The sequence below is a fragment of the Ercella succinigenes genome (assembly GCF_900002895.1).
Genome location: NZ_CDHP01000001.1, coordinates 1 through 57,671, shown reverse-complemented (window position 1 = coordinate 57,671; position 57,671 = coordinate 1). Strand labels below are relative to the sequence as shown.

Sequence of the window (57,671 nt, the reverse complement as noted above, 5' to 3'; positions counted from 1 at the left end):
TAAGCCCATTCAATTAAATTCGTGCTACGATCCTCACACCATCGATCGCTCGCTGATAACCGATTACTTAATCTACTTCTCTTATTCAACGGTTTCTGGTATTACTGATTACTATCAGTGTATAATTATAATTGAGTATATTCCTAATAAATATTTATGTCAATAATTATGCTTTTAAGAAAAAGAAAATTTATAGAAAATCAGGTGATGGTATGTCTTATTGTGTAAATTGTGGTGTTGAACTTGAAAAGTCTGAAAAAGCCTGTCCCTTATGCGGGATAGAAGTAAAAAATCCTGTTCAGCCTTATGTTCCTGGAATTCCAAGACCCTATCCGACCAGACTTGACCCGGTCAATCAGATTATTAACCGACGATTTATTGCTATGGTTTTGTCGGTAATTCTTGCTTTCCCAGCGGTAATTACAGTTGCTATTAATTTTATCTATACCGGCAAATTTGGTTGGAGCTCATATGTAATGGCTTCCATGGTGCTGATTTGGATTTTCTGTGTACCTTTATTTCTTTGGCGTAAAATAACTTTCTATAAAGTTGTTTTGCCCGATTTAATTGCCTTGCTGATTTTTATGAAATTTATAGAATATTTGCATCCTGGAAATCACTGGTTTTTGAGATTGGCATTGCCACTGGTTTTTCTGGTTGCTCTGGCAGTTTTAATTATAGGTGGTTTTGCATCCTCTGGAAAGCTAAAAGGTTATTATCTTGCAGCCGCTATTATTTCTGCACTTAGCCTGGTAGTTATTGCTGTTGAATATTTATCAGAAAACTACGCCTTCAGGCAGGTTCGTTTGGAATGGTCGTTTTATGTTGCTATACCCGGTATTGCAGCAGCCATAATCTGTCTGGCAATTGCCCGAAGAAGAAGCTGGCGTGAAAGAATAAATCGTAGAATTCATTTGTAGCAATAATTGAATATGCGTTGACTCATTGTTTGCTCGACGTTATAATGTTCTGTAATTGGGTCTGTTCTAAACAAATGTATTTTTGATTGTGCAATTATATGCAGACTCAGTTATGGAGGATTTATGAAGTTGAAGCCATTAAACCCGAAGCAAACCAAGTCTTTATTGGTTGCAGCACTGCTTTCTTTTGTGATTGCGGCACCGGTTATGAGTCAACCGCTTGGACTGGCTACTGTCTGGAAGATAAATCCTCAGGATTTAATTGATGAAAATGATCAGCTTGAGAGCAACCCTGTAAATACTGCAGCTCTGGCGGCTCCGGAAGTTTTTGATTTTACCCCGGAAGGTTTAAGCAGAAGTCAAAACAACTTGATTGTTTCAGATGATGACAATATTATTGATGAATCTGAAAGTGATGAATCTGAAATTGCTAAAATGGATGTTGAAGCTGAGGCTGAGGATCTAGAGACAGATAAGGCGGAGATAGATCAAGCTGAAAGTCAAGATTCTCTTTTCAAAGAAGTTGATAAATTATTGTATATAAGTGCCTCCGAACTCAATATGAGGCAAAAGCCGGATGTTAATTCTGAAATTGTTGCTAAAATCCCAATGGGAACGAAAATTTCCTGCACTGGCGAGAGTGATGAATGGCTGAAAATAAATTATGATGAACAGACAGGTTATGTTGCCGCTGAGTATACAAGCAGTGAAATGGTATTTGTACCGGTTGATCAAACAAGATATGTAAATGCAAGTTCACTTAATGTTAGATCAGACGCTTCAACCGATGGCGAAATCATAGAAAAATTGTCACAGGATGCTAAAGTAAGCAGAATTGGTGTTGGAGATGGTTGGTCGCAAATAAAAACTGCTTCTGGCAATACAGGATATGTTTCAAGTGAGTATCTGACTGATGAAGTTCCTGCTTCTGTTATTGCGGCTCAACAGGCTGCCCAGGCTGCTTCTGCTCCTGGACAGAATACAGTAAATGTTCAACAGGGATCAACTTATGGTAGCGCAGACAAGAGTACAATAGTTGAAATCGCATGGTCTGGACTTGGTGTTCCTTATGTATATGCTGGTTCAAGCTTAAATGGTTTCGATTGTTCTGGATTTACCTCATGGGTATACAGACAGGTGGGTATTGATATTCCCAGATCATCATATGCTTATGGCAGTGTTGGATCAGCTGTATCACTTGACAGTATGCAGCCTGGCGATGTAATAGCAATGGATGCTAATCCCAGGGATGGTGTAACTAGTATCACTCATGTAGGTATTTATGTAGGAAATGGTCAAATGCTTCATGCATCAACCAGCAGGAGAAGAATAGAAGCTGTCAATGTTAATACGTTCTTTTCTTACGGTATTACTCCTATAACAGTAAGGCGTATCGTTGATTAGTAGATCTTTAACCTTTTGAGATTATATTAACGGACATGATATGATTTTATACAAATATTGCTAATAAATTTGATTTGACGGTGCTGCCAGCTTGTTTTTGTAGCTGAGCAGCATTGTTTTATGATAATAGTAGTTTATATATAAATATTTTGTAAAGGGAAAAACTATGCTTAGAGAATCAGGAGTATTGCTTCATATTACAAGCCTGCCCGGGGATTATGGAATCGGTAAATTTGGTAAATCTGCGGTTGATTTTGCTTGTTTATTAAAAGCAGCCGGTTTTAGCTGGTGGCAGCTTTTGCCATTTGGTCCTCCGGGAGCTGGTTTTTCTCCATATCAGTGTTTCTCTGCTTTTGCAGGCAATCCAATGTTAATCAATCCGGATGATCTTTATAGTTTGAATTTATTGACTGAAGAAGAACTTGAGGAGTGCAAATTTAAAGGTTCCCCACATAGTTGTGATTTTATCTGGATTGAGAAAAAAACCGAATGGATGTTAGAAAAGGCTTTCTGCAAAGTTGAAGATGAGTTGCTTCAGAAGGTGCAGTCTTTTGTAGCCAGACAACAAAACTGGCTGCCTGATTATGCCTTGTACATGACTCTTAGAAAATATTTTAATAACAATCCATGGTGGAAGTGGGAAGATGAGGAACTTAAAGGCCATAATCGTGAGGCTTTAGCTGTTTTTGCAAAAGATAATCAAAATGAGATAAACTACCACTGTTTTGTTCAGTATATAATTGACCGGCAATGGCAGGACACAAGAGCTCAAATTCATGAACAGGGCATAAAATTAATCGGTGATTTACCAATTTATGTTTCCATGGATAGTTGTGATGTCTGGGCGAATAGTCACTATTTTGAACTTGATGAAAAATTAAGGCCTGCCAGGGTTGCGGGTGTGCCTCCAGATTATTTTTCTGAGGACGGACAATTATGGGGCAATCCATTATACGAATGGTCAGTACATCAGCGAGAAGATTTTCGTTGGTGGAAGCAGAGGATTGGGCAGTCTTTACAGTGGTTTGATCGTCTTAGGCTAGATCATTTCAGAGGATTTGAGTCTTATTGGGCAGTGCCTTCAAATTCTAAAACAGCAAAAGAAGGAGAATGGCTACCAGGTCCGGGAGAAAACTTTTTTGTGGCCTTGTTTGCCGAATTTGGCAAAAATGTGTTTATTGCAGAAGATCTTGGCGAGATAGATGATGCTGTCAGAATATTTCTTCAAAACATAGAATTGCCAGGCATGAGAGTCTTGCAATTCGGCTTTGATCCTTATTCGAATAGTACACATTTGCCTTGCTATTATCCTGAAAATTCTATTGCTTTTACAGGAACCCATGATAATAATACAGTTTTGGGGTGGTTATGGGATATCTCTGATGAGGAGAGAAATTTTGCTCTCAGATATGTTGGTTTAGATCCCGAAACGACCGACTGGGGTGTGGGCGGGCCACAGTCTTCTGTGGTAAGAGCTTTTTTAAGAACATTATGGAGCACAACTTCTCAACTGGCTATAGCTCCGGTTCAGGATCTTCTGGGATATGGAAGTGATACACGCATGAATACTCCGGGGTTGGCAGAAGGTCAATGGAAATATCGTGTGACAAATGAAGATATTTCAAAACTTGACCCAATATGGTTGCAACAGTTAAACAATACTTTTAGAAGATATAATAAATAAACCCTTGAGCTAATACGGTTGATTCATTATAATATGTAATGTTGTCACAGAATAAGAAAGGACGTGCGAGAGAATTATGGCAAAAAGATCATTTGCCAGAGCCGGTGTAAAGGCAAAGCCTATTACTTTTTTCATCGTCTCAGGCATAATACTGCTGGCACTGCTGCTCACGTGGACAGGCCTGACTCTACCGGTTCCAGGATCGAATGACTTTATTCAGATATACGGTGCCAGGGATATCCGCTTTGGTATTGATATTGTAGGAGGCGTTGAAGCTGTTTTTGCGCCTAAAGATTTCGATGGTACTCCCAGTTCAGAAGATCTTGATTCTGCGCGCAGTGTTATTGAACTGCGTATGGATAATCTGCAGATACTTGATAGGGAAATCACTGTGGAGAGAAGCAAGGGGCGTATTATTGTCCGCTTCCCCTGGAAATCAGACGAAACTTCTTTTAACCCTGAAGAAGCACTGATGGAGCTTGGTGAAATGGCTCAACTTACCTTCCGTGACCCTGATGGTAATGTAGTTATGGATGGTACCGATATTTCTAAAAGCAGTGCTGCTTTTAATCCGGAGAACAATGAGCCTATTGTTTCTCTTGAAATGACAAGTGAAGGTACTACAAAATTTGCTGATGCTACTTCGAGATTAATAGGACAGCCGATAGCAATTTATATGGACGAGACCTTGATTTCTGCTCCGACAGTTAATTCTGCAATATATAATGGCAGGGCTGTAATTGAGAATATTGGATCATCGGAAGAGGCAATTGATCTTGCTGAAAAAATCAATGCCGGTGCTCTGCCTTTTGCTCTTGAAGCAATCAGCAGCAGTTCAATCAGTCCTACAATGGGAAGAGATGCTCTTAGCGTTATGATGCAGGCAGGTTTAGTCGCTTTCCTGGTTATTTGTGCTTTTGTTCTTCTTAATTATAGACTTCCCGGTTTCGTTGCCTGTATTACATTAACAGGTCAGGTTGCAGGTATTTTGCTTGCGATTGCCATACCTCAGCAGACTCTGACTTTACAGGGAATTACCGGCATCATTCTTTCGATAGGAATGGGTGTTGACGCCAATGTAATCATTGCTGAAAGAATCAAAGAGGAATTGAATGGTGGCTGTTCATTGCCTACTGCAATTTCAAATGGTTTTACCAGAGCCTTCCCGGCTGTTCTTGATGGTAATATTACACTTGCTATTGCAGCAATAATTCTAATGATATTTGGATCAGGATCCATGTTGTCATTTGGATATTCACTGCTTACAGGTGTTGTTTTGAATGTAGTTACCGGTGTAATGGCATCAAGAATGATGATTGGTGCACTAAGTGCAATGAAGCCTTTCCGCAATGTCTGGCTATACGGTAAAAGGAGGGGCAAAGCAAGTGTTTGATTTTTATAAGAATCGCCGCTGGTTTTTTTGCCTGTCGGCAGCAATTATAATTGCAGGAATAATCTTTTCCATAGTATTTGGCGTAAATCTAGATATTCAATTTAAGGGTGGAAGCATTCTTAAATATAATTTCACAGGTGATATTAGTCTTAGTGAGGCTGGAAGTGTCATTGAAACTGCAATCGGCCAGAGTGTTTCTTGCCAGATAACAAGCAGTATCGCAGATGACAGTACTAGTCTGGTGGTGAATGTGGCTGGTGATGATGCTCTTTTGCCGGCTGACATGGCTGCAATAATATCTGCATTGACGGAAAGCTTTCCGGAAAATAATTTTGAGTTTCAGACATCAGATCTGGTTAATCCCTTTATAGGCCGAGAACTTTTAGAAAATGGTATAAAAGCTATCGTCATAGCGTCTGTTTTGATAGTTGCCTATGTCTGGTTTAGCTTCCGTAGCATGTCAGGTCCTTCCGCCGGGGTTATGGCCTTGGTGGCATTATTCCATGATGTGTTTATAGCTTTCTTTATTTTCGTATTTGTCCGTACACCTATAAATGAATCTTTGATAGCTGTTGTTCTTGCAATTCTTGGTTTTTCTATTAATGATACAATTGTTATATATGATAGAATCCGAGAAAATGAACGTCTTACTAAAGGAAGTATGCCATTAGCAGATCTGGTTAATCTTTCGATCAGGCAATCACTGAAGCGCTCTATCAATACTTCGGTATGTAGCTTTGTAGCAGTTTTGGTGGCTTACATCTTTGCTTCTTTGTATGGCATTCAGAGTATAAAAGAGTTTGCTTTGCCAATGATGATCGGAATTATCAGTGGTGCTTATTCGACCATATTCCTTGCCGGACCACTGTGGGTTATGTGGAAGACTCGTAAAGGCCGTACAGGCTATGAGCATTAACCTCATATTTATTAGTATTTAGTATTAAAGAGACTGTCATACTTTTTATAGTTGGCAGTCTTTTTGTTGCCGTTAATAAATTATTTTAGGGCTAAATTAGAAGCAATAAAAAAATTAAAACCTTTTAATGATTAATGAAAGCTTTAAGTTGACAGAGCTAAACGTTTCGCTATATCATATTATTGAACACAATTCTATAACTTACTATGCCATAAGTATTGTTTGATTAGACTGGTGTAAAAAAGTTAAACGTTTCGATGTGAGGTAATTAATATGATTGTATTGCTTGGAATTGACATAGGCACATCTGCCTGTAAGATTGCTGCTTTTAATGCCGAAGACGGAAGTGTGCTGGCATCAAGCACTCAGGACTATTCTGTATACCATCCTGCTCAAGGTCATGTTGAGCAAGATGCTGAGGAATGGTGGCAGGCAGTTTGTAAGGGAATTAAGGATATTATAGAAAAGGGTATAGATGCTTCTATGATTTCAGCTATTGGGATAGATGGACAAAGCTGGTCTTGTATTCCCATAAATAAAGATGGTAAAGTGTTGGCGCGTACACCGATATGGATGGATACAAGAGCTGATTCACTAGCTCAAGAGGTTGAAAAAAAGATAGGTGCTGAAAGGCTTTTTGCCGTTTCTGGTAATCCTTTTAAACCGAACTATTCTACTCCTAAGCTATTATATATGCAAAAACATCAACCAGAAATTATAGCTGCTGCCGATAAAATTTTGAGCAGTAATGGTTTTATTGGATATAGATTAACCGGAGAGGTTACACATGATTATTCTCAAGGCTATAGCTGGCATTTTTTTGACGAGGCTAAACTATCTTATGATATGGAATTAGCTGCGGATCTCGGGATTCCTATGGATCTGATGCCACAACTGGTTTCATCGGATACGGTTATAGGACATGTAACAGAACAAGCTGCCTTATTAACTGGTCTAAAAGCAGGAACACCAGTAGTTGCAGGTGGACTTGATGCCGCTTGTGGAACCCTTGGTGCAGGTGTTTGTTCACCAGGACAAACACAAGAGCAGGGTGGACAGGCCGGTGGAATGTCTATTAGTGTTGACAGAGCCCTTTCACACCCTCAATTAATTTTAAGTCCTCATCTTGTTCCAGGACAATGGCTGCTTCAGGGAGGCACTGTTGGCGGTGGCGGTACTTTAGCCTGGTTTTCTCGTGAACTTGGTGCTGCTGAAAAGCAGATGGAAAAAGAAAGTGGACGCAATTCTTTTGCCATAATGGATGATGAAGCCGATAAGTCACCTTTGGGGAGTAAGGGTCTTTTATATCTGCCTTATATGGCAGGTGAGAGATCTCCGCTTTGGGATTCAAAGGCTCAAGGCGTGTTTTTCGGACTTGGATACGACAAAACAAGAGGAGATATGATCAGATCTATTCTCGAGGGAACAGCGTTCGCACTTGAACATAATGTCAGAATTGCAAAAGAAGCAGGTGCCGAAGTTACTGAATTCAGAGCTATGGGTGGTGCTGCAAATTCCAGAGTATGGACTCAAATCAAAGCTGATATAACAGGTAAGACATTTGTTGTACCTTCGGCGGATACCGCAACCACATGGGGAGCTGCAATGGTTGCTGGCGTAGGTGCAGGTGTTTTTAAATCCTATGAACAAGCCGTTAATGCTACAGTATCTATTCAAAGAGAGCATGAGCCTGATACGTCTAAGCATGAATCATATGAGCCATATTATCAGATTTATGAATCTTTATATCCTACCTTAAGAGAAACTATGCATAAGCTGGCAGATTTAAAAAGCAAATCCATATAAATTGAAACAATATAGAATAGGAGATCAGAAAATGAAAGCTGGAGTTTTGTATGCAAAAAATGATATCAGATATGCTGATTGGCTGGATTTTACACCTGGAGAAGGCATGATAAAGGTGAAAATGAGAGTTTGTGGCATTTGTGGTAGCGATATACCAAGGGTTCTGGGAGATGCTGCACATTTTTATCCTGTTATTCTTGGTCATGAATTTTCAGGAGAAGTTGTTGAACTTGGTCAAGGTGTTAATGATATTAAAGTAGGGGACAGAGTTGCTGGAGCTCCTTTGATGCCTTGTCTAAAATGTAATGATTGTCAGCAGGGGAATTATGCTTTGTGCAAAAATTATGGCTTTATTGGTTCGCGCCAACCTGGAGCCTTTGCAGAATATGTTGAAATGCCGGCAAATAATGCCATAGTTTTTGATGAAAATGTATCTTTTGAGCAAGGTGCTCTTTTTGAACCTGCAACTGTTGCCATACACGGACTGCTTCATGCTGATTTCCGAGGTTCCACAGATGTTGCAATTCTTGGTGGAGGAAATATTGGGATATTAGCTATGCAGTGGGCAAATATTCTTGGAGCAAAATCCGTGACTGTTTTTGATATCGATCAGGACAGACTCGAACTTGCTGAAAGGCTCGGTGCTAATAATATCATAAATACTACCGCTGAGGATTTTATGTCTAAAGCTAAAGATATTACAGCAGGAAAAGGGTTTGATTATGTTTTTGAAACAGCAGGTCAGCCAGCTACGATTAAACTGGGCTTTGAACTTACAGCAGGAAAAGGTACTTTATGCTGTATAGGCACACCTAGTCGCCCTGTAGAGTTTTCACCGGAGCTTTGGGAAAAAATGAATAGAGGCGAATTTAAAGTGACGGGATCCTGGATGAGCTATTCTGCACCATTTCCTGGACGTGAGTGGACTTTGACTGCACATTATTTCGGTACAGGCGAATTAAAACTTGAAGATAGCATGATATTTAAGCGTATACCCTTGTCAAACATTGCAGATGCTTTCGCAATGTATAATACCCCTGGGGCAGTTAAAGGTAAAATTCTTCTTACAAATGATTAAGTATTATTTTTAATCATCATTTGTTATTGAAATATTATTATTCTAAAAATAGTGAGGAATAAAAGAATGAGTTCATTATTACTTGATATGGTCAAAAAACAAAAACAAGGTGAGGTGGTAGGTATTTACTCTGCCTGTACCGCTAATGAATATGCAATAAAAGCTGTTTTTCAGAGAGCTTTAAAGACAAAACAGCCTGCTCTTATAGAAGCAACAGCTAATCAGGTTGATCAAAATGGTGGTTATACTGGAATGAAACCGGCTGATTTTGCAACCTATGTAAAAGGGATTGCCAAAGAAATGAATTTCTCGGAGGACATGCTTATTCTTGGTGGAGATCATTTGGGTCCTCTTACAAGAACTGATTTGCCTGAAGAAAAAGCAATGGCTTATGCTGATGAACTGGTAAAGCAGTATGTACTGGCTGGTTTTACAAAAATACATTTGGATACATCAATGAGGCTTGCTGACGATGATAAACAGGCAAGATTATCGGACGAAATCATTGCCGCTAGAGGTGTTCGTCTTTGTGCTGTTGCAGAAAATGCCTGGAAAGAACTTCAAAAGCAAAACCCAAAAACCCCTGCACCTGTTTATATTATAGGAAGTGAAGTTCCTATCCCCGGAGGTGCACAGTCGGCAGAAGAAAGTATAAGTGTTACTTCTCCATCTGATTGTCAGCAAACCCTCTCTACATTTGAAAAACTTTTTAAGCAGAATGATCTTACGGAAGCCTGGAACAGAGTAATTGGTCTTGTTGTGCAACCTGGAGTTGAATTTGGCGATAGTGAAGTACATGAATATAATAGAGAAAAAGCTAAAGACCTTACAAAATCACTTGCAAATTGGCAGCAAGGTGTATTTGAGGGCCACTCTACCGATTATCAGACACCAGGTTGCTTACGTGAAATGGTTGAAGATGGGATTGCAATATTAAAAGTTGGACCAGCTTTGACTTTTGCGCTTAGAGAGGCTTTGTTTGGGTTAGAAAACATCGAAAAGGAAATGTATAGTTCTAAGAAAATAAAATTATCTGATTTCAGAAATGTACTGGAAAAACAAATGCTGGCTAATCCAGGAAATTGGCAAAAACATTATCATGGAGACGAGCAGCAATTAGCTTTTGCCAGAGCTTTTAGTTTTTCAGATAGAGCCAGATATTATTTGCCTGATCCTGAAGTTGATAATGCAATTAAACTGCTTATTAATAATCTTGAAAAATCTGAGATGCCGTTGACTTTGCTTAGTCAATACATGCCTTGGTCTTATCAGTCTTTGAGAGCCGGTAAGATAGAAAATAGTCCTCAGGATATATTACTTGAACATATAGGTCATTATATAGATGAGTATCTGTTTGCTGTAATACCTTCCAGCGATAAATAATGGTGGTTGACTAAAGATGGCTGCAACAATAAAAGATGTTGCCAAAATGGCTGGTTTGTCTATTGCAACTGTTTCAAAATATATAAATGGCGGTCATGTTATTGATGCAAACCGTTTGGCTATTGAAGATGCAATTAATAAACTTGACTATCGTGTTAACACAATGGCAAGAGGTTTAAAAACCAGAAAAACCAAGAGTATAGGTGTTCTTATACCAAGTGTCAGAATGATTTTCTGCATGGATATGATATCTGCTGTCGAAGCTGTTTTGGGACAAGAGGATTTTAGCACTTTGATATGTGACTGCCAGGGGAAATCTGAACTTGAAGAAAAGAAAATGGCTTTTCTTTTAGAAAAACAGGTTGATGGAATAATTACCATGCCTTTTGATAATTCATCTATTCCTGCTCAACATGCTATTGCTGCAAAGGTTCCAATTGTTCTGGTTGACCGCAAACTGCCAGGTATTATTACTGACTGTGTTCTGGTTAATAATTCCAAATTGGCCTGTGAAGCAACCACCGAATTGTTAAATAAAGGGCATGAAAGAATAGGGATTATCTGTGGACCAGCGGATATTTTTACTACTGCGCAGAGGCTGCAGGGTTATAATCATGCTTATCAAATGATGAATAAAAATGTTGATTTAAGGTATATACGTTATTCTGATTACAGTATGGAAGGCGGCTATAGAGCTTTTAATGATTTGCTTGAAATGAGCACTCCTCCTACAGCCATTCTGGCAACAAATTATGAAACTACAATGGGATCATTAATGGCACTGAATAGACGTAAAATCCAGTTGCCATATGATTTATCGTTTGTTGGTTTTGACGGTTTGGATATGGCTAGCCTGATACAACCTGATTTAACAATGGCCATTCAACCGGTACAAAAAATGGGCGAACAAGCTGCAAAAATTATGCTTGAGCGCTTAAAACCAGAGGCAAGTAACTCAGTCTGTCAAGAGGTGATTCTTGATGGAAAGCTTATTAGGGGTAACTCAACTGCTAAAATTAATTTCTGAATTCTTTTGGTGTTGTACGGGCATATTTTTTAAAGACATATGTAAAATATTTGTAGTCACGAAATCCAACCTGTTCCGCAATTTCATAACTTTTCAGGTCAGGGAATTGAATTAGCAATTCCTTGGCCTTTTCTATTCTGTACTGATTCAACCAATCAACAAAATTTATGCCTGTTTCCTTTTTAAATAATTTGCTGAGATAGTTGGGCGTTATATGTATTGCTTTAGACAATGATGATAATGATATATCTTCTTTATAATGTTCCATTACATAGTCCATCGTTATGCGGACAAAACCTGTATACTTGTCTTCACGACTTTTTAGGACCAGATCAAGTAATTTGTTCAAAAATATCATTATTTCTTTCTCAAAATCATCAGCAGTTTCCAGTTGCTCCATTCTTGAGATAATAATTTTTTGCTCTGAATCAAGACTTTTGATATTTATTCCTGATTCTTCAACGCCACTGATAGACATGTATATAAGACGAAGACAATTCTGTCTGTAATTCGTTAAGGAAATGCGATTCTGTCGAAGTTCAGAAAAATATTTTACTATGATATCTGCCATTAATTTTGCATCTCCAAGTCTAAGCTGTGAAATTATTTCATGTTCCATATTACTTGGATACTCTGGCAGAAGATAATCAACATCAAAGTCTTTTTGATAGCTGATAATAGTAGCTTTGCCAAGATAAGCCTTCTGCCTTATTGCTCGCAGTGCCTGTTGATAAGAATCTTTTATCATAGAAATATTTTTAACAGGCTGACCTATACCAATGCTAACCGTGCAGTTGAGATATTTTTCTACATATTTCTGAATATCTTTAAGTGCTTTTAGTAATGCAAGATCTATATTTTCATCAATGTTATTTAGGCTGTCGGCACCGGCAAAAATTATAATCTGGTCAAGAGATCCCATTGCACCAAAAGCTGGTGTAACAGACTGAAGCACTTCTTCGACAATATTTAGCACAAGATATCTTAAAGATTCCTGATCAAGTTCTGATTCCATTTCAGACCATAACAGATAATCATCGATGCTCAATAAAAGAGCCAGCCAGCTAACGGAATCTATATTTAGCTGTAAAGCAGACGCCTGACTTATAATATAATTATGATCAGTATATTTATTTCTAAGCAGATCAGCAAAAAAAGACCCTTTCAGGCTTTGATAATGTTCTCTGATCAGTTTGTTGTTTCTTTCATCAGCTTGCTGTCTTTCTCTTTCAGAATTTATTTTTTCAATTATTATTTTAATCTCTTCTATCAGCTGCTGTGCTCCCACAGGCTTAAGCAAATAGCTTTCAACACCTGACTTTATGGCTTTCTGAGCATACTCAAAATCATCATAACCGCTCAAAATAACGATTTTAATTCTTGGAAATCTGCTTCTAACATTTTTTACCAGTGAAAGTCCGTCCATAATAGGCATCCTTATGTCGGTAATCAAAATATCCGGCTGAAGTTCCGGAATGAGTTCTAAAGCTTCCTTCCCATTGGAGGCCTCTCCGCAAAATTCGACATTATTTTCGTCCCAGTCTATAGAACTGATAATGCCTTTTCTGATAATAGGTTCATCATCAACTAATAATATCTGATAAGTCATCAGGCAAGACCTCCTGAGCGAAAGGGTTGACGCACTATAACTTCAGTTCCCTGAAGATCTTCACTTATAAATTCCATGCCGTATTTTTCTCCAAAATTCAATCTTATTCTTTCATGTACACTGCTTATGCCAAAACCCCGATTGTTTTCCTGTACATTTTTTAATAATTTATTCATCTCATCAACATCAACGCCTGCTCCGTCATCTTTAATTCTGTAGACCAGCGTATTCTGTTCTTTTTCTATAGTTACTTCTATAGTGCCCTGACCGTCACCTTCTTCAATTCCATGAATAATGGCATTTTCAACTAAAGGTTGCAATACCAGCTTAACTGTCTGGCAATTAAGTAAATCCTTGTTAACGTGTATCTTAAAGTCTATAGAGTTTTCATAGCGTTTTTTCTGAATATCAATATAGTTCTCAAGTAATTCAACCTCGCGTCTTACAGTTGTAACTTCATTACCGCTATTAAGGCTGAGTCGAAACAGTTTTGAGAGGCTCTGCACCATATTGGCAGCATCAAGAGAACCATCAATTCGGCACATCCAATATATTGTATCTAAAGTATTGTAAAGAAAATGAGGATTTATTTGTGCCTGTAATGCTCTTAATTCAGCTTCTCTTTGCTTAATCTGTCCTGTATAGACTTCATTAATCAACTCATCAAGGCGGCTTGACATTATGTTAAAATGTCCTGCCAGTTCAGATATTTCATCTTTCCCTTTTACATCAAGATGAACCTTGAAATTTTGCTCGCCTATTTCTGACATGGCACCTCGTAACTGTTTCAGTGGTCCAAGCACTTTCAGTGTGAAAAAGGATATAAACAATATGCAAATTAAAAGACTTATCATAACAGCGGCGAATGTAAAGGTTTCTATAAGTGCATAATCTTCATATAGATCAGTGAATGAAACTGTATTCACAAGCATCCAGCCTGGAAACATCAGTTCATTGTAAGTAATATGCCACTCTTCTTTATCTATTACCTGATCAGTATATCCTTCTTCACCAATAACAAAATCACGAAAAGATATATTTTGCAGTCCTAGTATCTTATCTACCTGTTTCCCTGTACTTGATGTATCGGTAGAAGAAACCACTTGATTATCTGGATTTATGATATAATATTCCCCCTTGGCTGAAAAGGAGGTATCTTTATATATTTTAGATATTTCTTCTTCAGGAATATTTATTTTTATGCGGGCAAGTTCAGTAGAAAAATCGCGCAAATCATAAATAATAGTGTATATAGAAAAAACGGAAATCTCTTCTGTCGAATAGTCAATCATCTTATTTGTATCAAGCTGATATTGATTGTATTCCAATCCTTCATAGATTGAGTGGTCTATTGTATTTCTGGCAAAAGCAGAATCGAACTCAATTCCATTGCTGCCTAGCAGATAAATAGAGTATATATACTGCTGATAGTAAATAAATTCTCTTACCACCTGCTCGGCAGTAAGCCTATTGCCTGGATCTGCTCCGCCTTCTTCAGCCGGCACACGAAGTCCCTTTAGGAGATCATGGTTCTGCAGCAAAAATAAAGATGATGTTTTGACATCACTTAGTATAAAATCAATGTTATCAGCTTTTTGCTTAACTGTGTTAAAATTAGTTTCGCTTACTCTGGTTTTTAGAGCCTGTCTGTATTGATTATAAGAAACACCTACTACGATAACTATAGGAATTATTGCCAGTAACAAAGAAAAAGCAAAAAATCTGACCTGCAAACTATAGGTTTTTTGTCTAAGCTTCGCAAATCTGGATAACATAAAACCACCTTTCTGACGACCTAAATTATATCAGAGAAAGTAAAAAACTATAGCAGATTTTTGTAATAATGTGCGAAATTTTGGACAAATTTGTAGATTTGTCCCCTACTTCGTTCTGAGATTCTGTTTTATCATGTAAACACAAATCAATTGTTTTTGTATCTCATGATACATTTTATTGCGATTTGTGTAACTTCAATCAGATATCCAAGAGGAGGAATTTGAAAATGCTGAAAAAAATCATTTCAATTGTTATGGTACTGTCATTAGTTTTAGCACTTGCTGCTTGTGGCGGATCATCAAACGAGACAACTGCACCTGCTGCGACAACAACTGCAGCATCTACTGAGGAGGGTTCAGACGAAACCGATGCTCCTGAAGTAAGTGATATGGCAATTGGTGCGGTAATTATGAATACTTCAGGTGAGTGGTTTGCTGAAGTTATTGCCGGTATGGAAAAAGCTGGCCGAGATCTGGGTGTTAGAGTTCAGATAGTAAGTTCAGAAAATGACGTTGCTACAGAAGCTGATAATATGGATGCCTTTATTGCTCAGGGTGTTGATGCAATTGCTATGGGTCCTATAAGTGCAGATGGTTCTGTTGCTGCTTTTGATCGTGCAATAGATGCAGGTATTCCTGTTATTTCATGGAACACTACATGTAATTCAGATAATCTGAAATATTTTGTAGGTGTTGATAATAGAGATCTGGGTAGAAAAACCGGCGAATATATGTCTGAATATGTCCGTGAGCATCATCCAGATGGTATTAAAATTGCGCTTCTGATCAGTGATCGTTATGAAGCTGGTATACAGCGTACTGAAGGATTTAAAGAAGGCATACAGGATTTAATCGATGAAGGCATAATTGAAATCGTAACTGAAGTAGAAGCAGAATTCAGAGAACAGGGTCTTGATGAAACCGACCGTATTCTTACAGGTTTCCCTGAAACAGAATTAATCTGGGCATGGAATCAGACTTCAATGGAAGGTGCTGTAGCTGCTCTTGCAGGAAATCAGAATATAAAAGTTATGGGAACAGATATGGCGATCTCTTTTGCAAATACAATGCTTGAACCTGATTCTGTTTTGCAGGCTGTTACAACACAGCAACCTTTTGAAATTGGCTATACAGCTGTTAAAAATGCTGTAGAAGTTGCAAAAACAGGTGAGGCTGATGCAGAAGTTCTGGTTCCACTACAGACTTTTACAATGGATGATCCTGCAGCCCTGCAACAATATATTGATGACCGTGCTGATCTGAAGATCAACTGATAAAGGTCTACAGAAGATGATTAAAGGGTGTGAAGATATTTACTTATAGGTGAGTGCTTCACACCTTTTTTATCAAAAGCAGTATAAAGAGGTGAAAAGAGTTGACTCAGGAAATTGTTCTCAGAGCTGAAGGTATCAGTAAACATTTTGCCGGTATAAGAGCACTCGAAGATGCTGAACTTACTTTGCGTAAAGGTGAGGTTCACGCTCTTGTAGGTGCTAATGGAGCTGGTAAAAGTACCATGATAAAAATTATTACCGGAGCTTATCGTAAAGATGCAGGCAGAATTTTTATCGATGGTAAAGAGACAGAAATACATAATACTATAGATGCAAGAAAAAAAGGAATTAGTGCTGTTTACCAAGAGTTTTCATTGTTTAATCATTTGACAGTAGGTGAAAACATATATATGGGCAAGTTCCCAACCGGTAAGATACCAGGCAAAATTGACTGGAGCACAGTAAACAGTGAAGCACAGAAATATCTCGATTTGATTGATACACCAATTGATCCAAAACAAAAGGTTGGTAATCTTAGTGTAGGCCAAAAACAACTGGTAGAAATAGCAAAAGCTTTGTCCAACCAGTCGAAAGTTCTGATACTTGATGAACCTACGGCAGCTTTAACAGATAATGATATTGACGGTTTGTTTGAGGTAATCAAAAGTCTCAAGCAAAAAGGAATAAGTATGATTTATGTTTCGCACAGACTGGAAGAACTGCCGTTAATAGCAGATACAGTTTCAGTTTACAGAGATGGACACTATATTAAGACTATGCCAATTAGTGAAGCTCCAAAATCTGTGATAATCGAAAACATGGTAGGTGATAAATATCAACCGACTTCAAGAGAAGATTATACACAAGAGGAAGTTATTCTGAAAATTGAAAACTTTAGTTCTGGCAAAAAATTCAGCAATATTTCGCTTGATTTACATAAAGGTGAGGTTCTTGGCATCGCAGGTCTTGCAGGTGCAGGCAGAACTGAGCTTCTGCGCGCTATTTTTGGTGCCGATCCTCTTGATAATGGTGATATTTTTATTAATGGTGAGAAAGTAAAAATAAAATCTCCACGTGATGCAAAAAAAGCAGGAATAGGATTTGTTACAGAGGATCGAAAAGAAGAAGGTCTTGTTCTGGGAATGGATATTCAAACAAATATTGGTTTGACAATACTTAAAGAACTATGTCCCGGTATCATATTGAAGAAGAAAAAAGAATGTCAAATTGCCTGCGAGTGTATTGAATCTCTGCAGATAAAAACAAGTGGGCCATGTCAATGTTCCCGTGATCTTTCAGGGGGTAATCAACAAAAAGTAGTAGTTGCAAAATGGCTGGCAACAAAACCGCAAATACTACTTATGGATGAACCAACCCGTGGCATCGATGTGGGTTCCAAAAGTCAGATTTATCAGCTGATACAACAGCTTGCAAAACAGGGAATAGGCATAATAGTAGTTTCTTCAGAAATACCTGAAATCCTTGATATTTCAAATAGAATAGCTGTTATGTCTACAGGTAAAATGACTGCTTTGGTTAAAAATGAAAATTTAACGCAAGAGATGATTCTGGATTATTCTACTGCGGAAAAAGAAATAAATCACGGAGGCAAACACAATGAACAAAATAGCAAAGGGGCTTGATTATAAGTCGCTTATCCTGAAATATATCATGTATTTTCTTTTAATAGCTATGGTTATATTCTTATCTTTTCGCTCAGATAAATTTCTGACTATGGCAAATGTTATGACTATTCTAAGACAGATCTCAATTACTTCTCTCGTGGCAATTGGCATGACAATGATTATTATTTTGGCACAGATAGATCTGTCTGTTGGATCTGTAGTAGCTTTTTCAACAGTTATCAATGCCTTGTTACTGAGGTCAGGTGTACCTATATTTCTGGCTTTAATACTGACAGTTCTTATTGGTGCTGCCTGGGGTGCTTTTGCAGGAATTATAATTGCCAAATTCCAGCTTCATGCATTCCTTGTTACACTTGCTCTGATGACCGGTGTTAGGGGTATTGCCTATTTTATGACCGGCGGTTATCCAATTGGCGGTATGCCTAAAGAGTTTGCAAATGTTAGTTCAGGTTTTATCGGACCGGTACCCTATACTGTTATTTACATGCTTTTAATATATGCATTCTTTATTTATTTGCTAGGATATACCTCTTTTGGTCGTTCTGTATATGCAATTGGCGGTAACAAAGAATCTGCCAGATTATCCGGTATTAATGTAAATGCTGTTACAATAGCCGTCTTTACAATCAGTTCCGGTTTATGCGCATTATCAGGGTTCCTGCTTTCGTCGAGGCTTGCTGCCGGTTCACCTGATGCAGCTCAGGGCTGGGAAATGGATGTTATAGCAGCAACAGTTATTGGTGGTACCAGTATGTATGGTGGTGTTGGTAAACTGCAGGGAACAATTATAGGTATGCTATTTATTGGTGTTCTAAGCAATGGTATGGTTCTTCTTAGTATTAATCCTTATATTCAGGATGTTATCAAAGGTGTTGTTATACTTATGGCAGTTATACTGAATAGTCTGCAAAGCAGAAGGAGTGTGTAAGATTATGAATAAAAGAGAAAGGTTTTTTGCCACGATAGCACGTAAACCAGTCGATAGAAATGCCAGCTGGCTTGGATTGCCGGCTCCGGAGGCTGTTGACGGATTATGCAAATATTTCAAAGTTAATTCGATAGATGAGCTTAAATTGAAAATAGATGATGATATTTATGCTGTTGAAATGCCATATCATGCACCTGACAGCAATGCGATTTACACTGCACTTAATTTCGCTAAAGCTGATCATCATGATTCTGATTTTGAAAGAACTTTAACAGATCCAGGTTTTTTTGAAGATGCAGAGGAAATAGAAGAAGTGGATAATTTCCCTTGGCCTGATCCTGCTAATCATATTCCGCCGGAGGAATGCAGACAACTTGTTGATGCAGTGCCTGAAGAATATGTTGTAATGGGGGTTATCTGGTCTGCTCATTTTCAGGATGCATGTGCTGCTTTTGGTATGGAAAATGCTCTTGTAAATATGTTGGCCAATCCTGAATTATATAAAGCGGTAGATAATAAAATAGTAGATTTTTATCTAAAGGCAAATGAGATTTTCTATGAAGCAACCAAGGGTCGTCTTGATGCGGTTCTGATAGGTAATGATATGGGAAGTCAACGTGGTTTGATGATTTCTCCTGAACAGGTCAGGGAGTTTGTAATTCCAGGAACAACTAAACTGATTCAGCAGGCCAAAAGTTATGGACTTAAAGTTGTTTATCATTCATGCGGATCAATTGAACCTATTATTGATGACCTTCTGGCTGCCGGGGTGGATGTCGTTCATCCGATACAGGCATTGGCAAAAGATATGGATGTACCTCATCTTAAAAGTAAATTTGCAGATAGAGCTACTTTCTGTGGAGGTGTTGATGCACAAGATCTTCTGGTTCATGGAACGCCTCAACAGGTATATGATAAAGTAATTGAGATAAGAAAATATCTACCTACAGGACTGATTGTTTCGCCAAGCCATGAAGCCATTCTTTCTGATATAGATCCTGCTAATATCGAAGCTTTGTTCAAAGGAACACATGCAGAAATATAATATAGAATAAATTTTATGAATAAGCGCAAATGTTTGTGGATTTTGCCGCAATTAATAAAATTTAGGAGGTAATTATCATGAAAAGAATAGGTCAGATTATAGAAATAAGTCCTGAAACAATTGGAGAATACAAACACCATCATGCTAATGCCTGGCCTGAGGTAAATGCGAGGCTGAAAAAATCAAATATACAAAATTACAGCATATTTTATCGCAATGGACTTGCTTTTGCTTATATGGAGTACATCGGCAATAATTTTGATGGAGATATGGCAGATATTGCTGCCGACCCTGTAACTCAAAAATGGTGGGATGTTGTTAAACCCTTGATGACACCTCTTAAAGATCGTAAAGAAGGCGAATTCTGGTCGGATATGGAAGAGGTATATCACCTGGATTAAGTTTTATGTGTCAGATTTAAATCAGATAAAAGTATTCAATCCGATAGGCAGGATTGCTGATTATCAAAGATTTATTATCTGACACATTTTATTTTTACCTTATTTGCATAATCATCAATGACAGAGCGATTGAAAGTGTTTTTTTCAGTCTGGCTTACTGCAAAAGCTGCGCAAGCTGTACCGCGTGCAAGGGCTGAATCTGGGTTCAACCCTTTTACAATCGCATCAATATAACCTGCAACCATACTATCTCCTGCACCTACTGTGCTTATTAAATTAACTTTAAGAGCCGCTGCAAAATATATTTTCTCTCCGCCGCAATTTTTATCAGCAATATAAAGCAAACTGCCTATTTCGCCTAGAGATAACAAAATCTGCTTTGTTTTATACATCTGACAAATACTGCGGCAGGCAGCAATTTGAAATTCTTCTTTTTGCAGATCTTCGACAGTGAAATTGGTTATAGTGGATAATTCATACAAATTTGGTTTTATAATATCCACTCCTGCTGCAAGTGCATTAAGCAGAGCTTGACCTTCCGCATCTGCAACTGTAATGCAAGATCCGTAGTTTAGACATTTCGATATCAGTTTTCCGTAGATATTATCTGAAATTCCGTAGGGCAGACTACCGGAGAAAATAACTGCAGAGCTGTTTGGAACTTTGATAGTTATTTTAGCCTGTAAATCATTGATAGCTTGTTCTGCCGAAGTCTTAAGATCAAACCCGGGTTCGTTAAGATCCGTAGTTATCTGCTTGGCTAAATCAATAACCTTAGTGTTGGTTCTTGTTTTACCGGGGACCAATAGCCAATCACTTTTAAATGCTTCATGACTCAGCAATTTATCTACTGTATCTTTATTCTCTTTGCCTATCAAACCTGTAGCTGTGACCTTTTGTCTCAAAGAACAAAGAACACGGGCGACATTAATTCCTTTACCGCCCATGTTCTCTATTACCTTTTTTATTCTATTGACCTGACCATATTCAAATTTTTCTAAAAATAAAGTTCTGTCTATAGCTGGATTTAAAGTAAAAGTGATTATGTCACTATTCATAAAATGCCTTCTTTAATTCCCCTGGTATCAGGTTTTATTTACTACAGTAGAGTCGGTAGATAGATCTCTATTTATGCCAAGCTGCTTTTGAGCTGTTTTTCGGATAGGTGCCCAAACTAATCTGGCAATTGCGAAATCAACCATGCTGTGAACTACAGTGCCAAGTCCAACCAAACCTATTACCGTAAACAAAAAGCTATTAGCGTAATACCCACCCGGCATCTGATTACCAAAATAAAAAGGCATTACAACCAGAACCTCACTAACTGCATGTATTAAACTGATAATAACTGCAAATACAAATAACTGCAATTTTTTATCTAATATTTGAGGTTTCTTTTTTATAATAAGGGAACCAATTAAAACAAAAATCAAATGTGAAGCTGCACGCAAAACAACAACAATGGGAAATCCACCGAGAAGAAAACCAATAGTTGCACCTGCTGCCACGGAAAGAGCAACTGGAGGTGAGATAAACATGGCAATAAAGATTGCAACATGACTGGCCAGTGTAAATGATGCAGGTTCAAGGATTATTTTAAAAGGCGAAAACATAGGAATTGCAATACTTATTGCACATAACATTGCGGATACAACCATTAAATATAATTTTTGTCTGTTCATACTTTTTCCTCAAACTTCCTTTTTTAGATTAACTGTGAGTTTTTTTTGCATTTCTTTTTTGATGCAATTTATTACACAAGACATGTGTCTTGACACCTGTCTTGTGTAATATACAGCTATATTTACTAAAAGTCAATAAAGCTTTTTCTTATCTCGATGATGTTTTTTATTGATTAATCAGACTAGAAACATTAATTTAAATATTTTTCAGTCTTGCTGATCATAGAGTACGCCTTTTGCCCTCAAGGCTGAAACTATTCTATAAAATGTTAGTTTATCATTACAAGATATAGTATGTAGATGGACTCCGTCTGTAATTTTTGACAAAGGCTGAGCATTCTCTTTTTCAGTTTTTTGCATAAACTGGTCAACATCGTATCTGGAAGTAATTTGCAGACGACCTGTAAGCTGACCGTATATAGGATGATCAACTATAACATCAATAATTTTGCCGCCTAAATCAACGATAGTGTACAACTCAGTTCTCATATCACTTTTGGTGTGTTTACAGGCTACTGTACCAATGTACGAATTGTTATCACTTCTATTTATTAAATAGCCACGAGGTGTAGCGTCTATGTTTAATCCACCGGCTCTAAGCAAAGCAATATCTCCAACAATTACCTGTCTGCTTACTCCAAATTGTTTGGCGAGCCTGCTGGCACTAAGTGGTTCTTTTTCCTTGCTAAGCATTTTTTTTATCTTTTCTCGTCTGTTTTGCGCCTGCATTTTGATCTAACCTTCGTCTTTCTGATAACATTTGAATATAATATTTTAATTTATCCTGTACTTTGCTATTTATTCTATTATGACATATTCAACCAATAAAAAATTTGGGTTTCAAAACTAATTTCTTAAAATCTTTTTCCAGCATCATGTTCATATCGTAGTTTAAACCAACGTATGGCAAATAAAATTGCACCTGTCATTCGTATAAGGGATGACACAATAAGAGCAATTGTCATGGCTAAGTGATTGTCACCCAGTCGTACATAAAGCTGAACTCCAAACAGCTGCATACTTGCATTAGCGAATAAAAGCAATGTTGTATAAAGAGAAAGATTTAATTGTTTATTACGTGACGGTATAACTTCAAATAGACATTGAAGAATTGAAAGCTGAAAAGCACCAAAAGTAAGTGCACTTATTAAATTGAATCCTAACATGGCAGGCATTCTCCAGCCTAGGGGGAAATAACTGGCAGCTGCGGCAAAAACAGGGCTGATTGCCAGACCTAAAGCTCCAATGATAACAGTCGCTCTCACTCCATTTCTTTCTATAAATCTTCCCCAATATTTAACCGTTAACCATTGAAGTAAAGATCCGGTTACAACTACATAACTAAGCCATGATTCATTTGCCTGCATATAATTGACCTGCGCAAGGAAAAATAGAGGCCAAGCCATATACCAGCCGATATGGAAAATAAAAGATATTACCATAAAAGAAAGGAAATTTTTATTATTTCTGATAGACAGAATTACACTTTTTAGTTCCCGAAGACTTACACTATTGTCTTCGGTACTAATATCCGGGGATTGACGTATAGTAAGCCATTGTAAGATGGAAAAGGCGCAGGCAAGGAAATAACAGATCTGATAAAGTGTAATTCTGGCACTATCATCAGAGGCTCGTCCTAAGATAAGTCCTGTTACTTGTACAATTATTATACCGGCAGCAAAAGTCATTGATGTTCTCATGGTATAAAGACTGTTACGTTGATGTGGTGAAACTATATCTGAAAAATAATTTTGCCAGGTTGTGTTATATAGTGCCATGGGGGCATTGGCAAGAGAAATCATAGACATGAGATAAAAAACCCTGATTGAACCCATATAAGGAGCAAGACCGGCAAGTCCATAAAGCAATCCGGCTGCAAGTATAGATAATTCTACAGGACGGCGGCTGTGTTTAAGCTTGCCTGCGATTAAAGTACCGGGAAGCATTACAAGTAGGCCTGTCCATTGTGGAAGCGAGGAAAGAAGACCGATTTGCCTTGAGTCAGCACCCAGGCGTGTGGCAAACATGGCTGTAAAAACTGTTGCCAGATTAAGAACAATTGCAGCTATAAGACCTTCAACACGTATTTGTGTTGCCAGCCTGATACCGGTATCCTGATTTTTATCAGGATAAATTCTTAATTTCAGTTCATGGCGGAACTGCCTTGCCATTTCACTATAAAATCTAAGTCGCACTTATATAATCTCCTTATAATGACATCTTAAACTATAGGTTATCAACTGTCATTATTAAGGCTGCATATAATAATTAATAAACGGTAAAATCTGTTATACTTATTCTAAATTATTTAAAAATTAAAAATCAAGGTTACAAAACAGGAGGCAGATATGTCAGGAACAATAAATGAGAAATATTTTTTAAAAAAGAAGGACGCACTACTTTTAGTAATTGATATACAGGAAAAGCTTGTCCCGGCGATTTATGGTGGAGAGGAAGTAGCAGCAAAGACAAGTATACTTGTCCAGAGTGCCCAGTTAATGAATATTCCTGTTTTACTTACAGAACAATATCCTAAAGGTTTGGGGGCAACGGTGGATTCGATTAGTAAAGTGTTGGCAAAGGATTCTGTTATATCAGAGAAAATGAGTTTTAGTGCTTGCACTGAAGAAGTAACCGAGATATTGAAACAAAGTGGTCGCAAACAGATTATTATTGCTGGTATAGAGACTCATGTATGCGTATATCAGACGGTAAGACAATTACTGGTTGAAGGCTATCAGGTGTTTTTGGCAGAAGATGCCGTCGGTTCACGCCGCATTGAAAACAAACAAAACGCTCTTGAACAAATGCGTGATATGGGAGCTGTAGTCAGTAATACTGAAACTATGCTTTTTGATTTGCTTGAAATAGCTGGAACGCCTTTGTTTAAACAGGTTTCCAAACTTATTAAGTGATTGGCATAGTGTTTACGCCAAGTCAATTGGATCAGATATATTAATTAATGTTAAAAATATTCTCATAAATTCACTTTTTACCTGCATCGTGATTGATTCATGATGCAGGTTTTTTGTCTCTGGTGTTACTAATAATATTTTTTTTGAAAAATATATTGTCAAACCCTGTCAAAATAGTTAAAGTTCTATTGATTAAATACGACATGAAACAATGAACATATCTTTTTAGTGTCTACTATTAAATAATCGAAAAAAGATTTTTTTGTTCTGAATACAATATATTTTTTTAGTATAAGTTAATTTAATAAGAGTATTTGAGAATTGAAGGGATCACGAAAAACAGGGGGGTATTATATTTTGAAAAAGGGAATTCAATTCAAATCAATTTCGGCGCGTATATTTACTGCATTTGCGGTTCTTATGCTTGTATTCGCCGTAGGTATGTATTTATTTGTTAGCTTTGCAGCAACAAGAATGAATGACAGATCAGCTGCCGAGAATCTCGATCGTCAAGGTAATATGGTATATCAACTTCTTGATAACAAGTATGAAGGCGCCTGGAACGTGAGAGATGGAAATTTGTTTAAAGGCGTATATCAGATGAATGATGATAATGATTTTCCTGATATGATAAAAGAACAGACGGGGCTTAATGTAACTTTATTTTTAGATGATACACGTATAGCTACTAATGTAATAACAGAAGATGGCAATCGGGCTGTAGGCACTAAAGTCTCAGATGAGGTGGCTTCTGCGGTTCTTGCTAAAGGAGAAACATATGTAGGATATGCAAATGTTGCCGGTGTTTCAAATTATACCTACTATACGCCTATTTATGATCTTAACGATCAGATAATAGGTATGTTCTTCATCGGATTACCTGCTGATCAGGTTGAATATGATTTAATGATAATGACTTATTCGGTTCTGTTTGTAATGCTGCTTGGAGCAGCGATAGCATCTGTTATTAGTTTAGTAATTGCTCGTAAGATAGGCAGACAAATCAAAGATGCTGCTCAAAAAGCAGGACAACTTTCGCTCGGTGATGTTGAGCTTGAAATACCAGAAGCTACCAGATCAAGAAAAGATGAGATAGGTGCTTTGATGCGGTCGATGAACGAACTTGTCGAATCTCAAAGAGCAAGAGCTAATGCCGCCGGTGAAATAGGTAAAGGCAATCTGGAAATAGAAATAGTTGCCATGTCAGAAAAAGATATTCTTTCACATAGTATGCAGGAAATGATAAGCACTTTGAGGAAGATGTCCGCATCTGTTCAGGAATTAACAACAGAAGCTGCCAGAGGTAATTTGCAAAAACGAGGGAATGCAGATCAATTTGCAGGCGTTTATCGTGAAATTGTTGCAGGTGTTAATACAACTCTTGATGCAATTACAAAACCACTTAGTGAAGCGGATATTGTTCTTGATCGTCTGTCAAAAAGTGATGTAACAGTAGGGATGACAGGTGAATACCAAGGTGATTTCAAAAAACTGGCATCACAAATTAATCAGGTTAGAGAAATGTATATTAATGTTCAAAATGTATGCATAAATTTAGCTGCGGGTGATTTCTCTCTTTACCCTGCATTAATTGCTGCTAAATCTGAAGCAGATGAAAACAATAAACTGCTTCCGGCTATGATTGGAATGATGGAAGCAGTTCAAAATATAGCTGATCAGGCAGATGAAGTTGCTTCGGCTGCTCAGCGTGGTGATCTTGAATACAGAGCAGACATAGGTCAGTTTAGAGGAGAGTTCAAGAAAGTAATTCAAGGTTTGAACAATGCATTACAGGCAATGTCTGAACCGCTTAATGAAATGGAAACAGTATTAAACCTGTTGTCTAATGGTGATCTAACAGCTAATATGCTTGGCGAATACGAAGGCAGTTACAAAGGTATAAAAGAATCGATAAATACTACGGTTTCATCACTTTCTGGTCTGATGTTTAACATTTTGCAGACTTCTGAACAAGTAGCTGCCAGTGCGCAGGAAATATCTAATGCTAGCGGAGCTTTATCTCAGGGTTCGACTGAGCAAGCCAGTTCTATTGAAGAATTGTCAGCTTCAATTACAGAAATAGCTTCGCAAACAAGACAGAATGCGACAAATGCCTCAAGTGCGAATAATTTGTCACAAAAAGCACATGAAAGTGCCGATAGAGGCAATTTGCAAATGAAGACAATGCTGGAAGCAATGCATGATATAAATGATGCATCAACTAATATTGCTAAAATTATCAAAGTTATAGATGAAATTGCTTTTCAGACTAATATTCTTGCCTTAAATGCAGCGGTAGAAGCAGCCAGAGCAGGTCAGCACGGTAAAGGTTTTGCTGTTGTAGCTGAAGAAGTTCGTAATCTTGCTGCCCGCAGTGCGGAAGCTGCCAGAGAAACCACACAGTATATTGAATCTACAATCAGTAAGGTTGAGGGCGGCACAGAGATTGCCAGTGAGACTGCTAAATCTTTGGTTGAAATTGTTGATAGCATAAATGAGACTGCTGTACTTGTTGCAGAAATTGCTAATGCGTCTAATGAGCAGGCAGGAGGTATTACGCAAATTAACCAAGGCATAGAACAAGTTTCTTCAGTTGTTCAAAACAACTCGGCGACATCAGAGGAGACTGCCTCAACCAGTGAGCTTCTTTCAGAACAAGCAAAATTGCTATATGAATCAATAAGTCATTTTAGATTACAGTAAGCTGTCATGGTTTTGTCAATGACTGTTTTGATGACAAAAATTAATTTTGAAATTACAATCTCAGTACGTTGTATGTTAAAAAAACAATACTAATAAATATTTGTGATTGAAAATAGCAATAGCTCATGTTAACGTATCGTTACAATAAAGTAAATTTGGTTAAACAAAAAAATATAATAAAGAAATATTAATGTGAAAACGATAGTCGAAAACGTTTTTCGACTATCGTTTTATAACAAAAATAGACTGAAAGATACAGAATGCAATAAATATTTAAGAATAAATAGAATATGATATTAGTTGTTTTTCATGAATACTCCCTTTTGCAATCAAATTGATGATCTTATTATAATTATAGTAGTTTATAATAATTACGATATATCAGAAAAATATGTTGATAATATATAAATATTAATAAAAATATTGTCCTAATTACTATTGACGTAAAGAAGATGTCAAGTTAAACTTGAAAACAGCTAAAAAAATACAGACAGAAAAGGCAAAACCGGCGAAAGACGGTTACGCAAAACTACAGGGCCTAAAGGTATAGTATTTAGAGTTTTATAGCATTAACTATTTTCTCTTGTACCAATGGCAGCCAGTTGCATTTAAACAGAGTCTATACGGACTCTTTTGCGACGGTACAACTGTGAACCGTCTTTTTTAAACCGTTGTGACACTGCAAAATGGAACGTCTGTATCACTTATCTTATAATATCGCACAATATGTGCAAAACTTTAATTGAAATTTGATTATTTAGGAAAAATATTTTTGAGCTTTGGAAATTATGTGAGGTGGATATATGATAGATGGTTTGTTAAATCAGGTAAATATCATGGAAAAGGGCTTAGACGCAAGTTGGTTAAGAAACGAAGTGATTTCAAACAACATTGCTAATGTTGATACCCCGGATTTTAAAGCTTCACAGGTCAGATTTGAAAATATTTTCGCAAATGCAATGGAAGCTGCATCGAAATCGGATATCGTGGCGAGGACAGATGCCAGGAAGATTAGTGGGCGCAACGACATAGAACGAATTACCACTGCTAAACATATAGATATATACGGCTTGGACATTGATAACTTGAAACCTGAGGTTTCCTCGGCTGATACTGCTATGAGGATGGATGGGAATAATGTTGATCCTGATGCTGAAATGGTTGCTTTGTCAAAGAATAATATCCTCTACAATACGATGACATACGCAATTAACAAAGAACTGGGCAGACTAAAAACAATAGTTAGAGATGGGAAGTGATATAAATGGGTATGTTTGATGCTATTAATATAAGTGCTTCAGGTCTTACTGCACAGAGCTTTCGGATGGATGTTGTTGCTCAGAATATAGCAAATGCAACAACTACAAGAACTGCAGATGGAACTCCTTATCAACGAAGAACAACGGTGCTTGCTGAAGGGCGTTCTATACGCTTTGCCGATGTTTTGGCAGAAAGACGTGGTTTGTCTGCAGCAGGTTCAGGGGTCAGGGTGGTTGCGACACCGGCAGATGAGTCAGATTTCAAAATTCAGTATGATCCGACACATCCTGATGCTAATGAAGAAGGATATGTTGAAATGCCAAATGTTGATATCGTTCGAGAATATGTAGACATGATTTCTGCAACTCGTTCTTATGAAGCAAATCTTACAGTTGTTAATGCCAGCAAAAGTATGGCTGCTAAAGCTTTGGAAATTGGAAAATAATAGTTTGATGTGAAAGTGAGAGATTAATAATGATTGAAAATCTAAGTACCAGCCAATGGCTTGCTCAAGTAAATCCACAAGCTTTTGAGAGGTTAAATACACCGATTGCCGATCTGGGACGTGATGTTCAAAATCAAAACATAAGTTTTGCAGATGTTTTGAATAAGATACAAGAACCGGCAGAGGCTGCTGTAGCTGCTGCTAACCAGGCTGAGCTTTCACTTTTGTCGGGTGAAGCGGAAAGTGTTCATTCTGTTGTTTTGGCAGCAGAAAAGGCAGATGTGACTTTACAGCTGACAATGACTGTAAGAAATAAAGTTCTTGAAGCCTACAATGAAATTATGAGAATGCAGCTCTGATTATTTTGTTTAAGAATAAGTTTTTTGATTTAAGTGAGCATCGTTAGTTAATATATACTTGCTTTCTGACCTGCAAAAATTAATATATAGAAATAAAGAGGCCGATAATTGTGGATAAAACCGCTTTAACTAATTCATTTAAAAACGCCTGGAGTAAGGTGAAAGAATTCTGGCAAAAGTTTTCTGCCAGTCAAAAAAGAATGATAATTGTCGTAGGGACAGTAGTTATCATTCTTTTAGGTTTTCTTGTATGGTATCTGAATCAAACCCAGTATAGCGTGCTTTATAGTAATCTCGAAGCTGAGGAAGCAGGCGAGATTATGTCTCAACTTGAAGAAATGGGTGTTTCTGCCAGGACTCAGGGGAGCAGTACTATTCTTGTGCCTGAATCGCAGGTTGATCGTCTGAGAATGGATTTGGCTGCTGCCGGTTTGCCCGAAAACAGTGCCAATCTGAATATTCTTGAACAGGGATCAGGCTTTGGTATTACCGAAGAGGATAAAGCGGTTTACAGGAGATACCAGCTGCAGCAGGATTTGCAAAATGCAATAAAGACTTTCTCGGCTGTTGCGGATGCAAGAGTTTCTCTTATTATTCCAACTGAAAGTTCTTTCGTAATAGAAGACAGAGTTACTCCTGCTACTGCTGCTGTTTTACTTACTTTGCGACCAGGTGCAGATTTGAGCGAGCAAAATGTACGTGCCATAACAGAGCTTGTTCAGCGGAGTGTTCCCAATCTTAATAAAGAAAATATAACAGTAATTGATAGTCAGATGAATGTTTTAAGTGTCAGTGAAGGTTCAGAAACTTTTAACACAGAGAATCAGCAGAGTCTGCAGCGTGAAGTTAGCGAAAGACTTAAAAAACAGGTTAATGATTTACTTCAACCGGTTTTTGGTGTTGGCAAGGTAATGACAGAGGTTAATGTAGTCCTTAATTTTGACGATGCCCTTGTTGAAAGTGTTCGTTTTGAACCTATGGAAGGTTCTACTAACGGCATTATTGCCAGTATTGATCAGATTAGGGAAGTTGCTAATGATGCTGCTGCCGTAGGAGGAGAAGCAGGAACTGGTGAAAACGGAGCAGATGTTCCCATATATCCGGTTGTAGACACAGGCAATGCTATATACGAACGTAATTCTGAAACTATAAATTATGAAATAAATACGATAAAAGAAACTTTAGGTAAAGCCAAAGGCAGTATTGAGGATCTTAGTGTGTCTGTAATTATTGACAGCAGGGATATGGAACCTGGAGATGATTACACTGAAAGTGTAATTAATTTGGTTTCAGCAGCTGTTGGGGTAGATCCACAATATATAGCGGTAGAGACACTTCCGTTTAACGGAGCAGCTGATGCGCAGGAAGCCTGGGAATCATACAATGAATTAAATGAGCGTATACAGCGCTGGCAAATGATTAGATTCTTCATACTGCTGGCTCTGGCGATAATTGTAATAGTAGTTATCATTCTAATTATTTTGAGGAAAACCAGAAAACAGACACCTGAAGAAGAGGTTGCCGAGATGTTTCCATCACTTGATCCCGAAACTGCACAGATACTTGCTGCCAGCGGGCTGGAAGGGACTGCCGAAGGTGAAGACGGATTATTGCCCAAAGAGAAGAAACATAAGGAAAGAGATGACCTTGAAAAGTACATCGATAATAGTCCCGATCTGGTAGCCAATATTGTCCGCAGCTGGCTGAATTCCGACTGATTTATTCTAGAAGAAAGGAGAGTATCTGTAATTATGGCATCATATGAAACTGGAGAAAGAACCCCACAAGAAAAAGCTGCTATTTTACTTATTGCTTTGGGTAAAGATTATTCTGCTAAAATATTTAAGCAGCTAAGCGAAGATGAAATAGAGCAATTAACGCTTGAGATAGCTAATGTAAGAAGGGTAGATACAGAAACTCAACAGGAGATTATAAATGAATTTCATCAGGCGTATCTAGCCCAGAATTATATAATGGAGGGTGGCATTGAGTATGCCAGAGATATTCTCAACCAGGCCATAGGTCAACAAAGAGCCTATGAACTGATAGGTAAACTTACCTCATCTCTGCAGGTGCGCCCATTTGATTTTGCTCGAAAACTTGACTCAACTCAATTACTGAATATGATACAAAATGAACAGCCTCAGACGATAGCTTTGGTACTTTCCTACCTTGATGCCAGACAAGCTGGTTCTGTTTTGAGTTCTTTGCCTCCTGAAATTCAAAGTGATGTCCTTGCTAAAATAGCTAAGATGGGTAAAACATCCCCTGAACATATAAAAGAAGTCGAGAGAATTTTAGAGAAGAAACTTTCCTCAACCGGAGTATCAGATTATACACGTGTTGGTGGTATACAAACGAGTGTAGATATACTCAATTCTGTCGACCGCGGTACAGAAAAACATATACTTGAGAGCTTAAGTGACCAGAATAGAGAATTAGTTGATGAAATCAAGAGCAGAATGTTTCTGTTTGAAGATATTGTTAACCTTAATCGTGTTTCAATTCAGCGTGTTCTCAAGGATGTTGCTCAGCCTGATCTTGTTCTGGCACTCAAGGGTGTTAAAAGTCATGTTTCTGACTTTATTTTTGAAAACATGTCCAAACGTATGCAGGAAATGATTAGAGATGAGATGTCGGTAACAGGACCTGTTCGTCTAAAGGATGTTGAAGAGGCACAACAAAGGATTGTTACTATTATCAGAAATCTTGAAGAAGCAGGCGAGGTTGTAATAATAAGAGGATCGGAGGACGAGCTGATTGGCTAAGATTCATAAATCACCTAATGTGTTCATGGAATCTGAGCGGCCGGTTACTGTATCTAAACCGGATTTTGGCGAGCTTTTGAAAGAAGAAACAGGATTAAATTCCGATGAAGAAAAAAATCAGGATACTGCCGGTAAATCATTCAAAGATATATTTCAATCTGTTCGTGGCAAAGATGATAGATCCGGTACATTATCTGAAGATATAAAATCAGAAAACACGGCCAATAAATATCTGCAAAATAAAGGAACATCCTATGCAACTGTAAATAAAGATCGTGATATGGCTAATAAGTCAAAAGAGAATATGTCTGTTCAGCAGATTATAAGACGAGCTGAGGATGAAGCTGACAGAATAAAAGCAGAAGCAAGACAGCAGGCAGCTTTGACATTACAGCAAAATAAATTGAAAGTTATGGCAGAGCGTCAGGCTGGTTATCAGGATGGTTTCAGAGAAGGGCAGATTGCTGCCCAGGTTATGTATGAACAGCAATTGACACAGATTCAAAAATCTTTTCATGAGATTGCCAAAGAATTGTCAAAAAAACCAGATGATCTTTTGTCAGGAATGGAAGAACAGATACTCGATCTTTCACTCGAAGTAGCTGGCAAAATAATTGGAGTTGAGCTTTCAAAAAAGAATAAATCTTATCATGCTTTTTTGAGAAAAGCTCTTGATCGCTTAAAGAAACAAGAAAAGGCAACGGTATATCTTAATGATAGGGAATACCAGTTATTTGTTGCTTCACAACCAGATTTGTTTACTGATGAATCTGGCACGATACAATTTGTTGGAGATGAAAAGCTTCCTTCCGGCAGCTGCATCATTGAAACAGCAAGAGGAAGATTTGATGCCAGTGCCCAGCTACAGCTGGAGCGAATAGGCAAGGCGATGAAGGGTTAAGGTAATTTTGATGAACACTATTGACTTGAGCAGATATAGTAAAAAACTCAATGAAATAGACACCGTTGAGGAAAGCGGTTATGTTTGCCAACTGATTGGTTTGACAGTAGAATCGATTGGCCCTTTAGCTAGGATGGGGGATGTTTGTCAAATTTTCACTTTGGAAGAAGATTCATATATAGATGCAGAGGTCGTAGGTTTTAGAGACAATCATATTTTGTTGATGCCATTTGGCAGTTTAACCGGCATAGGGCCTGGTAGCAGGGTTCTGGCAACAGGTAGTTGTTTACAGGTTCCGGTTGGAATGGGACTCAAAGGAAGAATTCTTGACGGCCTAGGTAATCCGATTGATGACCTGGGTAAGCTTGATGTAGAAGAATATTATAGTTCGGATAACCCGCCTCCGAACCCTTTGACAAGACAGCGTATAAAAAATCCATTGCCTCTTGGGGTAAGAGCAATTGATGGACTTCTTACCTGTGGTAGAGGACAACGTATGGGTATTTTTGCTGGTAGTGGTGTAGGTAAAAGTACTTTGTTGGGAATGATGGCAAGAAATAGTGACGTAGATATTAATGTCATAACACTTGTTGGAGAACGTGGTCGTGAAGTCAGAGAATTCATAGAAAAAGATCTGGGTGAAGAAGGGTTGAAGAAATCAATACTCGTCATTGCTACTTCAGATCAACCTGCCATAGTCAGGCAGAAGTCTGCTATGCTTGGAACTGCAATTGCTGAATTTTTCCGAGATCAGGGATTGTCGGTGCTGTTGCTTATGGATTCACTTACGCGCTTTGCTATGGCACAAAGAGAAATAGGAATGGCTATAGGAGAACCTCCTGTATCACGTGGATATACACCATCTGTTTTTAATGTTTTACCAAAACTTTTAGAACGAAGCGGTAATTCCGATAAAGGTTCAATTACTGCATTATATACTGTTTTGGTTGAAGGAGATGACATGAATGAACCGGTAGCAGATACTGTCAGAGGTATACTTGATGGACATATTGTGTTATCTAGAGAATTGGCTCATCGTAATCATTATCCAGCAATAGATGTTTTGGCAAGCATTAGCAGAATTATGCCTGATATCACAGACAGAGAGCATCTTGATTCAGCAGGATTTCTGAAAAACAACTTAAGTATTTATAATGAATCGCAGGATCTTATTAGTATTGGTGCATATAAAAGAGGAACAAATCCTGAAATTGATCAAGCTATTATGATTTATCCCAGTATTATTAGTTTTCTAAAACAAGATATTCATGAGTCTACAGATTTTGAAGATTCGGTTGATCTATTGAATATGATGAAAGGTTCAGGTGAAAAATGAAAAAATTTGAATTTACACTGGAGACTTTATTATCAATTAAAGAGCGTGAAGAAAAAGACAGAAAAGAAGATCTCGCAATAGCTATCCAAAAGCTGTTAGAGGCTCAGGATATATTAGAGGCTTTGCTGGAAGAAGAAGTCAATTTGCGAAATGACTGGCAGAGTAGTCTGCAAAAAGGTTGGGTTTCGCCTGATTACAGACAATATGATCAATATTTCAACAGGCTGCATGATTTGCAGGATGAACAAAAAATATTGATTGCTCAGCTTGAAGAAGAAAAAGATCAGGTTCAATCCAGACTGGTTAGAACTATGAATGAGATAAAGTCATTGCTTAAAATGAAAAAGAAACAGTTTGAAGCATATAGAAAAGAAGTTGCAAAAGAAGAAGAAAAGGCGGTTGATGATATGATCACCTTTCGCCTGAACCCCGTAACAGAACCTGGAGGATAAGCTGTTGGCAAATCAGGACACAAAACAAGTTAAAAGCACATTGCCGCCAGAACTTCAGGCAGCTAGAAAAAAAGCAGATAAACAAGCAAAATCAGAAGCCAGAAGTACTGCAAAACAAAAAGCCAAGGAAGAGAAGGCTGCTAAAAAGGGTAGAGAAGCGGCTACCCCGAAGCAAACCAGTCACGGAGGTGCGGTTTTTGCAGGTTTCCTGTACGGTGTCTTTTTTGTTCTTCTTTTGATAGCAGTAGGAATAGCTTTTTATTACTTTAATGTAGGCAACGTAAGAAGTATAGTGATAGGTGGTTTAAAACTTGATCAAGATTCTTATGTGATTATTGAAAACAGGAGAAATGAATTAAGTAAGCTGGAAGCAGAAATCGAAACGCAACAGCAGCAGATTCAGATTGATCAAACTTCATTGTTGCAGGAAAAAGAAGCTCTTGAGGAATTAAAAGATAATCTTGATGAGAGAGAGAAAGAGCTAGATGTTTACAAGGCTCGTGTCGAAGGTCAAGAAGCAGAATTGGCCGAAATAATAACTCTATATGAATCCATGGATGCCCAGACGGCTGCTAATATTCTGGGGACAATGGAAAATGAAGATGATTTGATAAAGATATTACGCAACCTCAGCGAGGCAAAAGCTTCGCAGATATTAGCTCTTCTTGAACCGGAGCAGGCATCATCTTTGACAAGTAAAATGCTTTCAACCACCGGTTCAAGGTAGTGACAATAAAAGCATATTAAACTTTAAGAGAGCAAAGAAGTAAGAAAGGTAAGAATATGTCATATACTGATAAAATAAATCCCTCTTTATTGCAAAAAGGGTCTTTGGTTGATAATAAAACTGCCAAGTCAGACAGCAGTATGTTCTTTGATGATATTTTAGCTAAGTCTTTATCTTTTGATGTTGCTAAAAAAGATATTAGAAAAGACTCGTATAATGTAGATCAGCAAAGGAATTCAGAATCTATCAGTGATCGTTTTGATAATAAAAATACTAATGATGTAAATGTTGAATTAAATTCATCTGATTCGGAAGGCGCGTTAGAATTAAATGAGCTTGATGAAGAAAACTCTTTTTTCGAAGATGTTTCTGAGTCGGATGAAAATATCATAATGACCCCTTATTTTTCAACTATTTCCTCTCTTCTTTCTACAAATAATTCTACAAATAATTCTACAGATAATTGTTTAGACAATGATATTTCTGAGCAAACAGTTTCTATTGAAGCTAATGGGTTAAATCTTGAAATGCCGGTTATTGATGAAGGCATAGAAGAACAAAAATCTTTTCCTACCAGTGTAGATTTACCCGGTTTTTCAGATATAACAACAGACCATGAAGATGTTAATAATAATACGAAAGCAAACAATTTTTCCAATAATTTGATTGTCCCTGAAGATATAGCTCATAATTCTGATCTTAATCCTAATGTGTTAGATTCACATAGCGCTAATACTGTAAATGATTTTATACCAACAGATACAGAGCCAGAAGCCGCTAATTTATTTTCAGATCAAATTCCTGATATAAACATACAAACAAATTCAAGCAATACAGATGTAAATCGAATAAAAAATGCAGAAATAAGATTAAGAAGTCTGCGATATCAAAATAATGATAGCGATAATAAAGATGCAGTTAGCAATATAGAGACTGATTTGTCTTCTGATCAGCAGACAACATCGATTGATGCGGATGTAAACATTGAAAATAGTTTTGAATATCAGAATCAACCTGAATCTGAGAATGAGTTTCTAAGAAAAGAAATCTTTGATCAACAGATAGTTCAGTCAGCGGAGAACAAAGTTCAAGAATATGGTGAATTAGAACTTGAAATACAAAAGCAAAATTTCTCTGAAAATTCGATAATAGGCGATTCTGATAATTTGCATGGTCAAATCATAAATAATATTGATATTCAAAGATTAGGAACAACTCAGCAGCTTACGATGAGTCTGCGTCCAGACGAGTTTGGCAAGCTTGAAATACGTTTGATCAAAAGCAGCGATGGACTCATAGCACAGCTTATCAGTGATACTGCTATGACAAGAGAGCTTTTAGCACAGCAAGCAAATGATTTGCAGCAGGCTTTGCGAGATAAAGGGTTTGATATTGTTCAAACCGAGATTCTTTCTGATTTTTCAGACCAGACCAGCCAGCAAGGAGAAAATGCGCAATCTTTTGAAAAACAGGATAACAATTTCATAAAATTTAATCATAGAAATGGTTCATTAAGTCAGTCAGGAATTAATTCGATAGATGACAAACGTATCATACAAACCAATCGATTGAAACAGGATCAAAACGGTTCTGTAGATTATTTTGCCTGAAAAGGAGGTAATAAATATGCCGATAGATGCAGCAATTCAGTCAGGAGCAGCAATTCAGCAATATTCAAGTAATAGTACCAGAGAGGTTAAAGACACTCTGGGTAAAGATGATTTCCTTAAGCTTCTGGTAGCACAGCTTCAGAACCAGGATCCTTTAAGTCCGATGGAAGACAAAGAATTTATTGCTCAGCTTGCTCAATTCAGTACTCTTGAGCAAATGCAGGCCTTAAACAACAGTTTTACATTTGGTCAGGCATATAATCTCATGGGCAAAAATGTCTATTCTGTTGTTAACGATGACAGCGGCAATCCTGTTGAAATATATGGTGTTGTTACGGGAGTTTTATCTTCTGGAGGGGCAGCATATTTGGAAATTGACGGTAAGCACTATATTCCTTTTAACAATGATATTGTTGTTTATGAGGCAGATATAGACGTACCGGTAGTTCCACCGGATTCAGACACTGAAGCATCCGCAGGTTCAAATGAGACAGATAATGAGTCTGGAAACTCTGCTGTAGAGGATACAGAAAATATTACAGCGAATAATACTAGCGCAGAATTTTCGGCGGATAATAATACAACTGCTCCGGCAGATAATATAAATGAACAAACTACTGTAAATAGCAGTAATCAGACAACAGTTACTGGACAAAATTCAGAAATAATAAGCTTAGGCGATCCCACAACTCAGGTTATGGATTATTAAGGAGGAAATAAATTATGTTACGCTCACTATATTCCGGTGTTTCCGGATTAAAAAATCATCAGACAAAAATGGATGTTATCGGTAATAATATTGCTAATGTAAATACTGTCGGCTTTAAATCAAGCCGTGTTACTTTTCAGGATATTTACAGTCAGACTATAAACCCTGCAACTGCTCCCGGTGCAAATACAGGAGGTGTTAATCCTCAGCAGGTTGGTCTTGGTATGACGGTTGGTTCTATAGATACTATGTTTACAAGGTCAGCAACTGAATATACCGGTTCGGCACTTGATTTGAGCATTGAGGGAGATGGCTTCTTTATCGTTTCAGATGGTGCGTCGGATTATTTTACCAGAGCTGGTAATTTTACTACAGATGCAGCAAATAATCTAATAAACTCAAATGGACTTATTGTACAGGGCTGGATGGGAGATACGCTGCCGGCTGATTATGATGATATGACATCACTTGAAAATATTGTTATACCTGACGATTACTATGACATCAGTATTAGCAAGACCGGTGAGATTGTGGGTATTAACCGTACTACACAAGAAAGAGAAGTTGTTGGACGTATTGCTCTGGCTAATTTTAATAACCAGAACGGATTAACAAAAATGGGTAATAATCTTTATGATGTCAGTCAGAACTCCGGGTTGCCGATTGTAAATGCTCCTGGGATAGAAGGAACATCATATTTAAATCCTGCTTCTCTTGAAATGTCTAATGTTGATCTTGCTAAAGAATTTACAGATATGATTATCACTCAGCGTGGATTCCAGGCTAATTCCCGAGTTATAACAACTTCTGACAGTCTGCTGGAAGAACTTGTAAATCTCAAGAGATAATCTGATAAAGTGAACAGTCAAGAATATACCATTTTCGACGATAAGGTATAGACAACGGACTTACTATTCTACTAAATAAACCGTAAAGAAAGCTGGAGCGTACTATGATCGAATTGACAAGACTTAATAATAAAGCCTTTTATCTTAATAGTGATTTGATTGAAACAGTAGAGGAAACTCCTGATACAGTCATAACGCTGGTTAATGGTAAAAAGCTTGTTGTTACAGATACAACGAGCGAGATATTAAATAAGATAGTTTCGTTCAGGTATCATTGCTTTCATGACGGTAGAATACAGGTTAAAACAGGAAAAGAGGAAATGGTATGAATTTATCTTCAATAGTTGGAATGCTGGCAGGAATTATCTTAATTGTCGGTGGTATTATGATAGGCGGTGATCTTGGTGGATACGTCGATCCAGCAGGAATCATGATTGTTATCGGTGGTGTAATAAGTGCCACTATGGTTTCATATTCTTTTGAACAGCTGGGAGAATCACTGCCAAAATTTAAGGATGCATTTGTTAAACCGCAAATAGATCTTAATGCTGATTCTGAAAAAATTATAGAACTTGCAAATACAGCAAGGAGAGAAGGTCTGCTGGCATTAGACGGTGAAGCTTTTGGAGATCCGTTTTTACAGAAGGGTATGGAACTTGTCATTGACGGTACAGATCCTGAACTGGTAAAAGATATTTTGGAGGCAGAGACCGTTCTTAGAGAGGAAGAAGATCAGCAGGCTATAAAAATTCTGCTTAGTGCATCTGCTTTTTCACCAGCTTTTGGTATGGTTGGTACATTGATTGGTCTAATTAATATGCTTGCTTTTTTATCAGATGTAGATGCACTTGGCCCAAGTATGGCAACTGCACTTGTAACGACCTTTTATGGTGTAATTATGGCTAATCTGTTTTTTACTCCCATGGCAAATAAACTTAGAACTGCTTCTGCTTTGAGGCAAAACAGACTAGCTCTGATGATGGAAGGAATTCTTTCAATACAAAATGGTGAGAATCCTAGAATTATTAAAGAAAAGCTAGATGCTTTTATACCAGAAAAAGCGAATAATAAGAAACAATCACTAAGTCAGGAAGGAGCAGTATCAATAGATGAAAAAGAAACGATCACAGGATGAACAGGGTGGTGGCGCCAACTGGATGGATACCTATGGCGATCTCGTAACACTTTTGTTATGTTTTTTTGTCCTGTTGTTTTCCTTTTCTACAATAGATGCTGCTAAATGGGAGCAGCTGGTAAAATCATTTTCCGGGGCTTCCGGTGTAATGGATAATTTTGTTCCTGCAGGACCGGAAGAGCCAAGTGGAGTGACTGATCCGATTGATGCGATGCCTACTACAACTAGACCGACGCAGGAGACAACTGAACCTACTTTAGATCCTACACCAACTCCGGCACCAACAGCTACACCAGCACCCACGGCAATTCCAACTCCTGTACCCACAACACCTCCTACAGAAGCGCCTCCGACACCTGCTCCAACGCCTGTACCTGCTTATATAACGCAGATGACAGAGTTGTCTGATCAGATTGCAGCTGTAATGGCAAATTCCAGTATAGGTCCTGCCGTAGCAATTGAACGTGGAGAGTCAAGTATTAGGATAAGATTAATTGCATCTGTCATTTTTGAGCCTGGCAGTGATCAGCTAAGACCTGATGCTATGGGATTATTGCAGCAGGTATCAGCTGTAATTCAGCCTTATGCCCCAATTGTTACTTCTATGCATACTGAAGGACACACTGATTCTGTAACTCCGGTAGAAGGAGATATGACCAGTAAATGGGATTTAGCAGGCCGAAGATCCACAAGAGTTCTTGAGGTTTTACTTGCAAACAGTGGAGTAAGTCCCAGCTTGTCATATACGCAAGGCTATGGTGATCAAAGACCAGTGGCTACAAATGATACAGAAGAGGGACGCGATCAAAATAACAGAGTAGATATTCTGCTTAGTAGCAGACCTAATTAAATATATTAATTGCAAATATAATTACTTTGCATAAAAACATAAATGCAGGGTATTGGAAGAAAAAATAAATGAAGACAGGGGAGTAACGCTTTGTTAAAGAAAATTATCATCATTGTTTTGGTCGTAGCTTTGATTGCCGGTGGAGTTGCCTATTACCTTTTGAATAAGGATAAAGTTGTTGATAAGACTTTCAACTATGATCCTGGAGAATACTTCGTTACTGATATCCAAAACAGTACAAGTCTTCTTAAGACGGATGTCATTTTGTATATGTATAATTCTGATAATAAAGATATTCTAATAGAAAATAACCATCGTATTCGTAACACCATCATTTTCATTTTGCGTGGCAAAAATGAAGCAGAACTTAAAGATGGCAAAACGAGTAAAGATTTGAGAAAAGAAATTATTGCCGCACTGAATAAAGAATTTTCTTCAGAATTCCAGACTGATGAATTTCTGGAAATATATTTTAATGAATTTGTTATTCAATAATTATTGGCTTAAATAAATGAACAAGGAAGTGAAAAGCGTTGTCTGAAGTATTGTCACAAAGCGAAATAGATCAACTTCTGAATGCCTTAAGTACAGGCGCAGCTGATACCGGAATTAATGAAGAGGAACCGCAGCTGTCAGTCAGACAGTATGATTTTCGCACAGCAAATAAGATTCCCAGGGATCAGATCAGAACCTTGCGAACAATACATGATAATCTTGCAAGATTACTTGCTACGCATCTGACGGGAAATCTGGGTGCTTATTGTGATATTAAAGTTGTTTCGGTTGAAGAGCAGACCTATGCGGAGTTTGCTAATTCTGTTAGTGCCTCCAGTCTACTGGCTATATTCAAAATGACACCCCTGCAAGGTTCGATTCTTTTAGAAATGTCTCCTAGTGTTGCTTATTCTATTCTTGAGAGTCTTTTAGGTGGACATGAAACTCCAACTGAAAACCGTCGTCAGTTTACAGAAATAGATCTTGTCATACTGGAAAAAGTAGTAAGACAGTTTATGCCTTTATTTAATGAAGCCTGGAATAAAGTTGTAAAAATAAAGGCGTCACTGGAAACTATTGAAACGAGCATGCAGTTTGCCCAGATTGTATCACCAAATGATACGATAGCTATTGTGACTATGAGTGTTATGTTGGGAGACAATGAAGATTTAATTAATATCTGCATTCCTCAGATGGCAATAGAACCTATAGCGAAAGATTTAAATGTCAGAGTTTTTACAAGCCTCTCACCGGATGCGATGAAGCATGAATCATATCAGGATACAATCATGCATCAGCTAAGACATACTCTGATTCCATTGAAGGCTGTTTTGTCAGATACGGCAATAACAGTAGGTGATCTTATTAATCTGCAGATTGGCGATGTTATTCAATTGGAAAATAAGGTTGGAGATCCAATTAAAATTGAAATCGGACATATACCGAGGCTGTACGGAATCCTGGGCACAAGGAATAATCGTTATGCTGTCAGGGTAGATGAAATAATAAAAGAGGAGGAATCAGAAGATGAGTGAACTGATGTCCCAGGAAGAGATTAATGCAATGCTTAATGGAGCTGCTCAGTCTACAGGAGATGGTTCTGAGGAAATTACAACAGATACAGCCGCAGATGTTGTAGGTGAAGAAATGGTGGAACAATCTGATTATCAAGCCGAAACTTCGGAACAGGTTGAAGAAGCCGAGCCAGATTTATCTCAGGCTAATCATTCTATTGATCCTGCTGATTTGCCTGAATGCCTCAGTGAGATGGAAGCAGATGCACTTGGTGAAATCGGTAATATTTGTATGGGAGCTGCAGCTACAGCTTTATACACTATTTTGGGTCGCAAGGTATCAATTACTACACCACAGGTGGAATGTACAACTCCGGATATTTTGGCGAGTGAATATGATATTCCTTTTGTCATTGTAGATGTGCAATATACAGAAGGTGTGGTTGGCAATAACCTTCTTATACTTCGAATTGATGATGTTAAGAAAATTACCGATATAATGATGGGTGGAGACGGTACTAATATTGATGATAGTGATTTAAGTGAGCTTCATTTAAGTGCTATCAGCGAAGCTATGAATCAAATGATGGGTGGCATGTCTACATCAATGGCTGATATGCTCAATCGTATCGTAAATATTTCACCACCGCAAACACTTGTGATTGAATTGTCTGGTCAGGAAATAAAGACTCTTATAAATAGCGAGTCTGATGCACTTGTAAAAATAGGTTTCAAAATGGAGATCGAGGGTATAATAGACAGTGGAATTATGCAGCTTATGCCAATGAGTTTTGCAAGTGAGCTTGTTGGAACTGTTCTTGGCTCTTTTTCCGATGAAAATGATACTGAAGAATTGGCTGAAACAATACCTGAAGCGATAGCTGAAAGACAGGAGGGTCAGCAATCTGAGATTGCAAGCAGCGCCTCTACTGATGTGCCTGCCGCTTCACAGCCTCCTGTCGAAAATTATTATCAAACTGAGCCAAAGACAGGAACAAATCCTGATAATTCAAATGTTCAAATGCCGCCACATGCTCCACCTGAGCAACAACAAAATTATAATCAGCCACAAGCACAACCTGGCACTAATCAAGCTTATCCAGGCTACCCAGGCTATCCGCCGGCTCCAGGTGGGGATAATAGCAATGCCCATATGCCTTATCCACCATATCCCCAGTATGGTTATCCGCCATATCAGGGTCAGCCTAATATGCAATATCCAGGCTGGCCTCAGATGCAATCCCAGCAAGCACCTTACCACACTCCGGGGAAAGATTTATCTTCTCGAACCCCTGAGCAGCATGTAGATGTAAGACCTGTTCAATTAAATGATTTCGATAATAATGAGTCAGGTATACCACAAGAAGATGGCATTGAGATGATTATGGATGTTCCGCTTCAGATTACAGTTGAGCTGGGACAAAGTAAAAAAACTATTAAGGATATTCTTGATATAAGTGTGGGCTCTGTAATTACTCTTGATAAGGTTGCGGGTGAACCGGTAGATATTGTTATAAATGGCAAAATGATTGCTAAAGGTGAAGTAATAGTTATTGATGATAACTATGGTGTGAGAATTACAGAGATTATTTCGCCATCTAACCGTTTGCGGAATATACGTTGATGAGTTCGGTTATAGTTATGCAGAGTATATATTTTGTTTCAAGTGAAATAACATTCAAAAGCATGTCCTCGTCAAATTTATGGCTGGATATGCTCGGTATGATTGCTATAACCGTTCTTATATTAGTATTAACTTATTTTACGACACGCTGGATTGGCCGCAGATCTCAGGCTAACCAGTCAAGTCGTAATATTAAGGTCAAAGAGAGAGTTCAACTGGGAAAAGATAAATATCTTGCAATAATAGAAATTGCCGGTAAATCTTTATTGATAGGAGTGACAAATCAATCTGTTCAGCTTATTTCTGAAATTGATTCGGATATGCTTAATTATCCAGAAGCAACTGAACAGCCGTCCTTTGGCAAAATTTATCAAATTATTAAGGAAAAAGGAATAAAAGGATTATCTGACCCTTTGTCCTATCAACAAAATAAAGCAACTGAAGAAAAGAAACAACCAAACGGCAAAACTTATTCTGAAAATATTGACAATGAGAAAACAAGGACAGGTGATGATAAATGACGCAAAAGAGGAAAAAAAGGATACTCTTTGCCGGCAAAGTTATTGCGGCTTTATCAAGTCTGCCCCTGGTTCTTTTAATGACAGGGTCTAAAGTTTCAGCACAAATAACACTTCCAGATGATAGAGCTTCAACAGTTCAATTGCTGCTTTGGCTGACTGTGTTATCACTTTTACCGTCCATTTTGATAATGATGACAAGCTTTACCCGTATAATTATTGTGTTGACCTTTGTCAGAAATGCTATGGGTACACAACAGACACCTCCGAATCAGGTATTGGTAGGATTGGCATTATTTTTGACTTTTTTCTTTATGACTCCTGTTTTCAACGAAATAAACACTAATGCATATCAACCTTATGTAGCCGGACAGATTGATCAGGATGAGGCTTTAGAAGAAGCGATGCAGCCATTGAGAACTTTTATGGGCAGGCAGACATATACTAAAGACCTTGAGATGTTTATGGAAATGGCAGGAATACAGTCAGTTGCGACTGTTGATGAAATTCCAACCAGTGTTCTCATCCCTGCCTTTATGACCAGTGAGTTAAAAAGAGCTTTTCAAATAGGATTTTTTATATTTATACCTTTTCTTGTAATAGATATGATTGTAGCCAGTACTTTGATGTCTATGGGTATGATGATGTTGCCGCCAACAGTAATTTCTCTACCGTTCAAGATACTTTTATTTGTGCTTGTGGATGGTTGGGAGCTTGTTATCAGAACATTATTTAACAGTTTCAATTAGCAAAGCATGAAAGGAGTATTATTATGTCGCAAGGTGAAATGCTGACCGTAATGCAGCAAGCCGTATATACGATTTTAAGAGTGGCATCACCAATACTGATTACCGCTTTGGTAATTGGACTTATAATTTCAATATTTCAGGCCATGACACAGATAAACGAGCAGACCCTCGTTTTTGTACCGAAAATAATGGGCGTTTTATTAGCTTTGGTAATATTTGGCAGTTGGATGTTGACTACGCTGATTGAATTTACAACTATGCTGTTTAACAGTATTCCTACGTTGATGTCCTGAGATGTGATTAAGAAAGGAGTATAGATGCCAGCAGTAATTGCCAATCTGCAATATCTTAATTTCGTTGAAATAACGGTTGGTTTGACCGGACTAAACTCAGTTATTGAGATACCGGGCTTTCCGATGTTGAATTTGCAGTCATGGCCATATTATTTGCTGGTTCTTGTTCGATCATCAGGTCTTTTTACAATATCACCGATTTTTGGGCGTCGGAACATTCCCGTTAGATTTAGACTGGGTCTGGCTTTTATCCTGACAATGATATTTAGTCAAGTATACCCACCGCCCTCAAACTTTGATGTAGGACAGCCAGTAAGATATATTTTTTTGATTATAGGTGAATTGCTGATAGGTTTGATATTAGGATATATAACAGTAGTTTTCTATGCTATACCTGCAGTTGCTGGACAGTTGATAGACATTCAGATGGGTATAGGAATGGGTGCGGTTTTTGACCCATCAATGGGAACACAAACTACATATTCAGCCATGTTGCTTAATATAGCAATGACTGTTTATTTTTTTATACTAAACGGGCACTTAAAACTCATACGTATTCTGGGACTGACATATGAAAGAATACCTGTGGGAGAGGTTTCAATTGAACCTCAGTTGGCTCAGGTTGCCATGGAATCTTTTTTTCTAATGTTTTCAATGGCAGTAACTTTGATGCTTCCGATCATTGGTTCTGCTTTGATCAGTGAAGTTACTATGGGCATACTTATGAGGGCTGTACCTAATTTCCATGCTTATATGGTTGGTATTCCTCTCAAAATAATAATTGGACTGATTGTGCTGTTCGCAATGCAGCCATTTTATATAACTTTTACAGATAATATTTTTGAGCAAATGTTTATTTCAATGGAAAATATGATTGCGGGACTGGGGGGATAGCGATGCCTGGCAATGGTGGTGGTGAAAAAACTGAAAAGGCGACCCCGAAAAAGCGGCGTGACGAACGCGAGCAGGGTAATGTTTTACGTAGTCAAGATATGAGTATCGCTTTAATCCTGATCTCAATGATAGCTTTTTTGCGAATAATGATTAGCAATATGGGCGCAAATATCATGGATATTTTTTATGAATTTTTGCCAGGGGCTGACATTGGCAGTGAAACGATGACAGTATTATCGACTATGCAGTACTTTAGGAGATTGCTTGGAGATGTTTTCTGGATTTTAGCACCTTTACTTGGGTTTGCTGTAGCTGTTGGTATTATTGTTAACCTTTTACAGACAGGGTTTTTATTTTCTACTAAAACTCTAAAATTAAAACCGGAAAAAATAAATCCAATTTCAGGTGCCAAGCGGATTTTTTCCAGTAGAGCGATAGTTGAAATGGTAAAATCAATTGCTAAAATAAGTATTATTATCGCTATGTCCTGGGATATCATATATAATGATTTGCGGCGTCTGCCTTCTTTGATTGGATATAGACTACCAGTTGCTTTAGGTATGATTAGCCAGATTCTGTTTAATCTTGCTTTCCGTGCCTGTGCGGTTCTTATTGTTCTTGCTCTTTTCGATTATCTGTACCAGTGGTGGAAGTTTGAAAAGGATTTGAAGATGACCAAGCAGGAAGTAAAAGATGAATATAAAATGACTGAAGGAAATCCGCAGGTAAAAGGTAGAATAAAACAAATACAAAGGCAGATGGGTATGCTTCGTATGATGTCAGATGTAGCTCATGCTGATGTGATAATAACAAATCCTACACATTATGCCATTGCTTTGCGTTATGATACAGATATTGATACTGCTCCTGTTGTGTTAGCAAAAGGTAAAAATTATATTGCTCAGAAAATTAAAGAAAGGGCTGCCGAACATAAAATAATGACTATCGAGAATAAACCGCTGGCACAGGCTCTTTATGCCCAGTGCAAGATAGGCCAGCAGATACCAATAGATTTATATCAAGCTGTTGCAGAGGTTCTTGCCTATGTGGCAAAAGTGAAAGGAGGGTTAAGCTGATGAAGTTTGCTGATGTGTTTATAGCAGGCATAGTTTTTGTCGTAATTATACTTATTATTGTTCCACTTAGCCCTGTTTTTCTGGATTTTCTTTTGGTCGTTAATATTACCTTGGCAGTTACCGTTCTGCTTTTATCTCTTTTTACAAAAGAAGCTCTTGATTTTTCGGTGTTTCCCCCCCTGCTGCTGTTGTTGACGCTTTTTAGGTTGGCACTTAACATTTCATCAACTCGTCTAATTCTTGGTAATAACGGTGAAGCTGGTGCTGTTATCAGGACTTTCGGAGGATTTGTCATAGGCGGAAATATTGTAGTGGGTGTCATAATTTTTGCAATTATTGTCATTATTCAGTTTCTGGTTATTACAAAAGGTTCTGAACGTGTTGCGGAGGTTGCTGCAAGATTTACTCTTGATGCAATGCCTGGAAAGCAGATGGCGATTGATGCTGATCTGAATTCTGGTTTGATTAATGAACAACAGGCCAAAATACGCAGACAGAAAATACAACGTGAGGCGGATTTCTATGGTGCTATGGATGGTGCCAGTAAGTTTGTAAAAGGTGATGCAATAGTATCTATTCTAGTTACAATAATAAATATCGTTGGTGGTATCGTTATAGGTATGTTGACTTCCGACCTAGAAGTAGGAGAAGTCATTTCAAAGTATACTTTGGCAACTGTTGGTGATGGACTTGTAAGTCAGATTCCTGCTCTTATGATTTCGACGGCAACAGGTATTATTGTTACAAGAGCGGCTTCAGAAGATAATTTAGGTGCTGAAATATCCAGCCAATTATTTAGTCAGCCAACTGTTTTATATGCAGCAGGTGTGATAATAATGGCTTTGGGATTAATACCAGGTCTTCCCAGATTACCTATTTGGATGATCGCTTTGCTCTTAATTGTAATGGCTACTATTATTCGTCGTAGAATAATTGCGGCAGCCGCTGAACCTCTACCGGAAACAATTAGTGAAGAAATAGCAAATGAGAGCAGAAAACCAGAAAATGTAGTTTCACTTCTTGGTGTAGATCCTATTGAATTAGAGTTTGGTTATGGACTAATTCCTCTGGCTGATGCAAGCCAGGGAGGCGATCTTTCTGACCGTGTTGTTATGATCAGACGCCAGTGTGCAATGGATCTTGGTTTGATTATCCCCGGGATAAGGCTTAGAGATAATGTGCTTTTAAAAACAAATGAATATGTTGTAAGGATCAGAGGAGAAGAAATAGCCAGAGGCGAGATTATGGCCGATCATTTCCTTGCCATGAATGCGGAAGAAAGCAGTATTCCTATCAAGGGCATAGATACTATTGAACCTGCCTTTGGATTGCCGGCGATCTGGGTAACAAAATCTGAACGTGAAAAAGCTGAACTTGCAGGATATACGATTGTTGATCCACCTTCTGTGTTGGCTACTCATCTTTCTGAGTTGCTTAAAAGACATGCAAATGAACTTCTTGATCGTCAGCAGGTACAGACTCTTATGGATAATCTAAGGCAGTCACAACCTGCTCTTATAGAAGAAGTTATACCAAAGCTGTTTACGCTTGGCGAAGTCCAGAAAGTTCTGGCAGGACTTTTAAGAGAAGGCGTCTCAATCAGGGATATGGGTACAATTCTTGAAACTTTATCCGATTATGCAGGTGCAACTCGTAATCCTGATTTGCTTATAGAGCACTGCAGACAACGTCTGAAACGTACAATCAGCAAAAGATTTGTTGGTGATGGAAAAGCAAGAGTAATTACTTTGGATCCTCAGTTGGAACAGCTTATTATTGAAAGACTCAGGCAGACAGAACAAGGCTCTTTTGTAGCATTATCTCCTGATCAGATCCAAAGGTTGCTGCATAATCTTCGCCAATCTCTGGAAAGATTGATGTCTATCGGCGTAAATCCTGTTGTACTTACCTCTCCGGCTGTTAGACCCCATTTCAAAAAAATGGTTGAACAGATGTCCCCGGAACTGGCAGTTTTATCATATAATGAAATAGATGCAGCCATTGAAATTCACGCTGAAGGGATGGTGAGCATAGAAAATGGATGATTTGTGGCGTGATTTTAAGATAAACGGCAATCTTGAAGCGCGTAATGATTTGATCATAGAGTATACTGCTTTGGTTAAACGGGTGGTAAACCGTCTTTTTCCTGCAAGCCGCACATATCATGATTTTGATGATCTGATAAGCTGTGGAGTATTGGGGTTGATTGATGCGATTGATAAATATGATCTGGACAGAGAAGTGAAATTTGAGACATATGCTCAGATCAGAATCAGAGGTGCTGTAATTGATTATATGCGTCAGCAGGACTGGGCACCTGTCCATGTCAGGACGAGGATAAAACAGGTAGAACAGGCAAATGACGCTTTAGCACAATCGCTTGGCAGAGCACCGGCAGATCAAGAATTGGCTGATTATTTACAGATGCCCGTAGAGGATTTGCACACTGTTTTAGGTGAGGCTCATTTTTTAAGTGTACTGCATCTTGATGAATTGCTAACTGAAGCTGTGACAGAAGAATATCAATTCAAAACAGATCCTGTATTTGACCGTGATCTAGAGAGCAGGGAGTTTAAAGATATTTTGACTGAAGCAATTAAAGAATTGTCAGAAAGAGATCAGATTGTATTAAATCTTTATTATTATGATGAACTTACATTAAAAGAAATCGGTGCAGTTTTAGATCTCACTGAGTCGAGAATTTCTCAGATTCATTCAGGAATTATTCTAAAACTGCGTAACAGTTTAAAAAAAGTATTACCGTATCGGTAATCTTTGAAACAGAGTATGTATATTCGAAAGTATAGCGTCAAATATGGTATAATAAGAGGATACTGAAAAAGAAAGGTGAGATTAAATGATCAGAGGATTATATACTGCAACTACTGGTATGTTAACCCAGGAAAAGCGGATGGATGTGGTAATAAATAACCTTTCCAATGCTACTACGGTTGGATTTAAACAAGATGGTCTTGTATCACGTTCTTTTGAAGATTTGATGATTGAGAGAATGAATGATCCTTCAATTGTCCAGCGCTCAGTGGCGGTAGGACCTTTAAATACAGGTATACATATAGACCAGGTTGTAACAAATTTTGCGACCGGATCTTTGCAGGAAACCAGAAGCAATACTGATTTTGCAATTCTAGGTGAAGGTTTTTTTGCTATTAATACTCCAGAAGGAGAACGTTATACAAGAGCTGGTAATTTCCAGCTTGATGCAGACGGTTTTTTAACTACTGATTCTGGAAACAGAGTCTTAGGAGAACAAGGAGAAATAAATATAGGCCAGTTGGATTTTGCTGTTGATTCACAGGGAAATGTTCAAGTTAATGGTGCAAATATTGACCGTCTGAGGATAGTTGCCTTTGAAGACGATACTGATTTAAGAAAACAGGGTGGCAATATGTATGACTCAGTTGCTGGCGGAGCACAGCCGATTGAGAATGTTCAAGTTAGACAAGGGTTTGTTGAAATGTCAAATGTTGATTTATCCAATCAGATGGTAAATATGATCGAAATTCAGAGAAGTTATGAGATAAATCAAAGAATGATAAAAATTATGGACGAAAAACTTGGTAAGACTGTTAATGACCTTGGAAGAGTTTGATTTTGGAAATTAGATAAATTATAAATATTATTCAGGTATATGCCTGTGGAGGGAAAAAGATGTCGCAATCACTTTATACAGCTGCTTCCGGCATGGTTGCACAACAAAATAAAATAGATACTCTGGCAAATAATATAGCAAATATTAATACGCACGGTTTTAAGCGTAATCGTGTCGATTTTCAGGACACGATATATCAGACTATGCGTAATCCGGCTGATCCTGAAAGTGGAGAGAATTTGCTTAGAGGTACAGGCGTGCTTACAGGAGCAACCACTCAAAGTATGCTTCAGGGTCCTATGATGGAAACGGGCCGTAATCTTGATTTTACATTGACAAATAATGGTTTTTTTGCGGTGCAAGATGCGAATGGAAATGTCAGATATACACGAGATGGTTCTTTTCACACAAGTGAGCTTAATGGCGTGAATTATCTTGTTACTGGTAATGGACAATTTGTTCTTAATCAAGATCAGGAGCCGATTACTTCGCTTGTTACTTTTGACCAGGCTGAGGTAGGGATAAATGGTGAAATAACGGTTGACGGACAATTTTTAGATGCAATCGGCTTTTTTGATTTCGCTAATCCGGCAGGTTTAGAAGCCTCTGGGAGTCGCACATGGCAGGTAGGGCCAGCTTCTGGAGCTGCTGAAATTGCCGTGGATTCTGAAATTAGACAAGGTTACTTAGAAGGCTCAAATGTAGATCTAGCAGAGGAATTAACTCAGCTCATAGAAGCACAAAGAGCATATGCATTTTTAAGTAGAGCTATAACAACAACTGACGATATGAAAGCAACTGCTAATGATCTGCGTCGCTAATAGAATTAATGGAGAGATAAAAAATGAATAATATTCGCCAATGCAAAAGATGCCGTAAACTGTTTAATTATGTAGCCAGTCCTTATTGCCCACGCTGTATAGATGCAATTGATCAGGAATATAGAACTGTTAGAGATTATATATATGATAATCCGCATGCTGGTATATCAGAAATATCTGAAGCTACCGAGGTTGAGGAAAGAACAATTTTGCAGTTGTTGAGAGAAGGCAGATTAGAATTAGATAGTGCTTCATCAGCCTTAAAGTGTGAAAGATGTGCAACCAACATCCAGACAGGCAGGTATTGTGATAGTTGTCAGATGCAGCTTAGCAATGAATTGAAAAGCGTGCAGCAGTCATTTGCAGGGGCTTCAGATTCGCCATTAAGCAAACGAAACAAAACAAATATAGCGAAACCAACAAAAAATACAGATAAAGACTCTAAAGATTTTAATGAAAGAATGCATTCAAGAAAACCGTAATCTGTTCGATAAATATAAGTGACATGATATTAGCCGTACGAAAATTTTGTTTTTATGGCTGACTGGGGAGGAATATATATGAGAATAGATCCTAATATTGGTGCAAATGCAATCAAGAAATATGAGAATAATGTGCGTCATCAATCACAGAGTACACCTTCTAGATTGACTACTCAATCTGATAGAGTTGAACTTTCAAAACAAGGACTTGAGCATTCCAGCATTGTTAAAACAGCACATCAGGCAGAAGAGTTTAATGCTGAAAAAGTAAATGCTATTAGAGAGCAGATTCGTACAGGTCAGTATAGACCAAATGCTGAAATTATTAGTCAGCGCATGGTAGAGCAGGTTGGTCTTGATATTATTGTCTGACAGGGTGGAGTTATATGAATGATTCGCTGGTGAAATTGTTGGATTATCTTTCAAAAGAAGAATCCATATACAGACTTCTTCTCGATTTATCGGATCAAAAGCGTCAAGCTATAGTAAAAGGTGAAATAGCTTTGCTTGATGAAATTGTTTCTAAAGAAGAGTCTCTTATAGAAGAGATATCTTCTATAGAAGAAGCAAGAATGGATTTGACGAAGGAAATTGCAATAAAGTTTAAAATAAGACCTGAAGAAATTACTTTAGATACTTGGCCTGAAAATCTTTCTGAAAAAGATCATGAGGGACTGAAGAATAAACAGAATGTTTTAAGCGAATTGTTGCAAGAGCTTGACAGGCAGAATCAGATAAATGCAAAACTAATAGAGGTTCATCTTAATTATATAGATTATCTCTTCGATACTGCTACTCAGACAAAAGAAACAACAGCATATTCAGCCGACGGCAGTCTGGACTCTAAAAAATCGCAGTCTGCCAACCTCTTTGATGAAATGATGTGATATAAATGAGTACTTTTTATGGTTTGGAAATAGCTCGCAAAGGATTAACAGTCAGTCAAAAAGCGATTGACGTTTCTGCCCACAATATTGCAAATGCAAATACTACAGGTTATACGAGGCAACGTCTTAGTCTTGCTGCAATAGAACCGGGATTAGGATATGCTCGTTTTTCGCAAGGTGTATTGGGCTCTGTAGGTGGTGGAGCAAGAATAATTACAGTTGAGCAGGTTCGCAGTGAGTTTCTCGACAGACAGTTCAGGCGCGAAAACACACAGATGAATTACTGGAATGAGCGGGCTAGCGGTCTTGCTTATGTTGAATCCTTGTTTGATGAGCTTGGCAATACAGGAATTACGTCAGCTATTGCTGATTTTACAGACAGTCTCCAGGAAGTGAGTAAAGATCCTGTTAATAAAGAGTATCGCACCAATATGCTTCAGAATGCTCTTAAGATGACCGAAACTTTTAAGCATTATTTCCAACAACTAAGTTCAAAGCATACCGAGCTTGATTCACAAGTTGAGGTAAAAACGAATCAAATTAATGATCTGGCACAGTCTATTGCCGACCTTAATGTACAGATCTCAAGATATGAGTTAAGTGGACAGAAAGCGAATGATCTTAGGGATCGTCGCAATCTTTATCTTGATGAATTGTCAGGAATAGTTGACATAACATATAGCGTAAATAGTGATGATCAGCTTACTGTTGAAATAGGTGGTAAAGCACTGGTAAGTCATTCGGATGTTACAAAGTTGCAAGCTGTTAAAGCAGAAATCAGCCCTTTGCCAGATCCTCCTACCGGTCTGCAGACCAATCTTTTTCATGTTCAATGGAGTGATGATGCAACTGCCGTTGATATAAGTGGTGGTGCTCTTAAGGCGATGCTTGATTTAAGGGACGGCAATACAACTGATAATATGGGTATACCGTGGGTTGTTGAGCAATTGAATCATTTTGCCAGAAATTTAGCGGAAGAATTCAATATTGTACATGCTCAAGGCTGGACTATGCCAATAGGCAGTGATTCGGAAACCGGTATTAATTTCTTTAATGATAATGGCGGAGATTATAGCCAAATAACAGCAGCTAATTTTGATGTTTCGGATATTATAAAAAATGATGTCTATAAGATAGCTGCTTCGGGCGTTGAAATAGAAAGTAATATGTACGAACAGGGTAATAATGATAATGTCAAGGCAATGATCGGACTTTTTGACCGTAATGATATAGGTAATGGTATAGGCAGTTTTAATAGTTACATGAAAAGTCTGATAGGAACAATGGCTATTGAAATTTCACATACGAACAAAATGCAGGATAGCCAGTATGTAATGCAGCAGAGTATAGATATGCAAAGAATGTCTCTGTCGGGTGTTTCTTTAGATGAAGAAATGACCAATCTGATTAAATTCCAGCATAGCTATTCGGCTTCTGCCAGAGTTATAACGGCTATAGATGAAATGTTAGATATACTGATTAACAAGACCGGTCTTGTCGGCCGCTGATAGATAAGGAGTATTACCATGCGTGTTACAAATGGAATGATGATAGGCAACTATCTGAATAATCTCAATAGAAATATGAAAACTATGAATCAGTATAATAATCAGTTGTCCAGTAATCGCAAGATAACAAAAATTTCCGATGACCCGGTTAGTGTTGTTACTTCGATAGATATCAGGGCAAAAATACGCGATCTTGATCAGTATCAGAAAAATGTCGAAGATGCTCAGACATGGATTACTCATGTTGAAACTGCAATTATGGATTTGAATGAATCTATGAAATCGGCATATGAAAGATCAATACAGGCTGCGAACGGTGTTCTTAGCGAAGGCGAAAAAACTGCTATTAATGAAGAAATAAAGCAGCTCAAAGAGCATGTTTTCCAAACTCTTAATTCAACATATGGCAGCAAATATATTTTTGGTGGATATAATACCAATACGGTTCCTTTTGTAAAAGAAAATGACGGAACTATTACTTATAACAATTTTAATCTTGAAACAGTAGATCCTGCGACTTTGCCTCTTCAACAGCTGAGTTTTGAAATAGGCAGAGGTCTTGAAATGCCGCTTACCTTCCCAGGACATGAAGTAGCAGGAACAGGTGAAGAGAATATAATGAAATTATTTGATGATCTGATCTCTTTGCTTGAAAGTGATGGCTCAGGTGAAGAAATCAGTGCTATGGCAGATAAATTTCAGAAAAAACAGAATGAAATTCTGGCAATGGCAGCAGATCTGGGTGGGAGAACTAACCGTCTGGAGCTTGTGAGTAACAGATATGGAAAGGATGCTATCAATTATGAGGGTGTTCGTTCTAATATAGAGGATATTGATCCAAGTGAAGTAATTATGCATTTCAAAATGGCGGAGGCTGTTTATAATGCTGCTCTTGCTGTTGGCAGCAGAGTAATAGTTCCTTCTCTGGTTGATTTTTTGAGATAAAACAAAAGATTTAATCGAACTTTAATTTTTAGTGCCTTTTAATTTACAAACATTTGGAGGCGTGTATTGCCTTTAAGACAAAAATAATAACAACTAAAGAACGGATGAGTGTCGTGCAAATGGAGATTACCCGGCAGCGTCCAGTTATGGAAGTAAGGACGATACCGGCAAAACTGAATATTGAGCGTATTGGCAGACCTGAATTCAGGATAAGAAATAATCCGCCGCAGATGAGAATTCATCATAGATTACCGACTATGCAGATAGATCGTTCGCAGCGCAATGCAATGCTGGATCGCATGTCTATTTTTCAGAGAACAGAACAGCATGCTGCACAAAGCTATACTATAGGTCTGGAAGCAATAGGACGAATTGCTGAAGAAGGCAACAGAATGGCTGCTATTTATAAGCGTCATAATTCTATTAGTCAAATTATAGCCGATAGAGCCAGAGGTCCTGTAAATCTGACTGTACACTCTTTGCCAAGCCCTCAGATAGATTGGGATCCTGGGCAGATGGAAATAGAATGGACTCCCCATGAATTTTCCTTAGAATGGATCATGGATAAAATGGTAGAAATGCATTATGAACCTGGTAGAGTCGAATTTCATATGCTGCAGTATCCTGATATTGAAATCAGATTTACCCCTAAAGACAGACCACGTTTTGAACCTCAGATTCCACGGCGGGTCAGCCGTTTAGATAAAACCTTATAATAAATAGCTGCTGGAGCAGCAAGAAAACGGGGAAAAAAACAATGTTGCTTAATACGATTTTATTTGGCGAAATAACTGTGGAAGATGAGAAAATAATTTTTTTTGAAAACGGATTGCCTGGTTTTGAACATCTGAAAAAATATTTGCTCGTTATACTCGAGCAGACAAAACCAATTTTTTGGTTACAAGCTATAGAAGAAGATATTGCTTTACCTGTTATCAGTCCTTTTGACGTTGATCCTAATTATTCTCCGACCATAGATGATGAGGTATTTAAAACCATAGATCTGATTAATGAAGAGGATTTACTTGTTTTATCGGTTGCTGTTATCCCTGATGAACTAAATAAAATGACTGCTAATCTGGCTGCACCTGTGCTGATAAATACAGTATCAGGCAAAGGTTGCCAGATATTGGTTGAGGGTGATGAATATCAGGTTAGGCAACCTGTTTTTGAGTCTTTGCTCAACGAAAAAGAGGGGGAGACTTAATATGCTGGTTTTAACAAGGCAGAAAAATCAGACCATTGTTCTTGGGGATGATATAAAGGTTACCATTGTTGATATAGATGGTGATCGTGTACGTTTGGGCATAGATGCACCAAAAAACATGCGTATTATGCGAGCAGAAATAATTGAAGAGGTCAGACAGATAAATCAGGAATCTGTTAAATCAAATATTGCTATTTTACAAAAAATGGCAAGATCAAATGAGCAGAAGATAAAGTCCGTATACTTGGTGTAAATTGAGAAATAAAAAAGAGCCACGAGCTCGCTTTCGGTATAATAGGTTTTGCGAAACTAACAACTGAAAGGAATGAGATCATGGCTCAAGTACATCTTACACTGGAAGACGAAATTCTTAAAGACCTTATGCTTGGAAATCGGGAGAACGGGGTGGCGAAATTACTGGAAAAAGTATTTGATGCGGTGCTGCGAGGACAGGCCAGCGAACAATTGAATGCCGAGCCGTATGAGCGAAGTGATGGACGTGTCAGCTATCGGAATGGCTATCGCGAGCGTACCCTGACAACTAGAGTAGGAACGCTGAT

The 57,671-nt window shown here is 37.9% G+C and carries 58 protein-coding genes, 1 riboswitch and 1 other annotated feature (1 of these 60 running past the window's edge); of the genes, 52 read left to right on the top strand and 6 right to left on the bottom strand.

Annotated elements, in window-relative coordinates; genetic code table 11:
* Positions 1-98 (bottom strand) — a binding site (T-box leader); it reaches 158 nt to the left of the window's first position.
* A gap of 114 nt (positions 99-212) precedes the next feature.
* From AC0KSB_RS00290 to AC0KSB_RS00250, 9 genes are all read left to right on the top strand, one after another.
* Complete coding sequence (locus tag AC0KSB_RS00290) at positions 213-920, top strand: DUF6320 domain-containing protein (RefSeq protein WP_472305662.1); 708 nt, start codon at positions 213-215, stop codon at positions 918-920.
* Positions 921-1,043: 123 nt separating this feature from the next.
* A complete protein-coding gene (locus AC0KSB_RS00285) occupies positions 1,044-2,324 on the top strand; it encodes a C40 family peptidase (RefSeq protein ID WP_472305661.1) in 1,281 nt (426 codons plus the stop codon).
* A 166-nt stretch (positions 2,325-2,490) separates the two neighbouring features.
* Positions 2,491-4,008 carry a 4-alpha-glucanotransferase gene (gene malQ / locus AC0KSB_RS00280; RefSeq protein ID WP_472305660.1) on the top strand — a complete coding sequence of 506 codons (1,518 nt, stop codon included), beginning with the start codon at positions 2,491-2,493 and terminating at the stop codon, positions 4,006-4,008.
* Between the two features lie 76 nt (positions 4,009-4,084).
* Complete coding sequence (locus AC0KSB_RS00275; protein ID WP_472305659.1) at positions 4,085-5,401, top strand: preprotein translocase subunit SecD; 1,317 nt, start codon at positions 4,085-4,087, stop codon at positions 5,399-5,401.
* The gene (gene secF, locus AC0KSB_RS00270; protein ID WP_472305658.1) at positions 5,394-6,317 is read left to right on the top strand and encodes a protein translocase subunit SecF; all 924 of its coding nucleotides are present in this window, start codon (positions 5,394-5,396) and stop codon (positions 6,315-6,317) included. The genes AC0KSB_RS00275 and secF overlap by 8 nt, the downstream gene beginning before the upstream one ends.
* Positions 6,318-6,590: 273 nt before the next feature.
* Entirely contained in the window at positions 6,591-8,123 is a 1,533-nt protein-coding gene (locus tag AC0KSB_RS00265) for a xylulokinase (protein WP_472305657.1), read from the top strand.
* Positions 8,124-8,154: 31 nt separating this feature from the next.
* Positions 8,155-9,201, top strand: coding sequence for a galactitol-1-phosphate 5-dehydrogenase (locus AC0KSB_RS00260; RefSeq protein WP_472305656.1), 1,047 nt, complete (start codon positions 8,155-8,157; stop codon positions 9,199-9,201).
* A gap of 66 nt (positions 9,202-9,267) precedes the next feature.
* Positions 9,268-10,584 carry a class II D-tagatose-bisphosphate aldolase non-catalytic subunit gene (locus tag AC0KSB_RS00255; RefSeq protein ID WP_472305655.1) on the top strand — a complete coding sequence of 439 codons (1,317 nt, stop codon included), beginning with the start codon at positions 9,268-9,270 and terminating at the stop codon, positions 10,582-10,584.
* 16 nt (positions 10,585-10,600) lie between these two features.
* A complete protein-coding gene (locus tag AC0KSB_RS00250) occupies positions 10,601-11,611 on the top strand; it encodes a LacI family DNA-binding transcriptional regulator (RefSeq protein WP_472305654.1) in 1,011 nt (336 codons plus the stop codon).
* On the opposite strand, the gene AC0KSB_RS00245 is transcribed toward AC0KSB_RS00250, so the two are convergent.
* A complete protein-coding gene (locus tag AC0KSB_RS00245; protein WP_472305653.1) occupies positions 11,601-13,220 on the bottom strand; it encodes a response regulator in 1,620 nt (539 codons plus the stop codon). The two genes, AC0KSB_RS00250 and AC0KSB_RS00245, sit on opposite strands and share 11 nt — an antisense overlap.
* The gene (locus tag AC0KSB_RS00240; protein ID WP_472305652.1) at positions 13,220-14,995 is read right to left on the bottom strand and encodes a sensor histidine kinase; all 1,776 of its coding nucleotides are present in this window, start codon (positions 14,993-14,995) and stop codon (positions 13,220-13,222) included. Before AC0KSB_RS00240 ends, AC0KSB_RS00245 begins: the two co-directional genes overlap by 1 nt.
* 227 nt (positions 14,996-15,222) lie before the next feature.
* Here AC0KSB_RS00240 and AC0KSB_RS00235 point away from each other — a divergent pair, with 227 nt between their 5' ends.
* The 5 genes from AC0KSB_RS00235 to AC0KSB_RS00215 all read left to right on the top strand — a co-directional run bounded on the left by AC0KSB_RS00235 (position 15,223) and on the right by AC0KSB_RS00215 (position 20,289).
* Entirely contained in the window at positions 15,223-16,269 is a 1,047-nt protein-coding gene (locus AC0KSB_RS00235) for a sugar ABC transporter substrate-binding protein (protein ID WP_472305651.1), read from the top strand.
* A gap of 101 nt (positions 16,270-16,370) precedes the next feature.
* Complete coding sequence (locus AC0KSB_RS00230; protein ID WP_472305650.1) at positions 16,371-17,912, top strand: sugar ABC transporter ATP-binding protein; 1,542 nt, start codon at positions 16,371-16,373, stop codon at positions 17,910-17,912.
* The gene (locus tag AC0KSB_RS00225; RefSeq protein ID WP_472305649.1) at positions 17,887-18,843 is read left to right on the top strand and encodes an ABC transporter permease; all 957 of its coding nucleotides are present in this window, start codon (positions 17,887-17,889) and stop codon (positions 18,841-18,843) included. The genes AC0KSB_RS00230 and AC0KSB_RS00225 overlap by 26 nt, the downstream gene beginning before the upstream one ends.
* 4 nt (positions 18,844-18,847) lie before the next feature.
* A complete protein-coding gene (locus tag AC0KSB_RS00220; protein ID WP_472305648.1) occupies positions 18,848-19,888 on the top strand; it encodes a uroporphyrinogen decarboxylase family protein in 1,041 nt (346 codons plus the stop codon).
* Positions 19,889-19,965: 77 nt separating this feature from the next.
* The gene (locus AC0KSB_RS00215; protein WP_472305647.1) at positions 19,966-20,289 is read left to right on the top strand and encodes an L-rhamnose mutarotase; all 324 of its coding nucleotides are present in this window, start codon (positions 19,966-19,968) and stop codon (positions 20,287-20,289) included.
* A gap of 74 nt (positions 20,290-20,363) precedes the next feature.
* On the opposite strand, the gene AC0KSB_RS00210 is transcribed toward AC0KSB_RS00215, so the two are convergent.
* The 4 genes from AC0KSB_RS00210 to AC0KSB_RS00195 all read right to left on the bottom strand — a co-directional run bounded on the left by AC0KSB_RS00210 (position 20,364) and on the right by AC0KSB_RS00195 (position 24,166).
* Positions 20,364-21,347 (bottom strand): 1-phosphofructokinase family hexose kinase, encoded by a 984-nt coding sequence (locus AC0KSB_RS00210; protein WP_472305646.1) that lies wholly within the window; start codon positions 21,345-21,347, stop codon positions 20,364-20,366.
* Between the two features lie 27 nt (positions 21,348-21,374).
* Positions 21,375-21,971, bottom strand: a complete 597-nt coding sequence (locus tag AC0KSB_RS00205) for a hypothetical protein (protein ID WP_472305645.1) — start codon at positions 21,969-21,971, stop codon at positions 21,375-21,377.
* Positions 21,972-22,178: 207 nt separating this feature from the next.
* Positions 22,179-22,700 (bottom strand): 3H domain-containing protein, encoded by a 522-nt coding sequence (locus AC0KSB_RS00200; protein ID WP_472305644.1) that lies wholly within the window; start codon positions 22,698-22,700, stop codon positions 22,179-22,181.
* 125 nt (positions 22,701-22,825) lie between these two features.
* Positions 22,826-24,166, bottom strand: coding sequence for an MFS transporter (locus tag AC0KSB_RS00195; RefSeq protein WP_472305643.1), 1,341 nt, complete (start codon positions 24,164-24,166; stop codon positions 22,826-22,828).
* Between the two features lie 153 nt (positions 24,167-24,319).
* Between AC0KSB_RS00195 and AC0KSB_RS00190 the strand changes: the two genes are divergently transcribed.
* The 38 genes from AC0KSB_RS00190 to AC0KSB_RS00005 form a co-directional block, all read left to right on the top strand.
* Positions 24,320-24,886: an isochorismatase family protein gene (locus AC0KSB_RS00190; RefSeq protein ID WP_472305642.1), complete on the top strand. Its 567-nt coding sequence runs from the start codon at positions 24,320-24,322 to the stop codon at positions 24,884-24,886.
* A gap of 357 nt (positions 24,887-25,243) precedes the next feature.
* Complete coding sequence (locus AC0KSB_RS00185) at positions 25,244-27,589, top strand: methyl-accepting chemotaxis protein (RefSeq protein ID WP_472305641.1); 2,346 nt, start codon at positions 25,244-25,246, stop codon at positions 27,587-27,589.
* Positions 27,590-28,077: 488 nt separating this feature from the next.
* Positions 28,078-28,199: riboswitch (cyclic di-GMP riboswitch) on the top strand.
* Between the two features lie 193 nt (positions 28,200-28,392).
* On the top strand, positions 28,393-28,848 hold the full coding sequence (flgB, locus tag AC0KSB_RS00180) for a flagellar basal body rod protein FlgB (protein ID WP_472305640.1): 456 nt from the start codon (positions 28,393-28,395) through the stop codon (positions 28,846-28,848).
* A 5-nt stretch (positions 28,849-28,853) separates the two neighbouring features.
* A complete protein-coding gene (gene flgC, locus AC0KSB_RS00175; protein ID WP_472305639.1) occupies positions 28,854-29,294 on the top strand; it encodes a flagellar basal body rod protein FlgC in 441 nt (146 codons plus the stop codon).
* Positions 29,295-29,323: 29 nt separating this feature from the next.
* Positions 29,324-29,653 (top strand): flagellar hook-basal body complex protein FliE, encoded by a 330-nt coding sequence (fliE, locus tag AC0KSB_RS00170; protein WP_472305638.1) that lies wholly within the window; start codon positions 29,324-29,326, stop codon positions 29,651-29,653.
* A gap of 110 nt (positions 29,654-29,763) precedes the next feature.
* Complete coding sequence (fliF, locus tag AC0KSB_RS00165; protein WP_472305637.1) at positions 29,764-31,371, top strand: flagellar basal-body MS-ring/collar protein FliF; 1,608 nt, start codon at positions 29,764-29,766, stop codon at positions 31,369-31,371.
* 33 nt (positions 31,372-31,404) lie between these two features.
* On the top strand, positions 31,405-32,421 hold the full coding sequence (gene fliG, locus AC0KSB_RS00160) for a flagellar motor switch protein FliG (RefSeq protein ID WP_472305636.1): 1,017 nt from the start codon (positions 31,405-31,407) through the stop codon (positions 32,419-32,421).
* Positions 32,414-33,322, top strand: coding sequence for a FliH/SctL family protein (locus AC0KSB_RS00155; RefSeq protein ID WP_472305635.1), 909 nt, complete (start codon positions 32,414-32,416; stop codon positions 33,320-33,322). Before fliG ends, AC0KSB_RS00155 begins: the two co-directional genes overlap by 8 nt.
* A gap of 10 nt (positions 33,323-33,332) precedes the next feature.
* On the top strand, positions 33,333-34,658 hold the full coding sequence (gene fliI, locus AC0KSB_RS00150) for a flagellar protein export ATPase FliI (protein ID WP_472305634.1): 1,326 nt from the start codon (positions 33,333-33,335) through the stop codon (positions 34,656-34,658).
* A complete protein-coding gene (gene fliJ, locus AC0KSB_RS00145) occupies positions 34,655-35,110 on the top strand; it encodes a flagellar export protein FliJ (protein ID WP_472305633.1) in 456 nt (151 codons plus the stop codon). The genes fliI and fliJ overlap by 4 nt, the downstream gene beginning before the upstream one ends.
* 4 nt (positions 35,111-35,114) lie before the next feature.
* Positions 35,115-35,837 carry a MotE family protein gene (locus tag AC0KSB_RS00140; protein ID WP_472305632.1) on the top strand — a complete coding sequence of 241 codons (723 nt, stop codon included), beginning with the start codon at positions 35,115-35,117 and terminating at the stop codon, positions 35,835-35,837.
* Positions 35,838-35,893: 56 nt separating this feature from the next.
* Positions 35,894-37,447 (top strand): flagellar hook-length control protein FliK, encoded by a 1,554-nt coding sequence (locus tag AC0KSB_RS00135; RefSeq protein ID WP_472305631.1) that lies wholly within the window; start codon positions 35,894-35,896, stop codon positions 37,445-37,447.
* Positions 37,448-37,463: 16 nt separating this feature from the next.
* Positions 37,464-38,156, top strand: a complete 693-nt coding sequence (locus AC0KSB_RS00130; RefSeq protein WP_472305630.1) for a flagellar hook capping FlgD N-terminal domain-containing protein — start codon at positions 37,464-37,466, stop codon at positions 38,154-38,156.
* Between the two features lie 14 nt (positions 38,157-38,170).
* Positions 38,171-39,004: a flagellar hook-basal body complex protein gene (locus tag AC0KSB_RS00125; RefSeq protein ID WP_472305629.1), complete on the top strand. Its 834-nt coding sequence runs from the start codon at positions 38,171-38,173 to the stop codon at positions 39,002-39,004.
* 104 nt (positions 39,005-39,108) lie between these two features.
* Positions 39,109-39,333 (top strand): flagellar FlbD family protein, encoded by a 225-nt coding sequence (locus AC0KSB_RS00120; protein WP_472305628.1) that lies wholly within the window; start codon positions 39,109-39,111, stop codon positions 39,331-39,333.
* A complete protein-coding gene (locus AC0KSB_RS00115) occupies positions 39,330-40,139 on the top strand; it encodes a motility protein A (RefSeq protein ID WP_472305627.1) in 810 nt (269 codons plus the stop codon). The genes AC0KSB_RS00120 and AC0KSB_RS00115 overlap by 4 nt, the downstream gene beginning before the upstream one ends.
* Positions 40,114-40,989, top strand: coding sequence for a flagellar motor protein MotB (locus AC0KSB_RS00110; RefSeq protein WP_472305626.1), 876 nt, complete (start codon positions 40,114-40,116; stop codon positions 40,987-40,989). The genes AC0KSB_RS00115 and AC0KSB_RS00110 overlap by 26 nt, the downstream gene beginning before the upstream one ends.
* Positions 40,990-41,079: 90 nt before the next feature.
* Positions 41,080-41,484: a flagellar basal body-associated FliL family protein gene (locus AC0KSB_RS00105; RefSeq protein WP_472305625.1), complete on the top strand. Its 405-nt coding sequence runs from the start codon at positions 41,080-41,082 to the stop codon at positions 41,482-41,484.
* Positions 41,485-41,522: 38 nt separating this feature from the next.
* Complete coding sequence (fliM, locus tag AC0KSB_RS00100) at positions 41,523-42,518, top strand: flagellar motor switch protein FliM (RefSeq protein ID WP_472305624.1); 996 nt, start codon at positions 41,523-41,525, stop codon at positions 42,516-42,518.
* Positions 42,511-44,121 (top strand): flagellar motor switch phosphatase FliY, encoded by a 1,611-nt coding sequence (gene fliY, locus AC0KSB_RS00095; protein ID WP_472305623.1) that lies wholly within the window; start codon positions 42,511-42,513, stop codon positions 44,119-44,121. The genes fliM and fliY overlap by 8 nt, the downstream gene beginning before the upstream one ends.
* Positions 44,121-44,642, top strand: a complete 522-nt coding sequence (gene fliO / locus AC0KSB_RS00090; protein ID WP_472305622.1) for a flagellar biosynthetic protein FliO — start codon at positions 44,121-44,123, stop codon at positions 44,640-44,642. The genes fliY and fliO overlap by 1 nt, the downstream gene beginning before the upstream one ends.
* Before the next feature lie 77 nt (positions 44,643-44,719).
* Positions 44,720-45,388 carry a flagellar type III secretion system pore protein FliP gene (gene fliP, locus AC0KSB_RS00085; RefSeq protein WP_472305712.1) on the top strand — a complete coding sequence of 223 codons (669 nt, stop codon included), beginning with the start codon at positions 44,720-44,722 and terminating at the stop codon, positions 45,386-45,388.
* Between the two features lie 23 nt (positions 45,389-45,411).
* Positions 45,412-45,681 (top strand): flagellar biosynthesis protein FliQ, encoded by a 270-nt coding sequence (gene fliQ, locus AC0KSB_RS00080; RefSeq protein ID WP_472305621.1) that lies wholly within the window; start codon positions 45,412-45,414, stop codon positions 45,679-45,681.
* A 24-nt stretch (positions 45,682-45,705) separates the two neighbouring features.
* Positions 45,706-46,575 carry a flagellar biosynthetic protein FliR gene (gene fliR, locus AC0KSB_RS00075; RefSeq protein WP_472305620.1) on the top strand — a complete coding sequence of 290 codons (870 nt, stop codon included), beginning with the start codon at positions 45,706-45,708 and terminating at the stop codon, positions 46,573-46,575.
* A 2-nt stretch (positions 46,576-46,577) separates the two neighbouring features.
* Entirely contained in the window at positions 46,578-47,651 is a 1,074-nt protein-coding gene (gene flhB / locus AC0KSB_RS00070) for a flagellar biosynthesis protein FlhB (RefSeq protein ID WP_472305619.1), read from the top strand.
* Positions 47,651-49,696 carry a flagellar biosynthesis protein FlhA gene (gene flhA, locus AC0KSB_RS00065; protein WP_472305618.1) on the top strand — a complete coding sequence of 682 codons (2,046 nt, stop codon included), beginning with the start codon at positions 47,651-47,653 and terminating at the stop codon, positions 49,694-49,696. Before flhB ends, flhA begins: the two co-directional genes overlap by 1 nt.
* On the top strand, positions 49,689-50,423 hold the full coding sequence (locus AC0KSB_RS00060) for a sigma-70 family RNA polymerase sigma factor (RefSeq protein ID WP_472305617.1): 735 nt from the start codon (positions 49,689-49,691) through the stop codon (positions 50,421-50,423). Before flhA ends, AC0KSB_RS00060 begins: the two co-directional genes overlap by 8 nt.
* Positions 50,424-50,508: 85 nt before the next feature.
* Positions 50,509-51,261 (top strand): flagellar basal-body rod protein FlgF, encoded by a 753-nt coding sequence (flgF, locus tag AC0KSB_RS00055; protein ID WP_472305616.1) that lies wholly within the window; start codon positions 50,509-50,511, stop codon positions 51,259-51,261.
* Between the two features lie 59 nt (positions 51,262-51,320).
* Positions 51,321-52,082: a flagellar hook-basal body protein gene (locus AC0KSB_RS00050; RefSeq protein WP_472305615.1), complete on the top strand. Its 762-nt coding sequence runs from the start codon at positions 51,321-51,323 to the stop codon at positions 52,080-52,082.
* Positions 52,083-52,105: 23 nt separating this feature from the next.
* On the top strand, positions 52,106-52,564 hold the full coding sequence (locus AC0KSB_RS00045; protein ID WP_472305614.1) for a hypothetical protein: 459 nt from the start codon (positions 52,106-52,108) through the stop codon (positions 52,562-52,564).
* 78 nt (positions 52,565-52,642) lie between these two features.
* Positions 52,643-52,936 carry a flagellar biosynthesis anti-sigma factor FlgM gene (flgM, locus tag AC0KSB_RS00040; protein WP_472305613.1) on the top strand — a complete coding sequence of 98 codons (294 nt, stop codon included), beginning with the start codon at positions 52,643-52,645 and terminating at the stop codon, positions 52,934-52,936.
* 14 nt (positions 52,937-52,950) lie between these two features.
* Positions 52,951-53,451, top strand: a complete 501-nt coding sequence (locus AC0KSB_RS00035; RefSeq protein ID WP_472305612.1) for a flagellar protein FlgN — start codon at positions 52,951-52,953, stop codon at positions 53,449-53,451.
* A gap of 5 nt (positions 53,452-53,456) precedes the next feature.
* Positions 53,457-54,959 (top strand): flagellar hook-associated protein FlgK, encoded by a 1,503-nt coding sequence (flgK, locus tag AC0KSB_RS00030; RefSeq protein ID WP_472305611.1) that lies wholly within the window; start codon positions 53,457-53,459, stop codon positions 54,957-54,959.
* 18 nt (positions 54,960-54,977) lie between these two features.
* Positions 54,978-55,904, top strand: a complete 927-nt coding sequence (gene flgL, locus AC0KSB_RS00025) for a flagellar hook-associated protein FlgL (RefSeq protein WP_472305610.1) — start codon at positions 54,978-54,980, stop codon at positions 55,902-55,904.
* A gap of 104 nt (positions 55,905-56,008) precedes the next feature.
* Complete coding sequence (locus tag AC0KSB_RS00020) at positions 56,009-56,620, top strand: DUF6470 family protein (protein WP_472305609.1); 612 nt, start codon at positions 56,009-56,011, stop codon at positions 56,618-56,620.
* Between the two features lie 41 nt (positions 56,621-56,661).
* On the top strand, positions 56,662-57,111 hold the full coding sequence (gene fliW / locus AC0KSB_RS00015; protein ID WP_472305608.1) for a flagellar assembly protein FliW: 450 nt from the start codon (positions 56,662-56,664) through the stop codon (positions 57,109-57,111).
* A 1-nt stretch (position 57,112) separates the two neighbouring features.
* Positions 57,113-57,364, top strand: coding sequence for a carbon storage regulator CsrA (csrA, locus tag AC0KSB_RS00010; protein ID WP_472305607.1), 252 nt, complete (start codon positions 57,113-57,115; stop codon positions 57,362-57,364).
* Positions 57,365-57,444: 80 nt separating this feature from the next.
* The coding region (locus AC0KSB_RS00005; protein WP_472305606.1) for a transposase at positions 57,445-57,671 on the top strand (227 nt) is incomplete at its 3' end.

What these genes read in the sequence shown, in the direction of transcription:
- fliJ (WP_472305633.1), top strand. Translation starts at nt 34,655, where the DNA reads ATGAAAAAATTTGAATTTACACTGGAGACTTTATTATCAATTAAAGAG.
- AC0KSB_RS00275 (WP_472305659.1), top strand. Translation starts at nt 4,085, where the DNA reads ATGGCAAAAAGATCATTTGCCAGAGCCGGTGTAAAGGCAAAGCCTATT.
- fliW (WP_472305608.1), top strand. Translation starts at nt 56,662, where the DNA reads ATGTTGCTTAATACGATTTTATTTGGCGAAATAACTGTGGAAGATGAG.
- flgL (WP_472305610.1), top strand. Translation starts at nt 54,978, where the DNA reads ATGCGTGTTACAAATGGAATGATGATAGGCAACTATCTGAATAATCTC.
- fliI (WP_472305634.1), top strand. Translation starts at nt 33,333, where the DNA reads ATGAACACTATTGACTTGAGCAGATATAGTAAAAAACTCAATGAAATA.
- AC0KSB_RS00060 (WP_472305617.1), top strand. Translation starts at nt 49,689, where the DNA reads ATGGATGATTTGTGGCGTGATTTTAAGATAAACGGCAATCTTGAAGCG.
- fliP (WP_472305712.1), top strand. Translation starts at nt 44,720, where the DNA reads ATGACAGGGTCTAAAGTTTCAGCACAAATAACACTTCCAGATGATAGA.
- malQ (WP_472305660.1), top strand. Translation starts at nt 2,491, where the DNA reads ATGCTTAGAGAATCAGGAGTATTGCTTCATATTACAAGCCTGCCCGGG.
- AC0KSB_RS00240 (WP_472305652.1), bottom strand. Translation starts at nt 14,995, where the DNA reads ATGTTATCCAGATTTGCGAAGCTTAGACAAAAAACCTATAGTTTGCAG.
- fliY (WP_472305623.1), top strand. Translation starts at nt 42,511, where the DNA reads ATGAGTGAACTGATGTCCCAGGAAGAGATTAATGCAATGCTTAATGGA.
- AC0KSB_RS00285 (WP_472305661.1), top strand. Translation starts at nt 1,044, where the DNA reads ATGAAGTTGAAGCCATTAAACCCGAAGCAAACCAAGTCTTTATTGGTT.
- flhA (WP_472305618.1), top strand. Translation starts at nt 47,651, where the DNA reads ATGAAGTTTGCTGATGTGTTTATAGCAGGCATAGTTTTTGTCGTAATT.
- csrA (WP_472305607.1), top strand. Translation starts at nt 57,113, where the DNA reads ATGCTGGTTTTAACAAGGCAGAAAAATCAGACCATTGTTCTTGGGGAT.
- AC0KSB_RS00125 (WP_472305629.1), top strand. Translation starts at nt 38,171, where the DNA reads ATGTTACGCTCACTATATTCCGGTGTTTCCGGATTAAAAAATCATCAG.
- AC0KSB_RS00255 (WP_472305655.1), top strand. Translation starts at nt 9,268, where the DNA reads ATGAGTTCATTATTACTTGATATGGTCAAAAAACAAAAACAAGGTGAG.
- flgB (WP_472305640.1), top strand. Translation starts at nt 28,393, where the DNA reads ATGATAGATGGTTTGTTAAATCAGGTAAATATCATGGAAAAGGGCTTA.
- flgF (WP_472305616.1), top strand. Translation starts at nt 50,509, where the DNA reads ATGATCAGAGGATTATATACTGCAACTACTGGTATGTTAACCCAGGAA.
- AC0KSB_RS00220 (WP_472305648.1), top strand. Translation starts at nt 18,848, where the DNA reads ATGAATAAAAGAGAAAGGTTTTTTGCCACGATAGCACGTAAACCAGTC.
- fliR (WP_472305620.1), top strand. Translation starts at nt 45,706, where the DNA reads ATGCCAGCAGTAATTGCCAATCTGCAATATCTTAATTTCGTTGAAATA.
- AC0KSB_RS00215 (WP_472305647.1), top strand. Translation starts at nt 19,966, where the DNA reads ATGAAAAGAATAGGTCAGATTATAGAAATAAGTCCTGAAACAATTGGA.
- AC0KSB_RS00110 (WP_472305626.1), top strand. Translation starts at nt 40,114, where the DNA reads ATGAAAAAGAAACGATCACAGGATGAACAGGGTGGTGGCGCCAACTGG.
- fliE (WP_472305638.1), top strand. Translation starts at nt 29,324, where the DNA reads ATGATTGAAAATCTAAGTACCAGCCAATGGCTTGCTCAAGTAAATCCA.
- fliO (WP_472305622.1), top strand. Translation starts at nt 44,121, where the DNA reads ATGAGTTCGGTTATAGTTATGCAGAGTATATATTTTGTTTCAAGTGAA.
- AC0KSB_RS00225 (WP_472305649.1), top strand. Translation starts at nt 17,887, where the DNA reads ATGAACAAAATAGCAAAGGGGCTTGATTATAAGTCGCTTATCCTGAAA.
- AC0KSB_RS00290 (WP_472305662.1), top strand. Translation starts at nt 213, where the DNA reads ATGTCTTATTGTGTAAATTGTGGTGTTGAACTTGAAAAGTCTGAAAAA.
- AC0KSB_RS00210 (WP_472305646.1), bottom strand. Translation starts at nt 21,347, where the DNA reads ATGAATAGTGACATAATCACTTTTACTTTAAATCCAGCTATAGACAGA.
- AC0KSB_RS00205 (WP_472305645.1), bottom strand. Translation starts at nt 21,971, where the DNA reads ATGAACAGACAAAAATTATATTTAATGGTTGTATCCGCAATGTTATGT.
- fliG (WP_472305636.1), top strand. Translation starts at nt 31,405, where the DNA reads ATGGCATCATATGAAACTGGAGAAAGAACCCCACAAGAAAAAGCTGCT.
- AC0KSB_RS00265 (WP_472305657.1), top strand. Translation starts at nt 6,591, where the DNA reads ATGATTGTATTGCTTGGAATTGACATAGGCACATCTGCCTGTAAGATT.
- AC0KSB_RS00035 (WP_472305612.1), top strand. Translation starts at nt 52,951, where the DNA reads ATGAATGATTCGCTGGTGAAATTGTTGGATTATCTTTCAAAAGAAGAA.
- AC0KSB_RS00245 (WP_472305653.1), bottom strand. Translation starts at nt 13,220, where the DNA reads ATGACTTATCAGATATTATTAGTTGATGATGAACCTATTATCAGAAAA.
- AC0KSB_RS00115 (WP_472305627.1), top strand. Translation starts at nt 39,330, where the DNA reads ATGAATTTATCTTCAATAGTTGGAATGCTGGCAGGAATTATCTTAATT.
- AC0KSB_RS00235 (WP_472305651.1), top strand. Translation starts at nt 15,223, where the DNA reads ATGCTGAAAAAAATCATTTCAATTGTTATGGTACTGTCATTAGTTTTA.
- AC0KSB_RS00130 (WP_472305630.1), top strand. Translation starts at nt 37,464, where the DNA reads ATGCCGATAGATGCAGCAATTCAGTCAGGAGCAGCAATTCAGCAATAT.
- flgK (WP_472305611.1), top strand. Translation starts at nt 53,457, where the DNA reads ATGAGTACTTTTTATGGTTTGGAAATAGCTCGCAAAGGATTAACAGTC.
- AC0KSB_RS00250 (WP_472305654.1), top strand. Translation starts at nt 10,601, where the DNA reads ATGGCTGCAACAATAAAAGATGTTGCCAAAATGGCTGGTTTGTCTATT.
- flgM (WP_472305613.1), top strand. Translation starts at nt 52,643, where the DNA reads ATGAGAATAGATCCTAATATTGGTGCAAATGCAATCAAGAAATATGAG.
- AC0KSB_RS00045 (WP_472305614.1), top strand. Translation starts at nt 52,106, where the DNA reads ATGAATAATATTCGCCAATGCAAAAGATGCCGTAAACTGTTTAATTAT.
- AC0KSB_RS00200 (WP_472305644.1), bottom strand. Translation starts at nt 22,700, where the DNA reads ATGCAGGCGCAAAACAGACGAGAAAAGATAAAAAAAATGCTTAGCAAG.
- AC0KSB_RS00120 (WP_472305628.1), top strand. Translation starts at nt 39,109, where the DNA reads ATGATCGAATTGACAAGACTTAATAATAAAGCCTTTTATCTTAATAGT.
- fliQ (WP_472305621.1), top strand. Translation starts at nt 45,412, where the DNA reads ATGTCGCAAGGTGAAATGCTGACCGTAATGCAGCAAGCCGTATATACG.
- AC0KSB_RS00020 (WP_472305609.1), top strand. Translation starts at nt 56,009, where the DNA reads ATGAGTGTCGTGCAAATGGAGATTACCCGGCAGCGTCCAGTTATGGAA.
- AC0KSB_RS00050 (WP_472305615.1), top strand. Translation starts at nt 51,321, where the DNA reads ATGTCGCAATCACTTTATACAGCTGCTTCCGGCATGGTTGCACAACAA.
- AC0KSB_RS00260 (WP_472305656.1), top strand. Translation starts at nt 8,155, where the DNA reads ATGAAAGCTGGAGTTTTGTATGCAAAAAATGATATCAGATATGCTGAT.
- flhB (WP_472305619.1), top strand. Translation starts at nt 46,578, where the DNA reads ATGCCTGGCAATGGTGGTGGTGAAAAAACTGAAAAGGCGACCCCGAAA.
- AC0KSB_RS00190 (WP_472305642.1), top strand. Translation starts at nt 24,320, where the DNA reads ATGTCAGGAACAATAAATGAGAAATATTTTTTAAAAAAGAAGGACGCA.
- AC0KSB_RS00135 (WP_472305631.1), top strand. Translation starts at nt 35,894, where the DNA reads ATGTCATATACTGATAAAATAAATCCCTCTTTATTGCAAAAAGGGTCT.
- flgC (WP_472305639.1), top strand. Translation starts at nt 28,854, where the DNA reads ATGGGTATGTTTGATGCTATTAATATAAGTGCTTCAGGTCTTACTGCA.